Genomic DNA, 57671 nt, shown 5'->3' on the forward strand with positions numbered 1-57671 from the left:
TACCAGAGCCAGAGATAGCAACTACCTTATTTTTAAAATCTTGGTTTTTAGTAGCTAACATATTTTGAGCAAAATATACCGTTCCATATCCTGTAGCTTCAGGTCTAATTAGTGAACCTCCCCAATTAATACCTTTGCCCGTGAGAACGCCAGTAAACTCATTTCGTATGCGCTTGTATTGACCAAATAAATAGCCAATCTCTCTACCACCAACGCCAATATCACCCGCAGGAACATCCGTGTTAGGTCCAATATGACGGCTCAATTCAGTCATAAAGGATTGACAAAAACGCATAACCTCGTTGTCTGATTTTCCTTTAGGGTCAAAATCTGAACCTCCTTTTCCTCCTCCCATAGGAAGTGTTGTAAGTGAATTTTTAAACACTTGCTCGAAGCCTAAAAACTTAAGGATTCCCAAATTAACAGAAGGATGAAATCTCAATCCTCCTTTATAAGGTCCTATTGCTGAATTAAATTCGACTCTAAAACCTCTATTCACATGAGTATTTCCACTATCATCAACCCATGGAACTCTAAAAATAATAGTCCTTTCAGGCTCTACAATACGCTCCAATAGATTTGAAAATTTGTACTTAGGATTGTCTTCCATAAATGGAATTATAGCTTCAGCTACTTCTTGCACTGCTTGAATAAAAACGGGCTCATGACCATCCTTAGCTAATACATTCTGCATGAATGCATCTATTTTATCTTGGTGTTTTACAGACATAATAGTTAGTTATTTTTCGCCAACAAATGTATCATTTTTCAATATTCAAATGATTTTTTTTTGAAAATTTTGGACTAAAAAATAGCATATCATCAACTTTTTTAATGACCTAATCTAAACAGCTTTTACATGGTGTAAGTAGTACACTAATTTAATATAGGATGACTTTTTTGATATTATTCATGTTTGATTCTGTCTGATATTGTAAAAAATAAATACCTCGAGCAAAATTAATTGTCGATAATTGAAGAGTTTCAAGCTCATTTGAGTTTAATTCTTTCTTCCATATTATTTTGCCAGAAACATCGATCAACTGAAGTTTAGATTGATTTTCAGCTACGTCAAACTTTATATGTATTAAATCTTTAGCAGGATTGGAATACAGATGGAAGTTTGCGTGATTATATGACTTTAAGCCCACCGTTTGCACTGGCCTTGCGAGTGCCTACAACACTAATGATGGGTTTATCGTTCCACTCTATTTTTCCTTTACTAAACAACAAAATAGGTGCATCAACACATTGTTTTAATTGATATGGGTAATGTGAATCCCAAAATGACAATACTTCTATTTTATGTTTGTCTATGTAATTAATTTCTTCTTGAGCTCTTTTCAGAACAGTGGGGTTTTGTATTTCATTAGCTAAGGCACTCCCAATAGTTGGAATCTTTTTTAGATTAGAAATCTTCTCCTTAAATACGGCTTCTGGACCGCCACAATAAGCAATTAACTTTTTGGCGGTTACTGGACCAACACCTTTAATAAGTGAAAGCCCTAATTGAAAAACAAGCTCTTGTGACATGACATTAAATTCGTACTTTGCAAAACTAAACAATATAATTTATGAAACGTTTTTGCCGTTATATTCTAGTGGTTTTAATATTTGCATTTTCGAATGTTTATGGCCAAGAAATAACTGGAATCGTTTTAGACAATTCAAGTAAAGAACCTCTAATCGGAGTTAATATCATTCTTAATGAAAATGGCGTTGCTTCTTCTGATGTAAATGGTAATTTTATGATTAAAACATCTGAAGGTATTCATAAGTTAACATTTAAGTTTATAGGTTATAAAGATCAAGTTATAAACCTAAATCTTTCTACTGGCGAAAATAAAGAAGTGGTGGTAGAGATGAGTGAAGATGCTAAACTAATCGAAACTGTTGTTGTTTCAGCAGGAAAGTTTGAACAACGTATAGAAGAAACAACCGTTTCCATAGAAGTTATTAAGTCGCAACTGATTGCAAACAAAAACACCACTAATATTCAAACTGCTATAGATCAAGTACCTGGTGTTAATATTACTGATGGTCAGGCTAATATACGTGGTGGTAGTGGCTGGAGCTATGGCGCAGGAACCCGAGTACAAGTATTGGTCGATGATATGCCTCTTATCTCTGGCGATGCAGGACAGGCGCAATGGAGTTTAATATCTACTGAAAATATTAATCAAGTAGAAATTATTAAAGGAGCATCATCTGCATTATATGGCTCTTCAGCTCTTAATGGGGTTATCAACATCAGGACAGCATATCCAACGGATAAACCAGAAACAAAAATAAACTTACATTATGGCTATTATGATGATGCTAAACGGCAAAGTTTAAACTGGTGGGGTGAAAGAAATCAGAAGATCTATGGTATGGATTTTCTTCACAAACAAAAAATAGGAAACTTTGATTTGGTATTTGGCGGTTTTCTTCTTGAAGATGAGGGTTATAGGTATAAAGAAATAACTTCAAGACAAAGAGTAAATTTTAATACCCGATACAGAAACCAAAAGATAGAGGGCTTATCCTACGGAGTAAATGCTAATTTTTTATTTAACAAAACAGCTTCTGCCTTAATATGGGAAAGCTATGAGTCCGCTTATATAGCTTTAGATAGTTCTGTTACTAAAACAAGTGGCGATGTGCATAATATTGACCCCTACATTACTTATGTGAATCCTAGAAATGGAGATAAACATAATATCCGAACAAGGTACATGAAAGTTATTAATGATAACGAAACTAAAAATGACCCTGACGGACAAGACAATAAATCCACCACTTATTACACCGAATATCAATATCAAAAACACATTGAGCCTATAGGCTTAAATTGGACAACAGGACTAATGAATGAGTATGTAGATGCTGTTGCAGAGTTATTCAATGGCACCAATTACAGACTCAACAATGCCATCTTCACTCAGTTGGATAAAAAGTTAGGTTCAAAAATCAATTTATCATTTGGTGCTAGGTACGAGCAGTTCAAGCTACAGACAAGTGAATATTATGAAATGACAAATGGAGACACCATAAACTCATTCAAGGCGGCAAAGCCTGTTTTCAGAGCAGGTATCAATTATCAATTGGCAGAAGGCACTTTTTTAAGATCATCATGGGGGCAAGGATACCGCTTCCCGAGTATTGCTGAATTGTTTATAGAAACAGAAGTAACTAGCGGTATTTATGTTTATCAAAATCCACAGCTAAAACCTGAATCTGGTTGGAGCTCAGAATTAGCTTTAAAACAAGGATTTAAGCTGGGTAATTGGGGTGGCTATTTGGATATTGCAGGCTTCATAATGGAATACGAAAATATGATGGAGTTTAGCTTTGGTCAGTGGGAACAAACAACTAGTAACAGCTTGGGTTTAGGTTTCAAATCCATAAATATTGGTGACACCAGAATTTCAGGTCTTGAACTCTCTTTAAGTGCAGGAGGTAAAATAGGTAAAAATGAACTTTTCCTACTAGCAGGATATACCTATATTGATGCCATTCCTTTAAATCCTGAAATTCCATATGGTGAAGATGCTAATGGCAACGAACTCAATTATTATAATACGAGTTCATTAGATTCCAATACCTTATTTTTAAAGTATCGTCACAAACATGTAGCTAAGTTAGATGCTGAATACAAAATGGGCAAATGGTCGTTTGGCTCTAGTTTAAGATACAATAGTTTTATGCTCAATGTGGACAATATATTTGTTTCTTCCTTCTTTGAAACTATAGTGCCAGGCATTCCGCAATCTAGAGAAAATTTATCCGATGGCGATTTTATCGTTGATAGTAGAATTATCTGCCAATTGAGCGATGCCGCATCAGTATCACTAATTATAAACAACCTATTCAATAGAGAATATCAAACGCGCCCCTCAAATATGATGGCACCGAGAACCATATCTCTCAAATTTGGAGTTGCTTTATGACAATAATAGGAATCATACCAGCTCGATATAATTCGACACGTTTGCCGGGCAAACCACTAGCAGATATTCTAGGAAAAAGTATGATACGCCGAGTTTATGAAAGAGCCCAACTGTCCAAGTTAGATAAAATAGTAGTTGCCACTGACGACCAACGTATTGTTGATGAAGTCAAGTCTTTTGGTGGCGAGGCAATAATGACCTCAAGCCAACATATTAGTGGCACAGATAGGTGCTTAGAAGTACTATTATCGCTGACTGAAAAATACGACGCAGTGGTTAATATTCAAGGCGATGAGCCCTTCATTGAACCCAAGCAAATTAATCAACTAATTGATGCTTTTACCAACCAAAACATTGAGATAGCAACTCTAGCTAAAAGCATTGAAAATGAAGAAATATTAGTCAACACGAGCAAACCAAAAGTAAATTTTGATGCTAATGGTGTTGCTATTTCCTTTGATAGGCTTATAAATTCCCCTTTTCAGAAAGGTGCCTTTTTTAAACATATTGGCATTTATGCTTACCGATCTGATATTTTAGAAAAGGTATGTAAGCTAAAGCCGTCTTCTCTAGAAATTGAACACAAACTAGAACAGTGGAGGTGGTTAGAAAATGGTTATAAGCTATCGGTTTTAGAAACTCCATTTGAATCCCATTCTGTGGATACTCCAGCAGATTTGAAAAAAATTATTGAAAGATTTGGGGACAGTTGCTGATTTTGATACTTTAGCAAAACGATGAAGATAAAAATTAACAAGCACATTTCATTCCTTTTGTGTGAGCACAATTGTGTAGTCATTCCAGACTTTGGTGGCTTTGTTGCCAACTATGAGTCGGCACGTATTGACAGCCAATCACACCTTATGTACGCTCCCAAAAAGACCATTGTTTTTAATAAAAGTTTACAAAACAATGACGGACTACTGGTGAATGAAATAGCTTCTTGTGAAGGCTTGACTTTCAAACAAGCTAAAAAAGAATTGGATAAGTATGTAATCGATTTGAAGGAGTCTTTACAGCTTTATAAAAAAGTTTTCATCGATGAAGTAGGTACTTTATTGCATACTTCTGAAGACAAAATATTGTTTGTTCAGTCTAACTCACGCAATCATTTGTTAGATAGTTTTGGACTAACGACATTACAATACCCTGCTATTGAACGTACATCTGTTCAAGAACGATTTGAAGAAAAAATCAAGCACATTGACAAGAAACATTTACCAAGCAACAAAAAGCCTTGGTTGAAAGCAGCGGCAGTTCTTCTCCCTCTTTTAATGGTTAGTGCATTGGGTATTTCCAATAAAGAAAAGATACAAACAACTTACGCTAATCTTTCTCCTTTTTCTTCATCATCTACAGAAGTTGTAGAGACGGTCAAGACGTATAGCATAGCTTCTTTTGATATTGAAAGCCCTACTAATGAAATTGAAGAGGCTGTGATATCATTCTATCAAGCAAAGGAGAATATCGCTAGTCCTGTATCGATTGAGTTGGACAAGCATTTTATTATTGCAGGTGCATTTTCGTCAGAGAAAAACGCTCAGAAAATGATAGATAGATTGAAGGGTGCAAACTTTGGCAATTCTAAAATCGTCAATCAAAGTAGTTCAGGGCTTTACAGAGTATGCTACGATGGTTTTGTAAATTCTTCTGACGCTCTAATTGCACTTCGAAAAATTAAAAGAACCAATTCTTCAGCTTGGCTTTTATCACTAAATTAAAACAATGTCATCCAAAACACCTTTACAAAGTTTAGCCACTCTTACCGAGATGGTACTTCCTAACGATACCAACAATTTAGATAACCTAATGGGTGGTCGTCTTTTGCATTGGATGGATATTGCAGCCGCTATTTCTGCACACCGTCATTGTGGGCGAATTGTAGTTACTGCATCGGTAAATAATGTATCTTTTGAAAAGCCTATCCCAAGGGGTAGCATTGTCACTTTAGAAGCTAAAGTATCGAGAGCATTCAAGTCGTCTATGGAGGTATTTGTAGATGTATGGATGGAAAATCAAGCCACCAAAGGGCGACAAAAATGTAACGAAGCTATCTATACTTTTGTAGCCGTTGACCAATTGGGTAATCCTATTTCTGTACCTTCTATTAGTGCTGAGTCTGATTTAGAAAAAGAGCGTTTTGAAGGAGCCTTACGCAGACGCCAATTGAGTTTAATTCTTGCAGGTAGGTTGAAGCCTGAGGATGCCACAGAGCTAAAAGCACTGTTTACTTAATAGGACTGAAATCTATTTCTGTCATACACTTGAAATGTCCACGTGGGCATTTGGCATAGCCTATCTTGGAACAAGGACGACATCCTAATTCTTTATTCTCCACCATTACCGATTCAGGATCAGGAAGATAAGGCACCATGCCAAAAGCTGGTGCGGTATTACCCCACACCGAATATATTTTCTTTTTAAGGGCTGCAGAAATATGCATCATGCCCGTATCGTGAGAAACTACAAAGTCCGCCCCTTTGACCAATAAAGCCGATTGGGTTAAAGACAGTTTGCCACAAGCGTTTAAACCTTGAGAAGTCGCTAGTATTATTTCTTCTCCTCTATCTTTATCTTCAGGACCGCCCACCAAAACAAAAGGACGATTGAGCTGATGACACAATTCAATAAGTTTATAGGTCGGTAATATTTTTGTGGCGTGTTGCCCACCAATTACGACAGCCACAAATGGCTGTTTCAATTGGAACTCTTCTGGCAAGATTTCTGACTCTGGAAGAAAAAAGTCTAGTCCTTGCATATCGTTTTTTACCCCCAAATGCTCTATGGTCGCCACATTTCTATCCACCATATGAATAGGTGGCATAATGTTCCATTTAAAAGTCGTTAGCAAAAACTTTTTAATATTCAATTTATTGACACTTGTAGAAGGCACATTCAAAGCCCGTTTCACTTTCAGAGTACGCAGGTTGTGGTGTAAATCTATTATGAGGTCAAATTTTTCTTTTTTCAACGGCTCGTTGCCTTCTTCATAATGATGGATAGTATCAATATAAGGGTTGTGCGATAGCCAAGAAGAAAAATTCGTTTTGGTCAGAAAGTGAACCTCAGCATTGAGTTGTGTTTTTAATATTCTTACTACTGGCGAAGTCAGCACAATATCGCCGATAGAACTCAAGCGAATAACTAATATTTTCATCGATTTTGACACCGTTCAAAGCTAAAGAAATTATCCTAATTTTGCCCCAATGAACCTTATAGATACACATACCCATTTATTTTCTTCACAGTTTGACGAGGACAGAAATGCTGTCGTGCAAAAAGCTATTGATAATGGCGTAAGCAAAATGCTACTACCCAACATCAGTAGTGAAACCATTGAAGCTATGCATCAATTATGCCAAGATTTTCCAGAGCATTGCTACCCTATGATGGGCTTACACCCTTGCGATGTGAAGGATGATTATTTGAAAGAATTGGAAATTGTGAAAGCTCAACTTGACAAAGGTAAATATGTAGCGGTAGGCGAAATTGGTATTGATTTGTATTGGGACAAAAGCACTTTAGACATTCAAAAAAAGGCTTTTCGTCAGCAATTGATATGGGCTAAGGAATACGATTTGCCAGTAGCCATACATATACGAGAAAGTTTTGATGAAATATTTGAGGTCATAGAAGAAGTTAATGACGAAAAGTTGCGAGGTGTTTTTCATTGTTTTACAGGCACCAAAGAACAAGGACTAAGAGCTATTGATATGGGTTTTATGTTAGGTATAGGTGGAGTGGTTACCTTTAAAAATAGTGGCTTAGACCAAACCCTATCAGGCTTACCTTTAGCGCAACTCATTTTAGAAACCGATAGCCCTTACCTTGCCCCTACGCCACACCGAGGTCAGCGCAACGAAAGTGCATTCATTCCGCTAATGGCACAAAAATTAGCCGATATTTATGAAATGGATATTGAAGAGGTAGCAAGGATAACCACACAAAACGCTAAAACACTTTTTAAGTTATGAATTTTACAGATTCCGTACTACTAATATATACAGGAGGTACGATTGGCATGTACAAGACTCCTGAAGGGAGCTTAAAACCTTTCGATTTAGAAACCCTAAGCCAACAAATTCCTGAGCTCAACACTTTTGACATTGACATCAAGGCTATCAGCATTGACCAACCGATAGACTCGTCCAATATGTCCAAAGAGGTATGGGTACAACTAGCGCAGCTCATTGAAAAAGAGTACAATAATTACAATGGCTTTGTTATTCTGCACGGTTCAGACACCATGGCATATACTGCCTCAGCACTGAGTTTTATGCTCGAAAATTTGAATAAACCCGTTATACTAACAGGTGCGCAATTGCCTATAGGTGTACGCCGAACGGACGCTAAAGAAAACATTATTACCTCTATAGAAATTGCAGCCCAAGGAAGTATACCAGAGGTATGTGTTTATTTCGAATACCACCTTATGCGAGGGAACCGCTGTACCAAAGCCAATGCCGAACACTTCGAGGCTTTCAAAAGTCCCAACTTCATTAACCTTGCCGAGGCAGGTTTAAAGATAAAATACAGTCCCATAAGCTACGACCATACCAATAAAGATTTGACCTTGCACAGCAAACTATCTGACGAGGTTGTGATCTTGAAGTTATTTCCGAGCATGAAAAAAGAATATGTAGAATCCATACTAGACTTGCCATACAAGGGTATTATTTTAGAAACCTTTGGAGCAGGTAATGCCACTACTTCGGAATGGTTTTTGGAAAGTATAAAAAAAGCCATTGTTGAGGGGAAAATTATGTTGAATGTGAGCCAGTGTCAGTCGGGCAGTGTTAGCCAGGGGCTATACGAGACCAGCTCTAAGCTAGAACAGATAGGCGTTGTTAGTGGCAAGGACATGACCACCGAAGCCGCACTAACCAAGCTCATGTATTTGTTGGGCAGCGACTACTCCAACACAAAAATTAAAGAATACCTTCAAATTTCTTTGAGGGGAGAACTCAGCAATTAAAAAGCATTTAGTAGATTTGCCAACCCTATTGGAAAGGTGGCCGAGTGGCTTAAGGCGCACGCTTGGAAAGCGTGTATACAGCAATGTATCGGGGGTTCGAATCCCTTCCTTTCCGCAATAGACAAAAGCACCCCAAAGGGTGTTTTTTCTGTTTAAAGACCTTAAATAGAGTGGCAGGAGCAAGGATGCTCGCGCCAACAAAGGTTGTTTGTTATTACAACAATACAACTTACTCAAGATTTAATTTTCCAGTGCATTTTTTTAAACTATTAATTTGTGTAAATTTGCGATGACTTTAAAAAAAACACAATTTAAAACTAACATTGAAATGAAAAATCTATTAGCTCTTTTTATGCTGACTATTTCCCTAACCTTAGGGCTAAGTCAAGTATCCTATGCTATTACACAAGAAGAAGGTGAAGCAACAACACAAGTAGAAGACACTACAGCTGTTGAAGAAGAAGTAGTTGAAACTGCTCCTGCTGTTGAAAAGCCAAGTGCTGTTGTTGAAGAAAGCCCTTCTTTCCACCAAGTAATCAAACAAAAATTTATTGAAGGTGGTCCATCTTTTATGGGTATCGTTCTATTGTGTCTTATCTTAGGATTAGCACTTTGTATAGAAAGAATCATCTATTTAAACAAAGCAACAACTAATGCTGATGCTTTATTATCAGACATCGAAGGGGCTTTATCTTCTGGCAATGTAGATAACGCTAAAGAGATTTGCAGAAATACTGCTGGTCCTGTTGCAAGTATTTTCTACCAAGGTTTAGACCGTTCTGGTGAAGGTATTGACGTGGTTGAAAAATCAGTTGTGGCTTACGGAAGTGTACAGATGGGACTTTTAGAAAGAGGTCTTTCTTGGATTTCATTATTCATCGCACTAGCACCAATGCTTGGTTTCATGGGTACTGTAATTGGTATGATTGGCGCATTCGACGCTATTGAAGCGGCTGGTGATATTTCTCCATCATTAGTAGCTGGAGGTATTAAAGTAGCACTTTTAACAACCGTATTCGGTCTTATCGTAGCAATGATATTGCAAATCTTTTACAACTACATCGTTGCAAAAATCGATAGCATCGTGAACACTATGGAAGATGCTTCTATCTCATTTGTAGATATTTTAGTAAAAAATAAAATCAAGTAATATGTCAGATTTTTTAATCAATGGCGGATTGATTCTAACCTACATTATGATAGCTGTGGCGGCCTTAGCTGCTATCGTCTATCCCCTAATGTTTTTGGCCAAGAATCCATCCAAAGGAAAAAATGCGCTGATGGGTATAGGCGGATTGCTGTTTATAACAGTAATATCCTACGTACTAGCATCAGGCGATATTATGACTTTCCCTGGTTCTGAAAAGTTCGGCATGACGGAAGCATCTACTAAGCGAGTGGGTATGGGCTTAATTGTCTTTTACATCCTTTCTTTAGGTGCTATTGCTGCAGTTCTCTTTGCTGAATTGGGTAAACTATTTAAAAAGTAAATTATGGCAAGAAGAGCAAAAGGTGCATCGGAAATCAATGCAGGCTCTATGGCAGATATAGCGTTCTTACTGCTTATCTTCTTCCTAGTAACAACTACTATGGATGTAGATACTGGTTTGGCACGTAAACTACCTCCAATGCCTGAAGAAGATGTTATTCAAGATGATTCTCAAATCAAAGCTAAAAACATCTATGTGGTATTGATAAATTCTAACAACCAACTTTTGGTAGAAAACGAGTTTATGGATATCTCACAGCTTCGTGCTGGTGCTAAAGCATTTATCAATAATAATGGTCGTGACCCTGAATCTTCAGACAACCCACAAAAAGCCATTATTTCTCTTCAAAACGATAGAGGGACAGCTTACGAAACCTACATTCAGGTACAAAACGAATTGGCTGCCGCCTACAGAGAATTAAGAGATAATAAATCTATGCAGAAATTTGGTGTGATGTATAGCGACTTGACTAAGACACAACAGAAAGAGATAAGAAAGGAATACCCTCAAAAAATCTCTGAAGCAGAACCCAAAAATATAGGAAAGTAATATGTCTAAATTCAAAAAAGATACGAGTAAAGATACTCCCGGTATATCAACAGCATCATTGCCAGATATCGTATTTATGTTGTTGTTCTTCTTTATGGTAACTACCGTAATGCGTGAAACAACGATTATGGTACAGCAAAGTTTGCCACAGGCAACAGAAATTCAGAAACTGGAAAAGAAGTCCTTAGTAAGCTACATCTATATCGGTAGCCCGGTAGAGAGAATGCAAGCTACCTATGGTACTAAAGCTCGTATTCAACTCAACGATGCTTTTGCTACCGTTGATGATATTCCACAGTATATTACCTCAGAACGTGCTGCTCGTGATGAAAAAGAAGTGCCATTTATGACCACCTCTATCAAAGCCGATCAGAATACAAAAATGGGCGTAGTAACAGACGTAAAACAAGAGCTTCGTAAAGCTAACGCTTTGAAGATTAACTATTCTACAAGAAAGAAAATACAGTAAGGATTGTATTTATTTTTTAAAGTCAAAGGCCCGTTTTTTAACGGGTCTTTTTTTTGCTCTAATCACTAGAAGATATAGCTTTGAGTAAATACATAAACATCGCAAGTCCTAATAAAGCAAAGACGAGCATAGTGAACTGCCCATCAGCAGTGCCTATCGTTTCTATATCTTTAGAGATACTGCGTTGAGCGATGAAGTAAGTCAAAATAACGGCTCCTGCGTTATTGACAAAGTGAGCTAGGATAGGTAGCCATATAGAGCCGCTCCAATAGAATAAGTAGCCCAACAATCCGCCAATAAGAAAACGAGGGATAAAACCTAAAAACTGCAAGTGCATCGCACTAAATAAAAAAGCCGTTATCCAGATGCTAAGGTGTATCTTTCCACTTCTAGAAAATAGCTCTTTCTGTATTACTCCTCGAAACAAAAGCTCCTCGCCTAATGCTGGAATAACACCGATGATGACTATATTTATCCATAAATCCCAAGTAGTATCAACCTGTAAAAAGGCTTCCGTTATTTTCATGGCTTGACTTTCTGCCGAACGCATCCAAGCCTCAACATCGGACAAAAAAGAGGGTAAATGCAAACCCTCGTTCCATAACGCTAAGGCATTGATTAATGGAAAAGCAAAAACCATAATACCAACCGTCAATACGAATTGCTGACGACTAATGGACATGAAATTTAGAGATTTGTTAGTTAAATAAGCAAACAAAAAAGGCGGTAAAATGAATATGCCAATAGAACTGAAAGCCTGTAAAAATTTTAGAGATTGTATAGTTGCCTTATTTTCAAAATCGCTTAACGAAGGCGCATCAATGATACCAACACCTAACATTCCTAGAGCATAACAAAAAATAAAACTCACAAAGAGTAACATGAATAGGATAAATAATTGCTTTAGCGGGGCGTAATCTTGATAAATGCCTCTTAGATTCATATCGAATAATAAAATGGTTAGTTTTGCAAAAATGAGTGTAAAGATAGGTAATATCGATTTAGGAGAATTTCCATTGCTGTTAGCACCGATGGAAGATGTCAGTGATCCCCCTTTTCGTGCGCTGTGCAAACGCCACGGAGCTGATGTCATGTACACTGAGTTTATCTCTTCGGAAGGTCTAATACGAGATGCTGTAAAGAGCACTCAAAAGCTAGATTTCTTCGACTATGAGCGTCCACTAGCTATTCAAATTTTCGGACACGATATAGAGTCTATGAAGCAAACGACTAGAATATGCGAGAAGGTCAACCCTGACTTCATAGATATCAATTACGGCTGCCCTGTTAAGAAAGTAACCTGCAAAGGTGCAGGTTCTGGAATACTTAAAGACATACCTAAAATGGTGGCTATGACTAAAGAGATTGTTAACTCTACTCATCTGCCCGTAACCGTTAAAACACGATTGGGCTGGGACGATAATAGCAAACACATTGTTGAAATTGCCGAACGCCTACAAGATGTTGGCATTCAAGCTATAGCTATTCATGGTCGTACACGTAAGCAGATGTACAAAGGTGAAGCCGATTGGAGCTTAATTGCCGATGTAAAAAACAACCCACGCATGCACATTCCTGTATTCGGAAATGGCGATGTAGACAGCCCTCAAACGGCAAAAATGAAAAAAGAAAAATATGGTGTTGATGGTATAATGATAGGCCGAGCATCTATTGGTTACCCTTGGATATTCAACGAAATAAAACACTTTCTAAAAACAGGACAAGAACTGCCTAAGCCTACTATGAAAGAACGCATAGAAGTATGTAAAGAGCATTTGGAATTTTCCTTAAAATGGAAAGGTCCAATCTTAGGCGTTGTAGAAACAAGGCGACACTACACCAATTATTTTAAACATATTCCCAATTTTAAAGAATACAGAATGCGACTAGTGACGGCACAACAGCCAGAAGAACTTTTTGAGATTCTTAGCGAAATAGAACGTACATTTGGTGAATATGAATTTGTTTAAACCACAATCCATTTTTATTGTTATGGTAGGAGTTACCTTATTTTTCTCCTCATGCAAAGAAGAAGAAGGCTGTACAGATTTACTAGCCCTAAATTACAACTTAAATGCTGTAAAGGATAATGGTTCATGTAAGTATTTGAGTGAAAATTTTATAGGGATATATTCCATTAATGATAGCATTACTGGTGGCATGATACCTAATGAATGGGGAGCAGAACGAAACTACACGATGGAAATCGTTCAAAATGAAGATAATCCTAGTCAAATTATAATCAGGAATTGGGCAAAAGTTCACACTTATACTGACAACCCCACAGCAGACTATACACAAGTTTCCGCTCAAATTGATGGAGACAGTTTGTTTGTCGAATTTCAAGAAATTATTAATACCGATGGCTATAAAGCTCACAATAGCAGTGGTAAAATAATAGGAGATTCCATTTTTTACGATTTTGAATACGAAAACTTTTTTGGGGAAATGTTTTGGGGAACAGCTAATGGCATTAAAATAGAATGAAAGAAACACGCATCAATAAATATTTAAGTGAAGTAGGCTATTGCTCCAGACGAGCGGCAGACAAACTCATCGAGCAAGGACGCATTACAATCAATGGTGAAGTACCGCTTATGGGGACTAAAGTAGTCGAAGGCGACAAGGTATGTGTCGATGGAAAAGCTGTAGTTAAAAATGAGGAAGCTCCAGTTTATATAGCTCTTAACAAGCCAACAGGTATTGTGTGCACCACCGACACACGAGTAGAAAAAGACAACATTATTGACTTTCTCAAATACCCCAAACGCATTTTTCCAATCGGCAGACTTGACAAAGCCAGTGAAGGCCTAATCCTTATGACTAACGATGGGGATATCGTCAATAAAATATTACGTGCCAGAAATAATCACGAAAAAGAATACATCGTTCATGTCAATAAAGTCATTGACGATCAGTTTGTAAAAAAGATGAGTCAAGGTATTCCTATTTTGGATACCGTTACCAGACCATGTAAGGTGAAAAAGATTGCCGATTACCGATTTAAAATCATTCTGACTCAAGGGCTAAATAGACAAATACGTCGAATGTGTGAATACTTAGGCTATCATGTGGTAAGGCTTAAGCGCATCCGTATTATGAATATTCATTTGGACTTAGAAATAGGACAACACCGTGATTTGACAAAAGAAGAGTTGAAAGAACTGAATCGCTTAATTGCTCCTTCCTCAAAAACTTATTGATGACTAAAAAAAGCGTTTGACCAATTGTCTTGAAGGGATAAGACTAGCAATACACCCAATTCCAAAAACGGTAATCAGTACCAATACTATATCCCAAGGCTCTATCACAACAGGATAACTATTTACCACAAAAGAACCATTACCCATTTTTAGCAATCCGAATTGTATTTGTAGCCAAGCAATAAATAAGCCTAAAAGTAATCCTGATATAGCGCCAACGGCAGTCGTCAGAAGCCCTTCAAATAAAAAGATCCGCTTAACGACTTGAGGCGATGCACCAAGATGAAAAAGTAATTTAATATCGTTTTTCTTTTCTATCATTAGCATCGTCAAAGCACCAATTATATTGAAGGTAGCAATGATGAGGATAAAACTCAAAATGATAAATACCGCCAATTTTTCCGAGTTCAATATTTTGTATAAAAAAGCGTGTTGTTCGTATTTACTTTTCACACTATATGAATCTCCCAATAAGCTTTGCAAATCGGTTTGAACGCTTTGAATTTGAGCATCTTCACAAAGGATTTCTAAAGATGAAGATGAAAGGCTATCTCTATTTAGCGCCTCTCTAACAAAAGCGATATTGGTAAGCACATATTCCGCATCAAAATCAGCTTGAATAGCAAATACACCAACAGGTAGAATACTTTTTTGAATGAATGAATTTTCAGGGCGCAATAGATTCTTTTTCTCTCTGTCGGGAACATAGACTTGTAATTGATCAAAAACATTCCCTACACTCATAGAAAGGTAATAGGCTACACCTTGCCCTACCACTGCCGTATTTTGAGCTTCATAAACATCCAAATAGTCGCCAGAGATGAGCATGCTATCAATAGCGTTAATACCTTTGAAATTAGAATCAACCCCTTTTAAAGTAGCGATATATTCCTTGTCTTGATAACGTAACAAGACCTTTTCTTCTAACACCTCTGAATACAGAATTGAATGCTCATCAAGATAATTTTTAGCTTCTTCAAAAGCTGATACTTTACCCTCAACAACACTCACTTTTATAGGGGGGTCAAAAGAATTATACAACGATAGTATCAGCTTCTCAAAACCATTAAACACCGATAAAACCAATATCAAAGCTGCCGTTCCGATAGCCACACCAATCATAGAGGCTAAACTCACAAAATGGACTACATTCTTGGATTTCTTAGCGAACAAATAGCGCTTGGCGATATAAAAGGCAACTTTCAATATCTATTTTAATAAGTCATCAATTTGTTGTGAATAATCGACAGAATCGTCAAGGAAAAATTTTAACTCGGGAACTTTACGCATTTGATTGCGAATACGTTCGCCCAATTTTTTGCGAATAGCATAAGACTGTTGGTTTATTCTTTTGAGTAATGCTTCTTTCTCTTCTGTGCCAAAGACACTAATATATACTCTAGCCACTGATAAATCTGGAGAAATTCGCACTACTGTTACAGACACCAAAGATGTGCCTATTATATCCCTGCCTTTAAGCTGTAAAATCTCTGACAAATCTTTCAATAGTTGTCTAGAAACTTTCTTCTGTCTTGTACTTTCCATAGAACAAAGATAAATTTTTAGAACCTTAAAAAGAGCAATTTAAATACATTTGCACTATGAAGGATTTTTTAAGGGTGTTGCGATTTGCTAAACCGTACTGGATTTATGCTGTGTTTAATATTGTATTTAACATCCTTACAGTGCTGTTTTCTTTGGTATCTATAACGATGATTATTCCTTTTTTGGGCTTACTCTTTGGCACACAAGAAAAAGTATATCAAGCACCGCCACTAGGCTTTAGCACAACTTCTATTAAAGAAAACTTCTATCTTCAAATTACTCAAATCATAGAAAGCAGAGGGCAAATAGATGCTTTGCTATTTATTTGTGGGTTGGTATTGGTCATGTTCCTTTTTCGAAACCTATTTCGATACTTAGCCTTATTTTTTCTAACACCTATTCGTAATGGTGTTGTGCGTGATATGAGAGACGCTTTACATAAGAAGGTTTTGAATTTGCCCCTTGGCTACTATACCGAAAAAAGAAAAGGCGATATCATTGCTCGTATGACTACAGACTTGGTGGAGATTGAATGGTCCATAATGAGTTCTTTAGAAATGATTTTCAAAGACCCTTTAAATATCATTATTTTCTTGGCTAGTTTAGTCTTCATAAGCCCAGAACTAACGGTATTCGTTATTGTATTATTTCCTATTGCTGGATTCCTCATTGCTCGTATTGGCAAAAGTTTAAAGAAATCGTCTGAAGAAGGGCAAAGTAAAATGGGTGAAATACTTTCCAACATAGAAGAAAACATCGGTGGCTTACGTATCATTAAAGCATTTCGAGCGGAACAAATCATACAAAAACAGTTTGAAAAAAATAGCGATAGCTACCGAGCTACGATGACTAAGCTATTGCGTAAAAAAGACTTATCCTCACCCATGAGTGAGTTTTTAAGTACCGTAGTTTTAGTATGTGTCATGTGGTTTGGCGGTCAACTGGTGTTGGGTGTTGAAAACAGTCTTTCGCCAGAAGCTTTCATTGGCTATATTGCTATCTTCTCACAAATTATTCCTCCTGCCAAATCCTTTACTACGGCCTTTTATTATATCCAAAAAGGAAGTGCCTCATCTAAAAGAGTAATGGATATATTAGATACTGAAAACAGCATTAAAGAACCTGTAATTGCTAAAGGCAAAACTTTTACTGAACAGCTGACATTTAAAAATGTCTCCTTTCAGTACGATACACAGGCTGTCTTAAAAGATATTAGTTTTGATATTCAAAAAGGGCAAACTATAGCTTTGGTAGGTGAGTCGGGTAGCGGAAAATCGACCATAGCCGACTTATTGGCTCGATTCTATGATATTGAAAAAGGCCAAATACTAATTGACGATATCAATATCAAAGATTTTAAACTCTCCGATTTAAGAGGCCTCATGGGGATTGTTTCTCAAGAGTCAATACTGTTCAACGATAGCGTATTCAATAACATTACCTTAGGCAATGAAAACGCCAATATGGACGAGGTCATAGCAGCAGCTAAAGCCGCTAATGCACACGAATTCATTTTGGAGATGAACGAAGGCTACAACAGTAACGTGGGTGAAGGTGGTGGCAAATTATCTGGTGGACAAAAACAACGATTGAGCATTGCTAGAGCTATCTACAAAAACCCTCCTATCCTCATTTTAGATGAAGCAACCTCAGCGTTAGACACTCAGTCTGAAAAGTTGGTGCAAGAGGCATTAAGCCAACTCATGAAAAATCGCACATCTATAGTCATTGCCCACCGATTGTCAACCATACAAAATGCTGATCATATTCTGGTATTGAAAGATGGAGAAATCGTAGAGCAAGGAACCAACCAAGAACTCATAAAAAAAGAAGGTGTTTACAAACGTCTTAAAGACTACCAAAACCTGAGTTAATTTTTTAGCTTTTCTTCGTATATTTGAAACTCTTAACAGTTCAACAAATGATACGATTATTTTTCATCCTATGCCTCAGCTTTAGCCTTGCTTTTGCAGATTCTGGCGATACTACTTTTGTACAAGTACACGATAATGTCGATATGACATCGCACGGTCATTATAAAGAATGGGGAGAGTTTCCCAATGACGCTAACTACCGAAAGGTACTCATGCACTTCGACATGGGATGCGCTTCAACAGGCTGTAGCGGCTGGGATTATGATGTGCATATTTTACTAAGAAATAGAACTAGCAAGTACGATTCTAATCTGGTATTTTCACCAAGTTTTAGTCTAGATGGTTCAAGTCCGGATAGTATTTCTTTCAGCTATACCCCCACCTATGTTAATGCTTGGGATAGCATTAGTGGAGGTACGGCTATCGCCAATGACACACTAGTGCTGGTTTGGTATCAAGATGAAAACGTACCCTTTTTAGCAACAGACACACAGTATGTATATGCCGCTAACTATTACAACATAACTTTTGATAGTGCTGGAGCAGTTATTGATTCTGTATGGGTAGCTGCTGATACAACGCTTTATTTGAGCAATACTGACACCTACAATGTATTTGAAATTATAGAAGATTTTGAATTAGGTAGAGCCATTACTCCTTATGGCACCTATATGAACCCTGCCAATAACAGTTATGGTACTAACGGTTACGATGAAAACTGGAAACACCGATTTACTTACGATGTGACGGACTTCCAACACCTACTTAAAGATTCAGTAGAGATTGACGCTTTTTATTCGGGTTGGAGCAGTGGCTTTAGTGTAACCCTTAACTTTGAGTTTATTGAAGGAACACCTCCACGAACTCCCCTCAGTCTAACCAATGTATATAAGAATGGTGCTGCTGGCTATGGCTACACTAACTCTGCCGACTTTGAAAACAACCAAATGCCTGAAGTAAAAGTTGCAACTTCTGAATATGCTCATAGCTTTAAATTACAATTTGTACCAACAGGGCATGGTGCTGCAGGCGAATTTACTTCTGGAGTTAGCTACACCGCTAAAGTTAATGGTTCAATTGTTGGTGGAGAAAACATTTGGAAAGACGATTGCGGATTTAACGCTATATGGCCACAAGGCGGAACTTGGATTTTTGACCGTGCCAATTGGTGTCCGGGTGAAGCTGTACCTATCTTCAATCACGAAATAACACCATACATTATCGCTGGTGATTCAGCCTTAATGGACATCAATTTTAGCAGCTATAATCCTACAAATTCTGCTACCTATTCGTGTGCTGTTCATTTCTTTCAATATAAAGAACCGAACTTCGTACTAGATGCCGAAGTGATAGATATTATTAGTCCCTCACTAAAAGACCAGTATTCGAGAATAAACCCTATATGCTCTAATCCTGTTATAAAAATCAGAAACTCTGGTACTGAAGAATTAACCGAATTGACTATTCAATATGGTGTTAAAGGCGGAACGATGCAAAGTCAGCAATGGACAGGAAACCTTAAATTCATGCAAGAAGAAGAAGTGACATTAGGCGAAATGATAAACGATGGAACTGAAAATATTTTTGAAGTAAGTATTTCTTCACCTAACGGCAATACCGATATGCATAACGACAATGACTTTATGGCGTCGGCTTTTGAAGATGTTCCGGTTTATAAAAATCAATTTTTAGTGCGCTTAAAGACCAATAATTATGGCTCAGAAAACTCTTGGAAAATAGAAAATAGTCAAGGTGAAATTGTTTACTCTAAAGACAATTTTGTTAGTAATACATTAAACGCCGATACCGTAATTTTAGGCAACGGTTGTTTCAAATTTACTCTTGAAGATACAGGTGGCGATGGCTTAGACTTTTGGTATTGGGATGCTTTGTATAACGAGGGAGAAATAGATCAGCCTGACGGATCAGGATTTATCAACTTCATGTACTACGATACCATTTCAGTATTTAAAACATTCCATAAAGATTTTGGCTCGAGAATAGTTCATTCGTTTAGAGTTGAAAACGCAACCCCTATTGACAAGCATTCTATGAATAGTTTTGAAGTTTATCCAACCCTCACCCATGATTATGTAAACGTTAAATCTCCAGCTTCAACTTATGAAAAAAACATCCAATTGTTAGATGTAAAAGGGCGATTGCTATTAGAAAAAAAATGGCTAGGGGAAACGGAAGAAATGCAAATTGACTTAACTCCTTTTTCTAATGGCATTTACTTCATCAAACTCAAGGTTGCTGACTCATTACAAACAGAAAAAATAATATTTAACAAATATTAAAATTAACATTAGTCTTTTTTGATATTTTTGTTTTGATGAAAAACCCCTCCTATTGCAATAGTCAAGTTCAGTATTCTCGTTTTCGAACTAAAGAAGTTATGGTTGGTAATGTCTGTGTTGGTGGCGACAATCCTATACGAGTACAGTCCATGACTACAACAGATACAATGGATACACAGGCCACCGTTGAGCAAAGCATACGCATGATAGAAGCCGGTTGTGAAATAGTCCGCATTACCGCCCCTAGCAAAAAAGACGCCGAAAATCTACAAAATATAAAAGATGAACTCAGAGCTAGAGGCTACGATACACCTTTAGTGGCTGATATTCATTTTACACCAAACGCTGCTGAAATTGCTGCTCGAATTGTTGAGAAAGTTAGAGTAAATCCAGGCAATTATGCCGATAAGAAAAAGTTTGAAGAAATAGAATACACCGATGATACTTATCAGCAAGAATTAGAACGTATCAGAGAGCGTTTTCTTCCCCTTGTTCGTATTTGCAAAGAAGAAGGTACCGCTATGCGCATAGGGACTAATCACGGTTCTTTGTCGGATAGAATACTGAGCCGATATGGCGATACGCCTTTGGGGATGGTAGAATCTGCTTTGGAGTTTTTACGCATTTGTAGGGAAGAAGATTTCCACGAAATTATCTTATCCATGAAAGCCAGTAATACGCAAGTCATGGTACAAGCCTACCGATTACTCATCGTAAAGATGAAAGAAGAAGGCATGAATTATCCTTTGCATTTGGGCGTTACTGAAGCAGGTGAGGGTGAAGACGGCCGTATCAAATCAGCAGTAGGTATAGGCACACTGTTGGAAGATGGCATAGGCGATACCGTTAGAGTTTCTCTTACTGAAGAGCCCGAATTTGAAATTCCTGTAGCTCGAGACTTGGTAGACCGTTACCAAGATAGAATAAAGCATAAAGCTATTGCTGAGGTAGAGCAAAACCCCATTGATAGCTACAACTACCAAAGAAGAAAAAGCACCTCAGTACTTAACATTGGCGACAAGCAAGTTCCTATTGTGATGGCAGACTTTTCTTTGAAGAAAAACATTACACCAGCCAGTTTCTTTGCCTTGGGTTATCGTTATTCGGTACCTACCGACAAGTGGAACATTGGCGATATGGCTTGCGATTACGTCTTTTTGGGGGGTGAAGAAATAGACTTTGACATACCGGGGACTTTAGGCGTCATTTACCATTACGATACTTGGCTGCAACATCAAGAAAAAGAAAGAGTTTATCCTTTTTTAACGTCCAAACAATATTTGGAAGTAGATGTTTTTTCGGAAACAATGAACCTCGTTTATGCCTGTTTGGAAGACCTCAACACCACACTAATAGACCAGCTAAAAAACGATAGCACGGCTGTTTTGCTTATCGACAGTTGGAATGCACATGCTATGGCAGAACAAAGGCGACTATTCATGGAATTGATAAATGCCGATTGTCAAGTACCTGTCATTATAGGTCGTGCTTATAGCGAGTTGACAGAAGAAAAACTACAGCTTCATGCCGCAACAGATATGGGTGCCTTATTGCTAGATGGCCTAGGCGATGGCATATTCATAGCTGCCGAAAATTGTGGATCTGATCAAAATGTGAATCAGACAGCCTTTGGCATACTTCAAGCCACACGAACACGTATCTCTAAAACAGAATACATCTCTTGTCCATCTTGCGGACGTACCCTATTCGACTTACAAGAAACCACCGCCAAAATACGTGCCAAAACCAACCACCTTAAAGGGGTAAAAATTGGTATTATGGGCTGTATCGTTAATGGTCCTGGTGAAATGGCAGATGCAGACTACGGATATGTAGGGACTGGTGTAGGAAAAATAACACTCTACAAAGAAAGAGAAGTGGTACAACGCAACATCCCTGAAGAACAAGCTGTAGATGCTCTGATAGACCTTATCAAAAACTATGGCGATTGGGTAGAAGCAAAAAGTGATTAAAATTTTATAAATTTGTTTCACAACTTAAAGCCCAATGAATTATTTACCCTTTTATCCATTTCCACACCTTTTATTTCGCTTTTGTATTGATAGACTTTTTAAACTTTTGTGCCTAACTTCGAGGTATTATCAATTCCCTTAAAATTAAGCTTGTGAAAACTCTCTTACTTATTCTGTTTTTAACTTTCAACTATAATTGTCTCGCCCAAACCATACTCAATGGCAGTTTTGAGGATAATACACTCAACAATGATTTTCATTATTCTTTTACATCCGAATCCTTCAGTACTAGTGTAAACAATATTTTTGGATTTGCTAATAACGATACGCTAACCTTATGTATGAAAAACGGCTCTTCACAAGAGGGTCAGTGGAACTTAATTTTATACGATGTTTTGGAAGGTGACAACCTCAACTATCCCGATAATTTTATCTCCTTAAAGTTATCCCAACCTTTAGTAGTTGGAAAAAATTATAGAGTTAGTTATTATATAAGACGTCATCAAATAATCCAATTTCCTCCACCTCCTGGTCCACAAACAGAAATGACTAATGGTTTATCAATTGGTTACTCTAATGATAGCAGCAATGTCGGTGTCACTTTGTTTAGTTCATCAGCACCTATAAGTTTCACTGACTGGGAGTATCAATACAAAGAATTCCGATGTTATCACGATAGCATCCAATACATTACTGTTAAAATGAAAGACCATTCTATATGTGGTCCTCGCTACGTTTGTCAGATTGACAATTTTGAGCTTACTACATTAGCTAGTATTAGTGAGCAAGATGAATCGTCTATTTTCCTATACCCTAACCCAACCAAATCGGGTATTGTTTACGTCCAAAATAATGAAGCTCAATACCTCAGCGTTTACGACCTTATGGGCAAGCTAAGGCACCAACAAAACCTAAACCCTCATCAGGAAAATACCTTTTCCATCTCGCATTTGGATAATGGGATTTATACCATTCGTTTTTGGAATAAGGACAAACTATTGCATCAAGATAGGGTATTAAAGTTATAGCAATTCCAACACACCCCTGATTAGCTATGCTAATCTCTCCCCTCTCAAGAGGGGAGAAAACAGTAGTATCAAAAAAAATCCCCTCTTGAGAGGGGATAGATACCAAGTATCAGGGGTGTGTTAGCCCCACAAAGGCGTAGGATAAACGCCCTTCTCAATTTGTTCGGCAATAGCCGCCACAGCCATAGGCTTATCTTCTTTGTAAGTCACCCCAAACCAAGTGTCGGTAGTAGGAATAACCTTAACCACCATAGTCCCGTCATTAATTTTATCAGTAACAATGTTTGGTATGTAGTACTCAGCTTTAGGGTCCTGTGCGTTTTCTTTCATAAAAGCGTGAAGTCCTTGTTCTATCTCAGCAAAAATAGAGGGGTGAAAACCCCAGTAGTTCATAGATACACTGGCTTTAGGGTTAAGCTCTGCGCCACCTTCTTCGCCAACATTATATTCTACTTTGCCGTCCACTTTAGCAATCTTGGTACGCTCTATAACTTCAATGAGATTACCTTCATCGGTTACTTCACAAACTCCCCTATTCACTGTACCGTGTTCTGAAAGGGTATTGTCCAAGACATAACCCAACATAGACATAACGGATGGCGAACAGTCGTTTTGCAAAAAGTCAACCATTATCTTAAAGGAATTGTTACCGTAATAATCATCGGCATTAATGACCGCAAAAGGCTCATTGATAAATTCTTTGGCTACCAAAACAGCATGAGATGTCCCCCATGGTTTTTGCCTTTCTACCAAATCCACACCTTCTAATTCTACTTGCACTGGCTGATAGGCGTAAGCAATCTCTATCCTATCCTCAAATTTGGAAAAACGTGAGCGAAAGGCTTCGTCAAACTCCTGACGAATAACGAAAACAATCTTGCCAAAGCCAGACTGAATAGCATCATAAATAGAGTACTCTATTATTGGCTCTTCGTTAGGTCCTATGCCATCGATTTGTTTCAAGCCACCATAACGGCTACCCATTCCTGCTGCTAAAATTAAAAGTGCTGGTTTCATTAATTTGTGATATTAAAGGTTAATTATCGGCAAAAGTAGATAAATCCATTAATACCGATGAGCTATTTCAATTAAATTCTACTAAAACAGACACAATTTCTATGCGTCTTTCTTGTGCCGCTTTGATGCTGTAAACAGAATTCCTTCTATCGTTGGGATTATCGCTTACGCCTATGCTAACTTGTGTTTCTCCTAAAGGTAATTCGGTCAGTACCAATTGATCGTTTTGTAAATAAGGGATTAATACGCCGCTATTAAATTGTTTGAGGAAATTTTCCACACTAGAGATACGTCTTTTGGCCAATAGGTTGTTGTAATCCGAAGCTGTAAGTGGCGAGGTGTAACCTTTCAGTTTAATTTCCACCTTTGCCTCTAAGGCTAAAACCTCTTCTAACTGTTCCGCAAAAATTAATAAACTTTGATAGCCCCCGCTTACGGTTTGCTCAAAAAAGTCATGCATCTGACGTTCGGTAGCATTTTTGGCACGACCAGACATAACAGAAGAAAAACGCTTAATATATTGATCCTTTTGTGTCATGAAAGAGTTATATGCATCTGTATAATTTACAGAAGTAACACTATCCCTAGTTTTAGGGTTGGGCTCATCGTTGTGAAAGTACAAACTCAACGGCAAATTCAAACGCATAGCAGCGGATATGCTATCTACTTCAACACAAACACATTCGATAGTTTTTGTAAAACGATAAATGTCGTTACAACAGCTTTCTGTAGTAATGGTCCTTGAACCTTCTCTATTAGAAGAGAAAAATCCTATACTGAAACTATCAATAGGAGATACATAATATAAGTCGTTGGCAGGACTATTTAAGGGTTTGCCTACATTTTCTACCAAACCCCAATTCTCTTCCCATAGCGATTTGAAAATATCAAACCCTCCAAAACCGGGATGAAAATCAGAACTAAAATACAGAGCTTTTTCTACCGAATGATAGAAAGGAGTAACCTCTTTACCACTCGTATTTATACCATTACCCAAATTAATAGCCGATCCTTGCATAGGCACAAACCATATGTCCATATCGCCCAAACCACCAACTCTATCTGATGCTATAAATAAACCTTCATCACCCTTCCAAAGTCCCCACTGTGGGTGGGTATTATTACTAAAAGATTCATTAAAACGCTCGTCCATGAGTTCTGGGACAGACCATAAACCCTTGCGGTATCGGCTAGTATATATCTGACATATCAAATCGCCATTTTTGGTTTTGCATTTGCTAAAATAAGCCTCCTCACCCATGGGACTAAAGGAAATATTGGCCATGTGATAATTCAAATCATTGAAGACTTTGAACAGCTCGGCAACTCCACCGTATTGGGATTGCATGAACTGTGAACGGTGACCAATATATAACTCTTCAGCAAGACCATCGTCAGCAACCATAGAAGAAAAGTATAAAGCACTATCTCCCAAAGGAAAAGGTGCAAAATCAGAATAAGAAGAATTGATTTGTTCACCCATCAACTCCACTTGTACGTCTTCACGTTTCTTAGCACTAAGAGCCATTTGCGCCCCCTTCCATTCCATCAACGCTTTACGATACCAATAATCGGTGGGGCGTAAACTTTCATCTAAAAACTGCTTGAGGTAAGTCGATGCTTTATCGTACTCAGACTTATTTTTATGCAATACCCCCAACCATAATAAAGTGTTAGGAAAAGCGGCTGACTTTTTACTTGTAAGTACACTCTTATAAGCAGAAATTCCTTTGCTATACTGATTCGTTTGCCGGTAACTTTCTGCTAAAGGATACCAATCGCTAAAAGAATTGCTGTCCTTCTGCAACGACAATTCATAAAAATAAACCGCTGAAAAGTAGTCCTGAGTATTGTAATAGAAACTCGCCTCCGCATCAATTTCTACTTTTTTCTGAGCAAAAGTAAAGCTGCTGAGCAACACTAAACAATAGGATAGAATATTTTTTTTCATAAGAATGTCGGACAGGTTTTGTACTTGGGTTTGGGCAATATCTTGGATTGTATGATATGTGAAAAGGATAACTCCCAGGCTCCTAAATAATTACTTGCAGGAACCAAGTCCGAAGTGTTCCAATCGTAAGAAAATGCTAAATAAGACTGCTCATACTGTACACCAATCAAACAGGACAAGGCATCACCAAATCGGTAATAAGCACCTGCTTCCAACTGTATAGATTTATAGTAATATTCGCTGATATCAAAACTGATTTGTGAACCAAACATCCATTCTCTTTGATTCTGTTGGATGGTAATATGAGCAGACGGACTAAGCTGCCACTGTTCGTCTAAGTCGTAATCTAAGGTAGAAGAAAGTTGATGGCGAATGGCCAATTTATCTTCAGTAGAGATGAAAGAGCGGTTTGGCTTATTGATGTGAAAGATGCTATATCCAAGATTTAAATCGCTAGATGTGAAACTGAATTCTCTATTTATTCCCAAACCTAAATCCATGTAATTCTTACTTTCTGTAATGATAGATTCACCCCCATCAATAAATATTAAATCCGAATAGTCAATGGTGCGTTGCGCGAAACCCAGATGCATCCCTAGTCGCCATTGTTCTAAAGAACGAGCAACAGATAGGTTGAATTGTGTGAGGGATAGGCGAGAGCTTCCCGACTGATCACGAAGAAATTGAAAGCCTAAACCCCAATTTTTAATAGGCATATCCAAACCAACAGAGGTTGTGCTAAAAGGAATACTGACACTTGCCCACTGCTCTCGTTGGTTGGCCGTAATACGATAATCACCATCGAAAGAAGCGGTCAGAGCAGGGTTGCTAAATAAGGGATTGTTATACCACTGGCTAAAATGCACGTCTTGTGCAAATAAACCTTGAACAGCAAAAAGCAATATGACGATTGATTTTTTCATCGTATCAACGTTATATTCCCTTTTTTGAAAAAGGATTTTTCACTCCCTATACATTCAATTAAGAGATGGTAATCAAAAACAGAGGAAGGTTGTAAATCTCCTTTGAAATAGCCGTCCCAACTTTGGCTTTTGTTATCTGCAAAAAAGACTTTCTGACCCCAACGGTTGAATATGGATAACTCCAAATTTTGAACAATATTTAACTCATCTTGAATGCGAAATTTTTCGTTTATCAAATCTCCATTAGGTGTAAAGGCATTAGGAATAAGTATATTATCTTCACTACAACACGATTCACCCAAATTCACATCGATATCTGCTGATTTAGTACAGCCATTTTCAGACCCTCTAAGGTAGTATGTTCCTACCGTTGACACCTGTAAAGAGTCTTGTTGTAAGCTGTTAGTAAAATCGGCATTTACTGACCACTCTATCTGTACCGATGGGGTGGCTTGAACACTCAAAGTAATAGGCAAACCACATATTTCTGCTGTTGGCTCAAAGTCTAAAAGAACATCTTTAACGCTGACATACTGCTTGACCGTATCGAAACAATTATCGGACTGACCAATGAAGTAATACACTATGGAATCAGTAGGCGAAGCATAGGTGCTAGACTCTAATGGATTGACGATGCCGTCGCTAGGATACCACTGATAGCTATAACCATCTACGGTAGATGCCTCCAACAAAACACTATCGCCTAAACACATAAACAAGCTATCTAACTCTTGAGATGTATTCTCATCTATGACGATTGTCTTAATTATACTATCCACCAAATTGCAAGAAGTAGGATCATTACTTATTAGCAAAACCTCATAGGTGCCTACACTAGTGAAAGTATGGGTTGGTGTGGTGTCTGTGGATGTTGAGCCATCGCCAAAATCCCAGTAAAACGAGTTGTTGTCTCCCAAGCTCAAGTTTTCAAAAGTCACCGTCCAATCGCAAGTCAAGGAAGGGGCATTAAAATTGGCTACCGTTAACGGAAAATCTGGATCAAATTTAAATACAGCATTGTTACACGACGCCCCATTGGTGGTAGAAACGGCATTATCGGTAGTTGGAAAGTCCGAAAAGCCGCCACAACCAGCACATACCGATTGATAGACAATTCCTTTTTTATCGAATCGACTAGTACCCCCATCAACGTGTTCTGCCGCTTGGTCACCCCCAAAAAAGGAAGCAAAAGACAGGGTATTGGCATCGTCTTCAAAAATGATAAGATAAAAATCGCTGCCATCTGTTTCACTTTGAAAAGCATCAAAAGTGGTGACCAAATCGGTAGTCGTTCCGCCTGGACCTAAATGGGTAGAATCATTGGTAGACCCACCCCAGCCAGAACAATAAATCCTATTACAAGCATCCACTAAGAAAGCTGTAGGAGAAATATCTATGCCTCCACTACCGGAACCAAAAACAGTAGAAAAATCTAATGTATTTAGCTCCGAATTGAGCTTACTCACAAACTGACCGCTATTGGGCTGAGAAAAAACAGCATTAAAAATTAAGGTATTATCGGGGGCTAAACTTTGACCAAACAAATAGACCTGATTGAACTTATCTAGTTCAATAAAATAAGATTGGTCATATTGATCTGAACCATAATAAGTAGAGTGTAAAACGGTCTGACCGTCTTTAGAAAAATGAGATACAAAAGCATCGACCGAACCACCCAAATAATTGGGTGCATAAGCACCATTTGTCGTTAAAAGATTATTAGAGGATGTACCGCCACAAGCATACAAATCTTGATTGGAATCAAAGGCTAAAGAGTACAAAGCATCGTCACTACTACCACCCCAATACGAACTCCATTGAATAGCACTCAAATCCAAATCCATTTTGACAATTATGCCGTCTTGTCCGCCATTAATAGCTGGTTGAATTAAGCTATTGACAATGGGGAAGTCGGAAGAAAATGTGGAGGAAGCGATATAACAATTTCCATCTTCGTCAATATCTATTTCCCCTCGCATCTGGTCAGCATAATTGTAACGTAATGTGGCTGAACTATTAAAACCATCGTTATTACTACCCCCTAAAAAAGTAGAGGATAAGAGTTCCGTCCCTTCAGTATTTAATCGACTTATATAAATGTCACAACCATTGTTATAGTTGATGCCTACTCCATTAACTGCTAATGCCTGTCCACCATTAAAGGTATTGTCAAAGGCGTCATCTGTAACAGGAAAGTCTGCTGAGCCTGTTGTACCCATCACAAATAATTCTTCATTATAAACGATAAGACTATGCGGCACCTCATCACCAGTGCCTCCCAAATAGGTAGAATACACCATAAATGACCCCGTAGTGTCGTACTTACTCAATACTAAATCATTACCAACTATCCCTCCATTGTAGGCCGTTTGATATGCTCCAACAGTAATTGGATAACCAATATTGTAGGCCGTACCTCCAGCGTACAAATAACCATAATCGTCATAGGTAGCCGTATAACCAAAGTTACTCGCTACCGAGCCCGAATAGGAAGAAAATATCATTTCAGGGTCTATTACCAGCTCCTTGTTTTCATCATATCCTTCAGGGAATTCAAAAGACAAACGTTGTTTTTTCCAAACAAAACGACAAGGAACATCTACCCTTTTACCGTCTTGCAATTGATAAGCGTAAGGGCGTTCTTCTCGAATTTCGTTCAAGGATGTCCGCAAATACAATCGCCCATCTTCAATGCGAATATCTTTAATACCTTCAAGTCGTAATTTAATATCTCTAGGGTCAGCTTGTGCTTGTACTACCCAATCGTATTTTAAACTCCCATAGTATTCGTAAATAGTGTAGTCTATACCGTCATAAATGTTTTTGTAATTAACCTTTTGATAGGTCTTGAGATTAGATACAGATGGCTGAATATTAAAGTAACTGACTCTTCCTTTTCTTTCTTTTTCAAAAGTAATTTGAGGGTTATTAGCTTTCACAAAATGCCATTTGAAAGCATGAGCCTGAATACTATCAAGCATAGTCTTATAATCATGAGAATGACTATAATAGGTGGCATCAATAAAATTGAAGGTCAGCGCCTTATCTTCAAGGAATAATGCGCCATTAGACAAATCTACTTTAGCTTTGACTGCTCTGTCCCATTGGCCTTTATTAGGAGTGAAAAATACCTGAGCGGATAACGAACACCACAACAACAACATCACAAATGTTAGTATAGCTCTCATAGGTGTAAAGATACTGATTTAAGTCAACTAAAAATCAGTAGGTATAGATTGTAATACAGTCATCAAACTATCCTTCAATAAGTTGTACTCCTCTCTATTTTCGTCTTTGACAGGTTTTGATGGTGGTAATTTTTGTTTGTAAGGGTCGACTTGACGACCATTTTTCCAAAAACGATAACAAACGTGAGGACCAGTCGCTAAGCCAGTACTGCCTACAAAACCAATCACATCGCCTTGCTTGACATAAACACCTGGGCGAATACCTGATTTTATTTTTGACATATGCAGGTATTGAGTACTGTAAGTGCTATTGTGTCTTACTTTGACATAATTACCATTATTTCTTTTATACCTTGCTTCTGTAATAGTGCCATTAGCAGTAGATAAAATGGGTGTGCCAGTAGGTGCGGCATAATCTGTTCCTAAATGCGCTTTTATTCGCCCAGTAACTGGATGTTTTCTTCGTTTGCTATAGCTTGAGCTTATGCGGGAATAATTCAATGGCGCTCTCAAAAAAGCTTTTCTTAATGCTCCTCCTTCATCGTCAAAATAGTCACCAAAGTGTTCTTCTTCTTCAAAGTAAAAAGCGTAAAAGTCTTCATTAGCATGATTGAACATAGCGGCATGCACCCTACCTATTCCTACAAGTTCGCCCTCTACAAATTTTTCTTCGTAAACAATCTTAAAATAATCTCCTTTTTGAATTCTGAAAAAGTCTATTGTCCAAGCGTAAATATTGGATGATAATTCCATCACTAAAGCAGGACTCATATTGTTGTTTATTAGTGCATTCCATAAGGAAGACTCTATCTGCCCACTAGCCTGTCTGAGCTTTACCTCAATAGGCTTTTGACCTAAAAAAACATCTATCGTATCTCTGATATCAAAGACCACATAATCGGTATTTGACATTTCATAAATGAAGTATTTGGCTTTTTCAATACTATCATTAGAGCATAAAACCGTAAATTTTTTACCTGCTTTGGCTTTTCTGAAATCAAAAATACCTTTAGAAGCTTTGACAATTTGGTCTATTCTTCCATGGTCAATATGGTTAAGGTAAAGTACCGCCCCCAGAGTTTGTCCTTGCTCTAATTCTCCTCTATGGACCTTGTAGTCTTCAGTACAGATATCGTACAATACCAAACATGGTTCGGCTATACTCTCTGGTTCTGTAAAATTGCAGCTTGAGAAAGTAATTGAAATAGAGATAATCCACACCAACAAGCCTACGACCTTACTCCATTTATTTTTCTTCATTTGTTTTTATCAACTTTCGTTTAGGGCTTTTACTACCCATTGTCTGCCCCAATTCCCCATCTCTTCCTCGGTCCATAGTTCTGGGAAAAAGATTCGTTTTTGAAAACGAGGGGGCAAGTATTTTTGCCAATTGGTACCTCCTGTTGCGTCTATATCACCCTCTTTAGATGACAAATAGCGTACCGCTGATTTGTAATGGACTAATGGCCAATTGACATTAACATTCAAATCTAATAAACGTAGCTGATGAATCAAGTCTTTATTTTGTTGGTCTTCAACACTCAATTGTTGATATTTTGCCATTAGATTTTTATCAGAAAAATCTTTAGCTCTTTGAATAAATTGAGCCATATATTTCTTTTCAAAATTTTCTAGCATTAAGGTTTTCTTACCCGTTTTTACATCTATAGCTCCATCTTTCCAATAAAAGTGCTGAGCCATTTCATCTATACTCGAATCCCTTAACCTTTCTCTTTCGTCTTTGTGAGTGAGGTTGATAAGGTGTGTACATGAAATCTCTATCAACCTGTATTGAGCGGATTGGAAGCCACTAGATGGAAGAAGCGACATTCTAAATTTTAGAAATTGTTCCTTCTCCATACCTTGTACCATTATACCAAAAGAAGAGGTTAGCACTTCAAAATAACTATTGATACGCTTTAGACGTTCTGTAAAAAAATCAGCTGAAAGGCTTTCGTTCCAACCCATATCTTGACCATCTTCAGACATCAACTTTCCATTATGGGCAATCTGATCAAGTTCTAACATAGCTAACTTAAAGTATAGCTCCGTAACTTGATGGTAAATAATAAAAATCTGTTCGTCTGGAAAGTCGGTTTTGGGATGCTGAAGACTGAGTAAAGTGTCTACATAGGTATAATCCCAATAGTGCAAAGGATTGGCATACAATAAGCCGTCCAAATAGGCAGGCAAATCTTGTCCTATAGAAGCATACTTGTTATCTAACTTTTCAATTTTATCTTTAATCTCTTTAGTCCATTCCATAATGATGTATTTTTTGAGGCAATTTGAGCATTAACTGCCTCTTAAATTATGCGATAAATCATATTACGATATTAACAATTTTCTTCGGAACAATAATAATTCGTTTGGGGTTTTTACCCTCCATATATTGTTTGGTTTTATCAAGTGCTAACACTTCTTTTTCTATTTCTTCTTTGCTCAAATCGGCATCCAATTCAAGGGTAAAACGCATTTTACCATTAAAAGAAATGGGGTATGTGAAGGCGTCCTCTTTTAAATGCTTTTCATCATAATTAGGCCAAGTGGTAAGAGTTATTGATTCTGAGTGTCCTAATTTTTCCCAAAGCTCTTCAGCAAAATGAGGGGCGTAGGGCGCTATCAAAACGAGCAAGTCGGTTAAAATTTGTCGCTTGTTGCAGTTCAAGTCATTCAACTCATTAACAGCAATCATCAAGGTGCTCACAACCGTGTTAAAAGCATGTCTATCGATGTCTTCAGTTACCTTTTTGATAGCTTTATGCAACGCTTTTAACTCATCTTTTGTTGGCTGGTCATCAGAAAGATGAAGCTCATTACTTTCATCGTGAGCTAATCGCCAAAACTTTCTTAAAAAATTGTGAACACCATTAATTCCTTTGGTATCCCAAGGCTTAAACTGCTCTAATGGCCCTAAAAACATTTCATACATTCTAAGAGTATCTGCGCCAAACTTTTCGACCAAATCATCGGGTGTCTGAACGTTATACTTAGACTTTGACATTTTTTCAACTTCAAAGCCACAAATGTATTTGCCTTCATCATTAAGAATGAATTCGGCATCCTTATATTCTTCTCTCCATTGTTTGAAGGCCTCAACGTCTAAAACATCGTTTTCTACCAAATCAATATCGACATGCATACGACTGGTTTTGTAGTCTTTTCTCTTGTCAAAACTGACAAAAGTATTACTGTCTTTGATACGATATACAAAATTAGAACGACCTAAAATCATACCTTGATTTATCATTTTCTTGAAAGGTTCATCAAAAGCAATAAAGCCTCTGTCGTACAAAAACTTAGTCCAAAAACGAGAATACAATAAATGACCGACAGCATGTTCTGCACCACCAATATATAAGTCTACCTGCCCCCAATAATCGGCCTTGGACTTTGAAACAAATTCTGTATCGTTCTGAGGGTCCATATATCTTAAGAAATACCACGACGAACCTGCCCAACCTGGCATAGTATTGCACTCCATTCTATCGCCTTCAAAAATATTCCAAGCTTCTTGTTTAGCTCTAGCTAATGGTGGGTCACCATCTTCGGTTGGCAAATATTTATCTACTTCTGGAAGCTCAACACAAGTGTTGTCGGAGATAAGTTTAGGCGTATCATTTTCGTAATAAACTGGAAAAGGTTCTCCCCAATACCTTTGTCGGCTAAATATAGCATCTCTCAATCTATAGTTTATTTTTCCTTTGCCAATTTCTTTTTTCTCAATGGCTGATATGGCTTTGTGAATAGCCTCATTGACAGACAAACCCGAAAGAAAATCAGAATGGTCAATGATGGCTGACTTATCGTCATTAGCTCCTTGGCTAATATCTGTATCTCTAAAAATATTTTTTATTTCAATACCGAAATTATTGGCAAAATCCCAATCCCTTTGATCTCCACAAGGAACGGCCATTACGGCGCCAGTGCCATAAGATGCTAGAACATAATCGCCAATCCAAATAGGGATTTTTTCATTAGAAAAAGGGTGTGTAGCATACGCGCCTGTAAACGCACCCGTTACACTTTTCACATCCGATTGTCTATCCCTTTCAGACTTTAAAGCCGCTTGTTGGCAATAGGCTTCTATTTCTTCTTTTTGGTCGGCTGTTGTAATCGTATCTACTAGCTGATGTTCAGGAGCTAAAACCATAAAAGTAACACCATATATAGTGTCTGGTCTAGTAGTAAATACTTCTATCTGCTTATCACTATTTTCTATAGAAAAACTTAGCGATGCTCCTTTAGACTTACCAATCCAATTGCGTTGTATTTCCTTGATAGAGTCGTTCCAAACTACGGTTTCCAAACCTTCGAGAAGACGCACAGCATATGCCGTTATACGCATAGACCATTGTTTCATAAGCTTTTGTTCAACAGGAAAATTTCCTCTTTCTGAACGTCCATCTTTGACCTCATCATTAGCCAAAACTGTTCCTAAGCCCTCACACCAATTTACCCAAGTTTCAGATAAAAAAGTCAGCCTATATTTTAATAAAATGGCTTGCTGTTCCTCTTCACTCCATGCCTTCCATTGTTCAGCTGTAAAGAGCGGTGTATCTTCATCGCATGGCGATTGTACCAATGTATTTCCGTTACGCTCCAGTTCATCAATCAGTTCTGATATAGGCAAAGCCTTATTGTCAATATTGCAATAATAGGAGTTGAATAATTGCTTAAAAATCCACTGTGTCCACTTATAATAGTTGGGTTCTGATGTGCGAATTTCTCTACTCCAATCAAAAGAAAAACCAATTTTGTCAAGTTGCTCTCTGTAGCGATTAATGTTATTTTGAGTTGTAATAGCAGGATGTTGTCCGGTTTGTATAGAATACTGTTCTGCTGGCAAACCAAAAGAATCGTAGCCCATAGGATGCAGAACATTAAAGCCGTTATGGCGTTTGTATCGAGCGTATATGTCCGAAGCTATATAGCCCAAAGGGTGACCAACATGTAGGCCTGCTCCTGAAGGATATGGAAACATATCTAACACATAAAACTTAGGCTTATCTTTATCTTCGACAACTTTATAGGTTTGCCACTCCCTCCATCGGTCTTGCCATTTTTGCTCAATGCGATTAAAATCGTAATCCATTCTTAAAATATTTTGATAGCAAAGTTAAGCAATCGTCACAACTAAGCACTAAAAATTATTACCTTAGCAAACGTAATGAAACAAGCTCAAGAAAGACATATAAAACGTAAGCTTAGAACTTCTTCTTTGTCTACAATGCTAAGTATATCTTTAGTTTTGCTAATGTTAGGTAGTATGGGGTTTATATACCTCAACACACATCGCTTAACGAATTACATTAAAGAAAATGTAGGCTTCACACTTATACTTCAAGAAAATATCAAAAAAGTCGATCGTCTTCAGCTTCAAAAAAGCTTAGATGCTTCACCACAAGTAAAAAGCACTGAATTTGTCAGTAAAGAAGATGCTGCCAAAATTTTAGAAAGCGATTTAGGTGAGGATTTTATTAGCTTTCTTGGTTTTAACCCATTGTCTGCTTCAATTGACGTATATATGAATGCCGAATATGCCAACGAAAAAAATATTGACGTATTGGAATCCGATTTGCAAAAAACCCCAATAATCAAAGAGATCATAATACAAAAAGACCTGATAGCAGCCATAAATTCCAATGTTAGTAAACTAAGTATGATTTTAATTTCATTCTGCTCATTACTATTAATTGTCGCTATCGCTTTAATAAATAACACCATACGGCTTACGGTTTACTCACAACGCTTTACTATTCAGTCTATGAAACTAGTAGGCGCCACCAACGCTTTTATAAGAAAACCATTTTTGAGAAATGGGGTTCTCCAAGGTGTTTTTTCTGCTCTAATAGGGATAGTATTTTTAATAATAGCCTTATTTAGTTTACACAAAGAAATGCCTGAACTATTATTACTTGAAGATATGCCAACAATTGGAATTATCTTTATTAGCATACTTATTTTTGGAGTGCTAATAAGTACTTTAGTCACTAATTTTTCTGTTGGCAAATACCTTAAAATGAACGAAAACGATTTATATCATTAAAACTATGGAATTCAATTTTGGAAAAAGAAATTATCAACTCATGATATTAGGGGTTTTACTCATCGTAACTGGTTATATATTGATGAGTGGAGGAAAATCAGAAGACCCTAATGTATTTAGCGACGCTATCTTTAGCTTTAGAAGAATGACTCTGTCAGTCATCTTTTTAATCGTTGGATTGGTAATTGAAGTATTCGCTATTTTACATAAAGCAAAAGATGAGTAGTATTCTTGCAGCTATCCTTTTGGGAATTATACAAGGGCTTACCGAATTCTTACCCGTTAGTAGTAGCGGACATCTTGAAATTACAACCTTTATTTTGGAGCGTTTTGGTAGTCAAGGCTTACCAGAAGAAAATATTTTAATGACCGTTGTGTTACACGCTGCAACAGCACTAAGTACCCTCTTTATCTTTAGAGATGAAGTGGCTCAAATTTTCAAAGGATTATTACAATTTAAATGGAACGAGGAGTTTCGGTTTTCTTTAAAAATCGTCATCTCAATGATTCCTGCTGCATTAGTTGGTGTACTTTTTGAAGAACAGATAGATGCGCTTTTCGGTGGTAGAATATTACTCGTCGGCAGTATGCTAATCATTACAGGGCTTTTATTATTTATTGCGGATAAAGCTAAAAACACCACTAAATCGGTGAATTTTAGTCAGTCATTGATTATCGGTATTGCTCAAGCTATTGCAATACTGCCAGGAATTTCAAGGTCTGGAGCTACTATTTCTACTTCTGTATTATTAGGCATAGACCGAGAAAAAGCAGCACGATTTTCTTTTCTTATGGTAGTACCCTTAATATTTGGCAAAATGGCAAAAGATATTTTAAGTGGCGAAATAGCTACTGAAAGTGCTTCTTTTATTCCATTAATAGTCGGTTTTATTGCTGCTTTCCTAACTGGATTAATTGCATGTAAGTGGATGATTTCTCTTGTAAAGAAAAGTCAACTCAAGTATTTTTCTTACTACTGTTTTTCAATAGGGCTTATCGCTATACTTTTTACTTCCCTGTAAAATGATTGATTACATAGAGGGGAAAGTACTACTGATTAATAAGCCGCTTCGATGGACCTCTTTTGATGTAGTCAAAAAAATACGCAACACTTTGCGCACAGCTCTTAATATCAAAAAAATTAAGGTCGGACATGCAGGAACACTAGATCCATTAGCCGATGGTTTACTCATAGTATGCACTGGAAAATTCACCAAACGCATCAATGAGTTTCAAGGTCAAGAAAAAGAATATGTAGGTGAATTTACTCTAGGTGCTACTACTCCGTCTTATGACTTAGAAACAGAAATTGATCAAACGTTTGAATACAACCACATTAGCGAAGAAATGCTGAAGTCAGCAGCGAAATCACTAACAGGTGACATTATGCAAACACCCCCTATTTATTCGGCTATTAAACAAGATGGCAAACGGCTATATGAACACGCCAGAAAGGGTGAGGAGGTAAAGATTAAAGAACGAATGGTTCATGTTTCAGTATTTGAAATAGAAAAGGTAGAGATGCCAAAGGTCAATGTGAGAATTGTCTGTAGTAAAGGTACATATATACGCTCGCTAGCACAGTCATTTGGAAAAAAACTGAATAGTGGAGCGCACCTAAGTCAGTTAAGACGAACTAGAATTGGCATGTTGGAACTCAGTCAAGCAATTGAAATTCAAGAGTTTATAGACTCTTTTTCTGACACAAATAATCGATTATCTGAACATTAATTTAGTATATTTGCGCACTTTTTTACTAAGAATATAAGAACATCATGATAAAAAGAAAGCTCTCACAATTTAATTTTGAATTACCAGAAGAACTTTTAGCAGAAAGACCTGCTTACAACCGAGATGAGTCTCGACTAATGGTAGTCGACAGAAAAACGGGTAACATTGAACACCGATTATTCAAAGACTTAGTTGACTATTTCGATGAAGGTGATGTTATGATTTTCAACGATACTAAAGTTTTTCCAGCTCGAATGTATGGAAACAAAGAAAAGACTGGTGCTAGAATTGAAGTCTTTTTATTAAGAGAATTAAATAAAGAAAACCTATTGTGGGATGTATTGGTAGATCCTGCTCGTAAAATAAGAATAGGTAATAAATTATACTTTGGAAATGACGATAGCCTAGTGGCTGAAGTAATAGACAACACCACTTCTAGAGGTAGAACCCTTCGTTTTCTTTATGATGGTAGTTATGAGGAGTTTAGAGAAAAACTAAATGAACTTGGCGAAACACCATTACCAAAATATATCAAAAGAGAGCCTGACGCTGAAGACGAAGAACGTTATCAAACGATTTACGCTAAAACTGAAGGTGCTGTAGCAGCTCCTACGGCTGGTTTGCACTTTAGTCGTGAGCTTATGAAAAGGTTAGAAATTAAAGGTTTAGAATTCGCTAACCTTACCCTTCATATTGGTCTAGGAACATTTAGAGCTGTTGAAGTAGAAGACTTGAGTAAACACAAAATGGACTCTGAAGAGGTTATCATTAGTGAAGAAACATCTGATATTATCAATACTGGAATTAAAGAAAAAAGAAGAATCTGTGCTGTTGGCACAACGTCAATGAGAGCTATTGAAACTTCGGTAACTACTCAAGGGCTAATGACTCCATTCACTGGCTGGACTAATAAATTCATTTACCCTCCTTATGATTTCAGTATTGCTAATTGTATGATCACCAATTTACATACTCCAAAATCTACACTATTGATGATGGTAAGTGCTTTTGGTGGCCACGACCTAATAATGAACGCATACGAAGAAGCTATTAAGGAGAAATACAATTTCTTCACTTATGGTGATGCTATGCTGATACTATAAAAGTGAAACAATATATAATCATAGTTGCTGGGGGTAGCGGAAGCCGAATGGGTTCTACTATCCCTAAGCAGTTTTTAGACCTTAACTCTAAACCCATTTTGATGCATACCATTAATAAAATGCACCAGAGTTTGGAAGGTTCTGAAATCATATTAGCATTACCGAAGTCGGAGTTTGGTACTTGGAAAAGTCTATGTCAACAACACCAATTTGATATTAGCCATCAGCTAGTAGAAGGGGGTAACACGCGCTTTGAATCGGTAAAAAACGCTTTGCAAAAAATAAGTGAGAAATCGGTTATTGCCGTTCATGATGGTGTTCGACCGCTTGTTAAAGAAAGTGTTGTTAAGCAATGTATGCAAACCGCAAAAGATAAAGGAGCTACTATACCCGTTTTAGAAATTGAAGAAAGTTTAAGGCAAAAAACTGATCATGGTAGCACTGTTGTAAATAGAGACGATTACCTCATCGTTCAAACACCACAATGTTTTACTAGCGAAATATTACTTGAAGCCTATCAACAAAAATATACCCCTTCATTTACAGATGATGCATCTGTCGTTGAGGCTATGGGTATAGAAGTGCAGCTCATACAAGGCAATAAAGAAAATATCAAAATCACGACTCAAGAAGACTTAAAAATAGCAGAGATATATACCTCTCTCTAGTGTATATTCTGTCAAAATAATTTAACCACTTGACTGTCTTGTGTAAGCTTTCCGTTCACTATATGGTTAATGTGGTTTATGCCTGGAGTTTTCCCCTTCTGAAAAGTGCCAAGTGCAGCAAGGTCAAGAAATTCAGCACCATTTTTACAAGCCCACTCAATCAACAATTCTAAAGGAACAAAAGGTTGAATTGTTTTCATTTCTTCCAAAATACAAAGCGTATCGTTTGAGGCTAAACTATCTGTGCCAATTGTCATCTTTGCTTTAGAGTCTATGAACTGCTGATAGTTAGGCAATTGATTTTCTATGTACAAATTAGCTTTGGGACAAGTACACCAAAACAAATTATTATAGTTGGATAATGCCTCATGTAAATCTTGTTTAGATGTAAACGTATTATGCACCAACAAAGTAGGAGCATGTGGCAATAGTGGAAGTGTGCTTTGAAGAGCGGTTTTGCCTGTATATTTGAAAAATTCTTTAGCAATAAGCTGTAACAGTAAATCGCCTGTTCCGTTTAAAAACATCTCATCCTCAGTATTGGTTTCTTGACTGTGTATGCTGATTTTTTCGCCTTTATTATGTTTTTTTATCTTTTCTAAAAGTGGTAGAGAAACGGAGTAATTGGCATGAGGAGTTAAAGAGTTTGGAGTATTACATTGTTTACTCAGTTGAAGTCCCCTTTCAAAGACCTCATCGGCTCTACTAGGATTTGAAGCAAATAATTCTATGAACGAATAGTAAAACATCAAACTTCTTTCTTTGACTTGAAAAGTATCGGCTGTATTGCATATATCAGCAACAGCAACAATACCACGTTCATACATTTGTTTATCGGCTATTTTCATAGCTTGTAATTTCACTTGTCTATCTGCCTTTCTTATTTGACCTATAGAATTGATAAAATGAGGTAATCCTGTTTTTTGGGCCAACTCACCTCGCAAATGCGACAACTCTAAATGGCAGTGCGTATTGATAAAGCCGGGGCAAATCGCTCCTTTATAATATTCTAATTTATGGGACTCTATTTGACGTTTGTCATCTAGTATATCCATTATTTTACCCTCATCATTTATGACAAGGACGCCATCTGAAATAGGGCTTGAATAAGCCGTCAAAATGATATCTGAAGTTAAGTAGCGCATAGAGCGTACAAAGATAGTATCTTTGTACGCTCTATGTCTTTAGATAAAAAAAATATTCGCGCACTGACCTTAATTGAACTTAAGGACTTTTTCGAACAAAATAATAAGCCTACTTTCAGAGCAAAACAGGTTTATGAATGGCTATGGAAAAAATCTGTTTCTTCATTTGAAGAAATGCGTAATGTTTCCAAAGAGACCATACAATTATTAGATAACCATTTTGTAATTCAACATGCAAAGATTACAGAATCTCAAAAAAGTGAGGATCGTACTATAAAATCTGCTTTTGGCTTATACGACAATAACAATGTTGAGGGAGTGCTAATCCCAACAAAAAGTAGGATGACCGCTTGTATCTCCTCGCAGGTAGGTTGTAGTTTAACATGTAAATTTTGCGCTACTGGAAAATTAGATCGATTGAGGAATTTAAATGCCGATGAAATTTACGACCAAGTTTTTATGTTAAACCAACAGGCTCTCAACAACTATAACCAAAGGTTAAGTAACATCGTTTACATGGGTATGGGAGAGCCCCTATTGAATTATAGGAATGTTTTAGAATCTATTGAAAAAATCACCTCCACAGATGGGCTTGCAATGTCGCCAAAGCGAATTACCGTTTCAACGGCTGGAATAGCAAAACTGATTAAAAAGCTAGGTGATGATGAGGTAAAATTCAACCTCGCACTATCTTTGCACGCTGCCAACGATGAAAAGCGAGATTATATTATGCCCATCAATGAACAAAACTCACTAGATGCCCTTAAAGAAGCCATCATTTATTTTTACCAAAAAACAGAAACACGAGTCACTTACGAATACATCATTTTCAAAAACTTTAATGATGAGCTTAGTGACGCCCAAGAGCTTGCCGAATTTGCCAAAATAACTCCATGTAAAATTAATATCATAGAATATAACCCCATAGACGATGGCGAATTTCAACAAGCTAAAAGAGAAAAGGTAGATGCTTTTGTAAATTATCTAGAGAGTAAAAATCTCATTGTAAATGTGAGAAGAAGTCGAGGCAAAGACATAGATGCAGCATGCGGTCAATTGGCTAATAAACTCGTAAAATCCTAGTATCTTTGTACCTCCTCTAAAAACAGTAAATGAATACTATAAGAGAGATTAAAAAACCCATTCAGCAAGAGATGCTCTTGTTTGAAAAGAAATTTAAAAGCTCCCTGAATAGCAATGTTCCTCTTTTAGATAAAATCTTACACTATATCGTAAAACGGAAAGGGAAACAGATGCGCCCCATGTTTGTTTTTTTAAGCGGTAAGCTTTTTGGTGATGTCAACGAAAGTAGTTTTAGAGCTGCATCCCTTATTGAACTTCTACATACCGCAACATTAGTACACGATGACGTCATTGACGACGCTAATATGCGAAGAGGATTTTTCTCCATCAATGCACTTTGGAAAAACAAAATTGCCGTACTTGTTGGGGATTATCTCCTATCTCAAGGGCTGTTAATGTCATTAGAAAACCAAGAGTACGATTTACTTCAAATTGTATCGAAGGCAGTAAAAGAAATGAGTGAAGGAGAGCTTTTACAAATCGAAAAAGCTCGTAAACTTGATATTGAAGAAGACGTTTACTTTGAAATTATTAGACAAAAAACGGCGACACTCATCGCTGCATGTTGTGCTTGTGGTGCCGTCGCTGCTAATCAAGATAAAGAAACCGTTGAACGTATGCGAAAATTTGGAGAACTCATCGGCATTGCTTTTCAAATGAAGGACGATTTATTTGATTACTACAACGAAGATCTTATCGGGAAGCCAACAGGTATTGATATCAAAGAACAAAAGATGACCTTACCTTTGATTTATACCTTAAAGAATAGTGACAAAAAGCAAAAGAAATATATAATTCAAACCGTAAAGAATCACAATACTAATAGTGAGCGTGTCGCTGAAGTATTAGATATAGTTAAAAGAAGTGGAGGGATTGATTATACTATTGACAAAATGAAATCCTACCAAAAGGAAGCTCTACAAGTGTTGAAAACTTTTGATGACAATGAAAGCCGAAAGTCTCTAGAACTTTTAGTAAATTTCGTCATCGAAAGAAAGAAATGATTCCAAAGGAAACCATAGATACCATTTTTGAAACCGCTCGAATAGAAGAGGTTGTTGGAGATTTTGTTACCCTCAAAAAAAGAGGAGCAAATATGCTTGGGAACTGCCCCTTTCACGATGAAAAAACCCCTTCTTTTACGGTTTCACCAACAAAAGGCATTTATAAATGTTTTGGATGTGGTAAAGGCGGACATGCTGTAAACTTTGTAATGGAGATTGATCAGCTAAGCTATCCAGAAGCGCTGAAGTACCTTGCCAAAAAGTACAATATTGAAGTTCAAGAAGAGGAACAAACGCCAGAACAAATAGAGAAAGCCAACGCAAGAGAAAGTTTATTTATCGTTAACTCATACGCTAAAGACTACTTTCAAGATAGTTTAAATAAATCTATTGAAGGCAAAGCGGTTGGCTTGAGCTATTTTAAGGAAAGAGATGTTTCAGTGGAAATGATTGATAAATTTCAATTAGGCTATAACCCCGATAATTGGGATGCGTTTACAAAGTCTGCATTAGAAGCCTCTTACAAAAAAGAGTTTTTAGAAAAAACAGGCCTTAGCATATTTAAAGATGATAAGGCATTCGATCGGTTTAAAGGTCGTATAATATTTCCTATTCATAGTATCTCGGGTCGAATTGTAGGTTTTGGAGGAAGGACATTAAAAAAAGACGATAAAGCAAAGTACCTCAACTCGCCAGAAAGTGAAATCTATCACAAGAGTAAAGTCTTGTATGGGATATACTTCTCTAAATCGGCCATAGTAAAAAATGACAACTGCTTAATTGTTGAAGGATATACAGATGTTATATCCATGCATCAGTCAGGTATTGAAAATGTCGTTGCATCTTCTGGAACAGCACTGGGCACAGAACAAATTAAACTAATAGGGCGATACACCAAAAACATTACACTACTATTCGACTCAGATAACGCAGGGATTAAGGCCGCCACAAAAGCTATTGACCTTATCCTTGCTGAAAGCATGACTGTCAAAATAGCTCTTTTACCTGAAGGTGAAGACCCAGACAGCTATGCTAAAAAATTCGGTGGCGAGGGATTAACTCATTTCATCAACAAAAACTCTAAAGACTTTGTAGAATTTAAAATTGCCCTATTAGACGAAAAAAGCAAAAATGACCCTATAAAAAAGGTAAGCCTCATAAACAATATTATGCTGTCAATAGCCCTAATACCAGATGGTATTACACGTGAAGTTTATATTGATAAGTGCAGCAAGTTATTAGAGGTAGGAAAAGCAGAGCTAGAAAACAAAGTCCATGAATTAATCCATAAGACCAAGCCTGTAAAAAAAGCAGAAAGGCAAACTGCTAAAAAGATTGAGCAAACACAAACTGTTACTAAAGATAAGGCCAAGTCTGAGTTTCAAGAGAAAGATATTATCCGATTTATGTTACAGTACGGCCATTACTTTTTAAACTTCGAAAACACGGATAATAATAGCGAAGAGAATAAAGTATATGTTGTTCACTATATCATTTCAGAATTTAGAAATCAAAAGGTTTTTTCAAATCCGAATTACAGCTTGATTTTTAATACCTTCGAAGAAGCTCTTAGCCAGGGTGAGCTGCTAACAGAAGAGTACTTTACTCAACATAAAGACCCTGAGATTTCTCAAGTTGCTGTTGATATTATTAGCAATGAACATGCTATAAGCCAAAAATGGAAAGAGCATGGCATTTATACTGAAACCGAAGAAATGCAGTTAAAGAAAGCGGTTGATACGGCCATTTATTCTCTTAAAATAGCCAAAATTGTTGAGCGCATTGAAGTTAAAACCACTGAACTAGCAAATGGTAGTGAGAATGATGAAAAGCTACTCGTAGAAATTAACGACATGCTAACAATTAAAAGAGAAATCTCTGCAAAACTAGGTAGAATTGTACTAGGATAAAGTGTCTTTTCTAAGGTCTTTTATCCTTAACTGCAAGTTTGTTGTACCGTTCCATTCGTTTAAATCCATAACAAAGCAAACATCAAAACTCTGCTTATCCTGAACCATAGGAAAGCGATCAGACATACCAAAACCAATTCCATCTAAAGTTTTTGAATTATCCGAATCTGTTAAAGCTAGTTTAAGGTGGTTTTTTTCTTGACCTATCAATCGTCCAGTGCCATTGTCAATCATTCCTTTTACCATAAAAACAGGCCTACTATTAGCAGGTCCAAATGGTGCCATTTGTTCAATTATTCGGAAGGTTTTCTTATTAATGTCAGCAATAGACATTTCGAGATCTATACTGATCTTTGGTGTTAGCATCTCCGAGGTTATAGTTTCGCTAACAACCTGTTCAAATTGCTTAATAAAGGCCTCCAGATTTTCTTTTTTTAACGTTAATCCGGCAGCATACTTATGCCCACCAAACTGTTCCAATAAATTGGAACAAGAATCAATAGCATTATATACATCAAATCCACTTACCGAACGAGCTGAACCAGTAAGCTTACCATGACTTTCAGTCAAGACAATCGTTGGTCTATAATGAGTTTCTATCAGTCGAGAAGCTACAATGCCTACGACTCCTTTATGCCATTTTTCACTAAAAACAACAGTTGTTTTTGCATTAGGAACAATCTTTTCTAAGGCTTCTTTTGTTATGTTTTGGTCTAGTTCTTTTCGAGTTAAATTATGCTTATCAATATATTCTGCCTTTACTTTTGCTTGTGAAAAGTCTTCTTGTACTAACAATTCAACAGCTTTATTTCCATGTTCTATTCTACCGGCAGCATTGATTCTTGGTGCCAAACCAAATACAACATCGGAAATATTGAATATCTCTTTTCTGTTAGCAACAGTCATTAAGGCTTTAAGTCCAATTCTTGGGTTAGAATTAAGTTGTTGTAAACCGTAAAACGCTAACACTCTGTTCTCATCAATGATAGGAACTATATCAGCCGCAATACTTACCACCACTAAATCCAATAATGGTATAAGGACTTCAAACGGTAAATTGAAATACTGATGATATGCTTGTGCTAATTTAAATCCTACTCCACATCCACACAGTTCTTTAAAAGGATAATTGCAATCCATTCTTTTAGGATCTAAAACAGCTACTGCCGAGGGTAGTTTTTCACCTGGTCTATGGTGATCACATATTATAAAATCTATGCCTTGATCTTTGGCGTATGCCACTTTTTCAACGGCTTTAATACCGCAGTCTAAGCATACAATCAAAGTAAATCCATTGCTTTTAGCATAATCAATTCCTTTATAAGAAACGCCATAACCTTCTTCGTATCTATCAGGTATATAATACTCTACATGAGAGCATTTGTTCTTTAAAAAAAGATACATTAAAGATACGGCAGTAGTTCCATCGACATCGTAATCGCCATAGACTAGAACTTTTTCATTACCGCTGATAGCAGTGTGCAACCTGTTAACAGCCAAATCCATATCCTTCATTAAAAAAGGATCATTAAGGTCTGATAATTGGGGTCTAAAAAATTGTTTAGCCTCTTCGAAAGTATTAATTCCCCTTTGCGCAAGTAAAGTAGCAATGATAGGCGCAACACCTAAGCTCTCTTGGAGGGAAGAAACTACCTTGGTATCAGGAATAGGTTTTAACGTCCATAAGTTTTCCATATTACTTACTTAAAATATGTGTTTGAGTAAGTACAGAGTGCTTATGGATAAGCTCAAACAATTCGCCAATCATCTGAGGGTCTAAATTGCTGCCTTCGCCCCAATCTTTTCTTGATTTAAGTATTTCAAACCAACGTTCTATCTGAAGAATAGTAACCGCATTTTCTTTTTTGTAGCGACCTATCTCCCTAACTATCTCTGTTCGCTGACCAACAATGTCAACCAACTTTTTATCGATAGAGTCTATTTCCAAACGTAATTTGTTTAGTAATGTCCTAAACTCTGTATTTGTATTCGTTGAAGTTCGTAAAATTAGATTGTCTAACAAAAGACCTAATTCCACAGGTGTAATTTGTTGTTGTGCATCGCTAAGAGCTACAGAAGGATTGTGATGTGTTTCTATCATGAGTCCATCCATGTTTAAGTCCATCGCTGTTTGAGATACTTCGCCCAACATTTGTGGTGTTCCTGATATGTGACTGGGGTCGCAGATAATAGGTAAATCAGGAATTAAACGCTTAAGTTTAATGGGGATTTCCCATTTCGGCTCATTCCTAAATGCTGATTTCTCTAAAGTGAAAAAACCACGATGAATAGCCGATAATTGAGTCACTCCAACTTGATTAAGTCGTTCAATTGCCCCCATCCATAAACTCAACTCTGGGTGTAATGGATTTTTAACCATCACATTTATGTCAACACCTCTCAAAGACTCGGCAATCTCTTGAACGTAAAAAGGATTTACTGTAGTTCTTGCTCCCAACCACAATACGTCTATATCGGCTTTTAAACAGGCTTCTACGTGTTGAGCGTTAGCAACTTCCGTAGCTACTTTTAATGACGTTTTCTGCTTAATAACTTTCAACCATTCTAAAGCCTTTTCTCCTACACCTTCAAATGAATTAGGTCGAGTACGAGGTTTCCATACGCCTGCTCTAAAAATTGTCGCTTTTCCTTCTAATCCTTGGGCTGTCGTTAAAAGTTGCTCTTGGCTTTCAGCACTACAAGGACCAGCAATAGTAAGTGGTTTAGTAAATTCTTGTTTTTTTATCTCCATCATTTTAATCCTTCCAATACAATCACAAACTCTCCTTTAGGTTCTTTGGCATCGAAGTGAGCCAACACATCAGAAACACTTCCTCGAACTGTTTCTTCAAATTTCTTGCTAATTTCTCTTGAGACAGAAACCTGCCTATCTTCTCCCATATATTCTATAAATTGCTCAAGAGTTTTTTTAACTCTGTAAGGCGACTCATAAAAGACCATAGTTTTTGTTTCTTCTGCCAAAGCTTTTAATCGTGTTTGCCTACCTTTCTTTTGAGGTAAAAACCCTTCGAAAGTAAACTTATCGCAAGGCAATCCAGAATTTACTAAAGCGGGAACAAAAGCAGTAGCGCCAGGCAAACAATCGATCTCTATATCGTTTTTAATACACTCCCTTACTAGTAAAAAACCAGGGTCTGAAATAGCAGGTGTCCCTGCATCGGTAATCAAAGCAATCGTATTCCCATTAAGAATTTCACCTACCCATTTCTCAACCGTTTTGTGTTCATTATGCATATGGTGAGAACGCATAGGAGTAGAAATATTGTAATGGGCCATTAATTTAGCGCTAGTACGTGTGTCCTCAGCTAATATGAGATTTGATTCTTCTAAGATACGAACTGCTCTGAAGGTAAAGTCTTCTAAATTTCCAATAGGTGTTGGGACTACAAACAATTTTGCCATTACACAAATTTAAAAGAAAATAGGGTAAAACTCCATCTCTGGACTGATTAACAGCGCTGGAGCAGGTACTTTTATATAATTAAGCCAATGTTTTACCTTTTTTGCTGTTGGTGTATCCCATCTTTTTAGGACTTGCTTTAAATCATAATCTAAAGCAATGTATATTTCATTATTTCCACCAACTTTTGTTTTACCAGGCGTAAGGTATTGGGTATCATCTAGTCCAAACCCAACAGATATACCGACATCAATATTTTTATCTTTTAGTGGATATACCGTCATCCAATAAGTTTGGTTTACATAGTCGTCTTGATAAGCGTGCGGATGTGGTGGTGCCCATGGTTTTTGTTCTATCCCCAAATCCCAATAATGATTACTCCTTTTATAATAACTCATCTTAAAATCTATGTATTTCATGGGCTTCCAATACCTTTCAGCAACAGGCACTAAAGCCCCTAGTGAGCCCGTACCAAAATCCCACAGACTAAAACCCCAATATGGAGCATAGGCATCTTTCATCTCAATAGCCAATTGAATAAATGAACCCATAGCCGCACCATACAAATACGATTTCTTTTCGTTTAAACCCGCCCACTTAAGGTTGGAATGAAAAAAATCTGCCACAAGAACACCCCCAAAAAAATGACCCCCTTTATCAATATTTTTAGCATACCTAAGGTCAGTACCATCGTCAAAGTGAAAGGCAGTAGACTGATCACTCCACCAAGAATTTTGCACATAAATATAAGATCCGCCCAAAACAGAGGCGCCACTAGCTAAAACAATACCTAACCGATAGGGGTTTACTCGAGAAGAATCTGCCTGTGAATACGCAGAAAAAGTACTGCTAAAAGCGAAAAGAATAAGAAGAAAATAATTTCTCATAGTATAGATGTAAATCAATGCTTACATTTGTTTACAAAGTTAATCGAATGTTTTTAGAAAAGAATAAAATTAGAAAAGGAAGTATTGAGGTCATTTGTGGTTCTATGTTCTCAGGAAAAACAGAAGAATTAATACGAAGACTTGGGCGTGCTAAAATAGCAAAACAGAATGTTATAATCTGTAAACCATCTATTGAAGACAGGTACGATAAAGATAAAGTGGTATCTCATAATATGAGAGCGATTGATTGTGTTGCTGTTGCCGATGCTAATGATATTATGGAGTTATGTAAGGATAAAGAAGTTGTAGGGATTGATGAAGCACAATTTTTCAATAACAACTTAGTTGATGTATGTAACCGATTAGCAAATCAAGGAATACGTGTAATCATCGCAGCTTTAGACATGGACTATGAAGGAAATCCTTTTGAGCCCATTCCTCAGCTAATGTCTATTGCCGAAGACGTAACTAAAGTACGAGCGATATGTATTCAATGTGGCGATTTAGCCAATTATTCGTACAGAATAGTTGATAAAGGGGAACAAATATTATTAGGAGAAAAGAACGAGTACGAAGCACGTTGCAGAAATTGTTTTAGTAAATAATGGCCAATACCCACGAAACCATATTGCATATCAACCTCAACACCCTTGAGGATAACTTTAACTTTCTTAAAAGTAAACTATCTGATGGCGTAAAAACCATTGCTGTGGTTAAAGCTTTTGCATATGGCTTGGGTGATATAGAAATTTCAAAACATCTTGAGAAATTAGGTGTTTATGCTTTTTGGGTAGCAGACTTTGAAGAAGGCGTACAGCTAAGAAAAGAAGGAATAACAAAACCTATAATTGTAGCTAACCCTGGCTTTAAAAGCTTAGATACTATCATAAAATATAAATTAGAGCCTGTTTTATTCAACCACAGACTTCTTGACTTATATGCAAACTGTAAGGACAAAATTTCTGTTCATATAAAGTTCAACACAGGAATGAATAGGTACGGTTTTGATAAAAGTGATTTAAACGATCTAATCTATAAACTTAACAAAAACCCCCAGCTTCACATAGAAAGTGTCTGTTCGCATTTATCATCTTCTAATGATCTCTCTAAAGATGAATCTAGTAAAAAGCAGATGGATATATTTAACACCATCTGTCAAGACTTAGAAAGTGCTTTAGGTAAAAACATACCGTCGCATATAATGAATAGTAATGGTGCAATCCGTTTTAGCACTAATTCTAACGAATGGGTAAGAATGGGAATTGCTTTATATGGTGGCTTAGAACACCCTAATCTGACACAAATATTTAGCTTAAAAAGTGTGGTCAGTCAAATAAGATTTATTGAAAAAGGACAAAGTGTAGGATATCAAAGTTCATTTATTGCAGAAAAAGATATGCACATTGCAATTATTCCGGTAGGGTATGCTGATGGACTGAATCGCAAACTAGGAAATCAAAATGGGCAAGTTTTTATTAAGGATACTGCATGTAGAATAATCGGTGATATTAGTATGGATAGCTTTATTGCTGATATTTCTAATGTAAATGCAAAAGAAGGTGAAACGGTTACTATTTTTAGTCCAAAATATAGCGTGTCTAAATTAGCTAACGACCTAGATACTATCCCTTACGAAATTATGGCCACTCTTAACAGAAGGATTAAACGTGTTTACTTGAAAGAGTAAAAGGAAAAAACAAAAGAAAGATAACAATATAAAACAGCTGTATTGTGATTTTGAAAATAGGAGTCAGATAACATTATTACCAAAAAGACAAAAGGGAAAATCATTCTAAAGTATCCTTGATTTAAGGACTTGTAGGCTTTTAACTGAAAAAAGAAAATCGATAAAAACACTAATAAGCCTATAAGACCAATCTCAAACCAAATGAAAAGGTAATTGTTATGAGGTGTCTTGTGCTCATCAGCAAGAATTCTATTAGCGTGCTCACTAATAGAAGAAAACTCCTCTACAAAGCTTCCGGTTCCATAGCCTAATATTGGCTTTTCTTTTATTTTATCAAGCGAATAATTTAAAAGGTAATAACGTGTGTTTAAATTATTAGCCTTATGTACATCTAAATCGCTTACTTGAGTTTGAGCACTATTTATCCTACTATTAAAATTAGATGATAAAAAATAAGCTGAAAAATTTATACCTAGAAGAACAAGTATTGACAAAAACAAAAATCGTTTTTTATTCCAAAATGCGAGAAGAGAAAATGATAAGAATAAGAGTATGAAAGCTACTTGTCCAGACCTCCCATTTTCAGTATAAAGACTTAGTATATGTAAGATTGTAATAGATATCAATATTATTCTCAGCTTTTTGTTTTTGTATCCATTATACAACAGAAAAAATGAAACCAGAATAGCAAAGGCTAAATATACATTGTGGTCAGTATATGTCATAAATGCAGGGTTATTCCAGTTTTTAGTAAAAAAAGAAGAATACTTAAAAAGGTGTTTTATCCACCCCATATTTATCATCAGAGCAAGGATTGCAGAAAGTGATGTTGCAGAAAGAAAGGCAAAAAGAGAAAACCTAACCTCTTTCTGAGTAAAATCAAGAGTGTACAAAATAGGTAATAATAATAATAATGCGCTTTTTTGAAATAACCAAGCTGCATTATTGTGGTTAGTTCCCCATAGTAATCCCAAGATATATACAAACATCAATAAAAGTAATGACGATATCCAAGGGCTAGCTGTTATCTTTTTCCATTTATCAGAAAAACGCCCCTCAAACAACCAAATAGCTGCTAAAGAGAATACTCCCAAATCTGTTAGAAAAATAGATATAGGAGCAAAAAACGCTAAGGTTATTAATACTATCCCTTTAAGTTTCATTACTGAATGCTATCGCCACGAAGTATTGCGCTGTAAACATCGATGTCATTTAAAACCTCTATGGCTTTAGCAATTTCTTCGTCATGCTTTATCGTTGTCTCAATTTTTCCTTTTTGGTAAAAATAACGAGTTGCTATCTCCATCTCTAAAAGTTCACTTATCTCAGACTTAAATCTTTCGATATCGTTGTTTTTACTCTCTTCCATTTTTGAGCTTATCGATTCTAAGTGCTCTTTTAAATCAGCAAGATACTTTTCTCCCTCAGCGTCTTTCTCTAATTTTTTGATCGCTTTTTCTGTGTTTGTTTCATACTCATATTCTTTATCATTGAGATACTGTTTGAATTGGTCATAAACATCATCTTTAATGACAAAAGACTTAGCGTCATTAATGCTATCGTTGTTTCTTCTAAACTCGTTAGCAAAATTGAATATGTGGCGTTTAGATACTAGACTTCTTAAGATGTTACTAAACTTTTGTGGCTCTATGGAAATATCTGGGGTAATTCCTCCGCCATCAAAAACTGAACGCTCATTGACAAGTGTTTTAAATTCTGTTCTTAAGCTGTCTGGCACTTTACCTACACTCCCATCTTCATCTCTATTAGAATAATCTAGGGCCTGAATACATCTACCACTAGGAATATAATATTTTGCTGTCGTTACTTTCAGTTGAGCGTTATAACTCAATTTTCTGGTTTGCTGAACAAGCCCCTTACCAAAGCTACGTTGGCCTATCACAACGCCTCTATCGAAATCTTGAACAGCTCCCGAAACAATCTCTGATGCTGAAGCTGAACTTCTATTTATTAATACAACTAGAGGTATTTCTGTATCAACAGCCTCATTTCTAGCTTTATAGCTTTTGTCCCAATCTTTAATTTTACCTTTAGTAAAAACGATTTCTTGACCTCTATCAATAAAAATATTAGCCATACTGATAGCCTCATTTAAAAGCCCTCCAGGATTACCTCTTAAATCTAAAACGAGTCCTTTAAGTTCATCATTTGCATTCATTTCTTCATAAGCATCAATCACTTCTTTTGAAATGTTACGGGTAAATGAACGGGTTTTTATGTAACCTATACTGTCAGAAATTAATCCATAATATGGCACTGAATTAAGCTTTATTTCTTCCCTAATTATTTCTACCTCAAACGGTTTGTCTATACCTTCACGTTCAATGAGTACTTTGACCGCTGTGTTAGGCTCTCCTTTTAATACTTTACTAACATCTGAAGTGGATTTACCTTCTACTGTTTCTCCTGCTATTTTAAGAAATTTATCCCCTGCAATAAGCCCTGCTTTATCTGCAGGAAAACCTTCATAGGGCTCACTAACATAAACCCAATCTCCATTCTTAGAAATAACAGCTCCTATACCGCCATACTGACCTGTGGTCATAAATTCAAAATCTTCTTTTTCTGACTCAGGAATATATGTGGTGTAAGGATCCAAAGATTCTAACATAGCATCTATACCTGTTTTCATTAATTCACCTGGGTCAGTTTCATCAACATAAAAGATATTTAACTCTTTGTAAAGGGAACTAAAAATGTCAAGGTTTTTAGAAATCTCAAAAAAGTTATCTACAAAGCCTAACGAAAGAATACTTGCTAAGAATAAGCTTAGTATGAGTGTGTATTTTTTAATTTTTTTCATTTTCAAATTTGAGTATTAAGGAACAGGATCATGCCCATGACCTCCCCAAGGGTGACATGTCGAAATTCGCTTAATGGTTAACCATAAGCCTTTGTAAGGCCCATGTTTCTTAATTGCTTGAAGTCCATATTCAGAACAACTAGGAGTGTATCTACATCTGGGAGAAAACAAAGGAGATATCGCTCCTTTATAAAACAAAATTAAACCTTGCAGCAACACTGAAAATAGTCGGTTCATACTTCATCTGCTAAACGTTGTAAAGTTACACTTATTTTATCTTCAATTTCAGCAAAGGATAAAATGCTTGGCAACGTATATACTAACATTAAATTGATAGTCTTATTGTTTTGTTCTAGAGAATTTAATAGTGTGGATTTTTGTGTACGGTATGCTTCTCTTATCAATCGTTTAACATGATTTCTTTGGCTGGCTTTAGGGAGCCTTTTTTTAGGAACACTTATAGCAACCCTGAGTGGGGTGTCTAAGGTGTTATCTTCATGCCATATTGCTTTGAAAGGGAATTCATAAAAACGTTCACCCTCCAAAAAAAGAGATTCAATTCGTCGTGAACTGCAAAGCCTATCTACTTTTGAGAAACGATGTGAGGCCATACGAATGAAAGGTTAAATTAACGCTTATTAACCTGTTTAATATATTGTTCTAGCGCCATAGTCATAGATGGGTTTTCTGGGCTAGGAGCTTTTATATTCAATTTAAGTCCAGCATCGGCAACAGCCTTTGAGGTGGTTGGACCAAATGCAGCAATTCGTGTGTCGTTTTGCTTGTAATTGGGGTAATTCTGATACAAAGACTTTATCCCTGAAGGAGAATAAAACACTAGTATATCATAAAATACATTTTCTAAATCTGAAAGATCACTACATACCGTTTTATACATTACTGCTTTAGTGAAGTCAAAGCCGCTTTTAGCTAAAAACTCAGGTATGCTATCTTTCAATATATCAGAACAGGGCAATAAAAATTTGCTGTCTTTATTTTTCTTAAGAACAGGTAATAAATCTTCTATCTTCTGTCTTCCAATGAACACCTTACGTTTTCTGTAAGTTATGTATTTTTGGAGGTAGTATGCTATGGCCTCTGAAACACAAAAATATTTCATGTCTTCAGGAACAGTAATACGCGTTGCTTCACACATACGGAAAAAATGATCCATAGAGTTTTTGCTTGTGAATATTACCGCATTATGACTTAGTATACTTATTTTTTGTTGACGGAATTCTTTGGCTGTTAAACCCTCAACATGTATGAATGGTCTGAAATCAATCTTCACATTACATTTCTTTGCCAAACTAAAATAGGGCGACTTGTCAGATTCGGGTTTGGGCTGAGAGACCAAAATAGTCTTTACTTTATTCTCTTTCAAAAGACAGTTTGTTTAATGTTCCACATTAGGCCAAAAACAACTTAATAAAGGTGTTTCACTATAATTATTATTGGCAAAATTTCGAATGTGCAAAGATATATAATTATGTGACTTTTAGGAAGAGAACTATTAAAAAAACTTAAAAAGAGCATTCTTAACCATTTGTATAGCAACGCAAGTAGCAGAAAAATAGTGATGAACCTAAATATAAATTCCTGCTGAAAAGGACCATAAAACAAGATTAATGTGAAAGGGAAAAGCACTACGCCCACTACTTTCTCATAGAGAAAAGATTGAAAAATAACCTCTTCGAATAAATAGTTTTTTTCGAAAATAAAACCTAGGAAGATAAGACAGAAATATTTTGCAATAAAGAATAAGCCTACCCAAAATATTAGGTTAGCATAATAACCCATCGTAGGGTTTTGATATGAAAGAAAAAGGGTAAAAGATAAAATAAAAACAGGCAAAAGATGCAACTTATTACTTGAATTGGATTCTTCCCTTAAAAATTGATTAGAATATTTTTGACTAAACGATGATTTTAGAATCAATGAGAATTGAGTCGTATAATTAAATTTTAAAAAAGCGATATAAAATAATATCAGTATAAGTGATAAAAACACCCATTGGGTAGATGATATAGGATTAAAGTGAGCTATTAAATCCATTTATTCTTCATATCCACTGTTGATCCAATCGATCAATTTTTGCTTATCTGTTTGTAAAAGGTTTCCTGAAGGCGGCATGCGGTAAAACTCATCATCAGAATTAAGCCTATCTATCATTGTATTATCGGTATTATCCAAGTAAACTTGAATAGAAGAATAGTTTGTAAAATCAGAAATATACGCATTCTGACTTGGGGAATGACAGCCCAGACAATTAGACTCAAATATACTTTTAATGCTTGAATAAGTTTCAACTTGTGGGTCAATAGGATCAACAGGATCAATAGGTGTTGGAATCTCTTCCTTTTTACAAGATGTAAAAGACACCGCAATTGCTAGAACAAAAAAAAGAAATGACCTCATATATATTGATTTTCACGCAATTTAGTCAATAATCATAAATTATTCAATAATTTTGTCACCACTTAATTAATATACTTATGTCAACAGATTTATTTCAAGCGCCGGATTATTTTCAGTTAGATGAACTCTTAAGTGACGAACATAAATTAGTTCGTGATGCCGCAAGAGATTGGGTAAAAAGAGAGGTCTCTCCTATTATCGAAGATAGCTGTCAAAAAGCGGAATTCCCTAATCACCTAATTGGTGGTTTAGCAGAAATAGGTGCCTTTGGTCCTTATATTCCTGTAGAATATGGTGGTGCTGGTTTAGATCAAATTTCCTATGGGCTTATAATGCAAGAGTTGGAAAGGGGTGATAGTGGTATTCGCTCTACTGCCTCGGTACAATCTTCATTAGTAATGTATCCTATATTCAAATACGGTAATGAAGAACAGCGTCAACGTTTCCTGCCTAAATTAGCGAGTGGCGAAATGGTCGGTTGTTTTGGTCTTACAGAGCCAGACTTTGGATCTAACCCTGGTGGCATGGTCACTAATTTTAAAGATATGGGTGACCATTACTTGCTTAATGGCGCTAAACTTTGGATTTCTAACTCTCCATTTGCAGACATTGCAATTGTTTGGGCAAAGAATGAAGAGGGTCGTATTAAGGGCTTAATTGTAGAAAGAGGTATGGAAGGGTTTACAACTCCCGAGACACATAACAAGTGGAGCTTGAGAGCATCGGCAACAGGTGAGTTAGTGTTCGATAATGTTAAAGTACCTAAGGAAAACCTATTGCCTAATAAAGACGGTTTAGGTGCGCCTCTTGGATGCTTAGACTCGGCAAGATATGGTATCGCTTGGGGTACAATTGGTGCTGCTATGGATTGCTACGATACTGCTTTAAGATACTCAAAGCAACGTATTCAGTTTGGCAAACCTATTGCAGGCTTCCAACTTCAACAGAAAAAATTAGCTGAAATGATAACTGAGATTACCAAAGCTCAATTTATTACTTGGCGATTAGGAGTCCTTAGAAACGAAGGAAGAGCAACATCAGCACAGATATCTATGTGCAAGAGAAACAATGTGGATATGGCTTTGAAAATAGCTAGAGATGCTAGACAAATGCTTGGTGGCATGGGAATTACTGGCGAATACCCCATTATGCGACACATGATGAATTTAGAGTCAGTAGTGACTTATGAAGGTACTCATGATATTCATTTACTTATTACAGGTTTAGATATTACTGGAGAAAACGCTTTTGTATAATAATCTAAAAACTCAGATACAAAAAAAGCTCGCTATTCGCGAGCTTTTTTTTTGGTTAGCTTGGATTC

At 36.7% G+C, this 57671-nt stretch carries 54 protein-coding genes and 1 tRNA gene (1 of these 55 only partly in view); 30 read left to right on the plus strand and 25 right to left on the minus strand.

All coding sequences use genetic code 11. The features are described 5' to 3' along the window. The 3 genes from gdhA to P8I29_01660 all read right to left on the minus strand — a co-directional run. A protein-coding gene (gdhA, locus tag P8I29_01650; GenBank protein MDG1916501.1) for an NADP-specific glutamate dehydrogenase crosses the window boundary here: on the minus strand, positions 1–730 show its 5' portion. Its footprint begins 620 nt before the window's first position; only the first 730 of its 1350 coding nucleotides appear in the window; its start codon is at positions 728–730; its stop codon lies off the left edge, out of view. 151 nt (positions 731–881) lie between these two features. Continuing rightward, positions 882–1151 carry a T9SS type A sorting domain-containing protein gene (locus P8I29_01655; GenBank protein MDG1916502.1) on the minus strand — a complete coding sequence of 90 codons (270 nt, stop codon included), beginning with the start codon at positions 1149–1151 and terminating at the stop codon, positions 882–884. Beyond that, positions 1132–1533, minus strand: a complete 402-nt coding sequence (locus tag P8I29_01660; GenBank protein ID MDG1916503.1) for a DNA-processing protein DprA — start codon at positions 1531–1533, stop codon at positions 1132–1134. Before P8I29_01660 ends, P8I29_01655 begins: the two co-directional genes overlap by 20 nt. A 41-nt stretch (positions 1534–1574) precedes the next feature. Between P8I29_01660 and P8I29_01665 the strand changes: the two genes are divergently transcribed. From P8I29_01665 to P8I29_01680, 4 genes are read left to right on the plus strand one after another with little or no spacing between them, the layout of a single operon-like run. After that, on the plus strand, positions 1575–3932 hold the full coding sequence (locus tag P8I29_01665; protein ID MDG1916504.1) for a TonB-dependent receptor: 2358 nt from the start codon (positions 1575–1577) through the stop codon (positions 3930–3932). Further along, a complete protein-coding gene (gene kdsB, locus P8I29_01670; protein MDG1916505.1) occupies positions 3929–4648 on the plus strand; it encodes a 3-deoxy-manno-octulosonate cytidylyltransferase in 720 nt (239 codons plus the stop codon). The genes P8I29_01665 and kdsB overlap by 4 nt, the downstream gene beginning before the upstream one ends. A gap of 21 nt (positions 4649–4669) precedes the next feature. Next, entirely contained in the window at positions 4670–5653 is a 984-nt protein-coding gene (locus P8I29_01675; protein ID MDG1916506.1) for an SPOR domain-containing protein, read from the plus strand. Between the two features lie 4 nt (positions 5654–5657). Beyond that, positions 5658–6167 carry an acyl-CoA thioesterase gene (locus tag P8I29_01680; protein ID MDG1916507.1) on the plus strand — a complete coding sequence of 170 codons (510 nt, stop codon included), beginning with the start codon at positions 5658–5660 and terminating at the stop codon, positions 6165–6167. On the opposite strand, the gene P8I29_01685 is transcribed toward P8I29_01680, so the two are convergent. Then, positions 6160–7089 carry a glycosyltransferase family 9 protein gene (locus P8I29_01685; GenBank protein MDG1916508.1) on the minus strand — a complete coding sequence of 310 codons (930 nt, stop codon included), beginning with the start codon at positions 7087–7089 and terminating at the stop codon, positions 6160–6162. The two genes, P8I29_01680 and P8I29_01685, sit on opposite strands and share 8 nt — an antisense overlap. A gap of 49 nt (positions 7090–7138) precedes the next feature. On the opposite strand from P8I29_01685, the gene P8I29_01690 reads away from it, so the two are divergent. The 7 genes from P8I29_01690 to P8I29_01720 all read left to right on the plus strand — a co-directional run bounded on the left by P8I29_01690 (position 7139) and on the right by P8I29_01720 (position 11415). Continuing rightward, positions 7139–7906: a TatD family hydrolase gene (locus P8I29_01690; GenBank protein ID MDG1916509.1), complete on the plus strand. Its 768-nt coding sequence runs from the start codon at positions 7139–7141 to the stop codon at positions 7904–7906. Beyond that, positions 7903–8907, plus strand: a complete 1005-nt coding sequence (locus P8I29_01695; GenBank protein MDG1916510.1) for an asparaginase — start codon at positions 7903–7905, stop codon at positions 8905–8907. Before P8I29_01690 ends, P8I29_01695 begins: the two co-directional genes overlap by 4 nt. A gap of 30 nt (positions 8908–8937) precedes the next feature. After that, positions 8938–9022, plus strand: a tRNA-Ser gene (locus tag P8I29_01700). Positions 9023–9235: 213 nt separating this feature from the next. Further along, positions 9236–10057, plus strand: a complete 822-nt coding sequence (locus P8I29_01705) for a MotA/TolQ/ExbB proton channel family protein (protein MDG1916511.1) — start codon at positions 9236–9238, stop codon at positions 10055–10057. 1 nt (position 10058) lies between these two features. Then, positions 10059–10397 carry a hypothetical protein gene (locus P8I29_01710; GenBank protein MDG1916512.1) on the plus strand — a complete coding sequence of 113 codons (339 nt, stop codon included), beginning with the start codon at positions 10059–10061 and terminating at the stop codon, positions 10395–10397. A 3-nt stretch (positions 10398–10400) separates the two neighbouring features. Next, positions 10401–10946, plus strand: coding sequence for a biopolymer transporter ExbD (locus tag P8I29_01715; GenBank protein ID MDG1916513.1), 546 nt, complete (start codon positions 10401–10403; stop codon positions 10944–10946). Between the two features lies 1 nt (position 10947). Then, on the plus strand, positions 10948–11415 hold the full coding sequence (locus tag P8I29_01720; GenBank protein ID MDG1916514.1) for a biopolymer transporter ExbD: 468 nt from the start codon (positions 10948–10950) through the stop codon (positions 11413–11415). Between the two features lie 58 nt (positions 11416–11473). On the opposite strand, the gene P8I29_01725 is transcribed toward P8I29_01720, so the two are convergent. Next, the gene (locus P8I29_01725) at positions 11474–12358 is read right to left on the minus strand and encodes a CPBP family intramembrane metalloprotease (GenBank protein ID MDG1916515.1); all 885 of its coding nucleotides are present in this window, start codon (positions 12356–12358) and stop codon (positions 11474–11476) included. A 31-nt stretch (positions 12359–12389) separates the two neighbouring features. Here P8I29_01725 and dusB point away from each other — a divergent pair, with 31 nt between their 5' ends. From dusB to rluF, 3 genes are read left to right on the plus strand one after another with little or no spacing between them, the layout of a single operon-like run. Beyond that, positions 12390–13385 carry a tRNA dihydrouridine synthase DusB gene (dusB, locus tag P8I29_01730; GenBank protein ID MDG1916516.1) on the plus strand — a complete coding sequence of 332 codons (996 nt, stop codon included), beginning with the start codon at positions 12390–12392 and terminating at the stop codon, positions 13383–13385. Next, positions 13372–13902: a hypothetical protein gene (locus tag P8I29_01735; protein ID MDG1916517.1), complete on the plus strand. Its 531-nt coding sequence runs from the start codon at positions 13372–13374 to the stop codon at positions 13900–13902. The genes dusB and P8I29_01735 overlap by 14 nt, the downstream gene beginning before the upstream one ends. Further along, entirely contained in the window at positions 13899–14618 is a 720-nt protein-coding gene (gene rluF, locus P8I29_01740; GenBank protein MDG1916518.1) for a 23S rRNA pseudouridine(2604) synthase RluF, read from the plus strand. Before P8I29_01735 ends, rluF begins: the two co-directional genes overlap by 4 nt. 3 nt (positions 14619–14621) lie before the next feature. On the opposite strand, the gene P8I29_01745 is transcribed toward rluF, so the two are convergent. Continuing rightward, positions 14622–15824, minus strand: a complete 1203-nt coding sequence (locus tag P8I29_01745) for an ABC transporter permease (protein ID MDG1916519.1) — start codon at positions 15822–15824, stop codon at positions 14622–14624. A 3-nt stretch (positions 15825–15827) separates the two neighbouring features. Beyond that, positions 15828–16163 (minus strand): 30S ribosome-binding factor RbfA, encoded by a 336-nt coding sequence (rbfA, locus tag P8I29_01750; GenBank protein ID MDG1916520.1) that lies wholly within the window; start codon positions 16161–16163, stop codon positions 15828–15830. 56 nt (positions 16164–16219) lie between these two features. Here rbfA and P8I29_01755 point away from each other — a divergent pair, with 56 nt between their 5' ends. The 4 genes from P8I29_01755 (at position 16220) to P8I29_01770 (ending at position 23338) form a co-directional block, all read left to right on the plus strand. Next, positions 16220–18037, plus strand: coding sequence for an ABC transporter ATP-binding protein (locus P8I29_01755; GenBank protein ID MDG1916521.1), 1818 nt, complete (start codon positions 16220–16222; stop codon positions 18035–18037). A 47-nt stretch (positions 18038–18084) separates the two neighbouring features. Beyond that, complete coding sequence (locus P8I29_01760; GenBank protein MDG1916522.1) at positions 18085–20337, plus strand: peptide-N-glycosidase F-related protein; 2253 nt, start codon at positions 18085–18087, stop codon at positions 20335–20337. Between the two features lie 35 nt (positions 20338–20372). Then, the gene (gene ispG, locus P8I29_01765) at positions 20373–22310 is read left to right on the plus strand and encodes a (E)-4-hydroxy-3-methylbut-2-enyl-diphosphate synthase (GenBank protein MDG1916523.1); all 1938 of its coding nucleotides are present in this window, start codon (positions 20373–20375) and stop codon (positions 22308–22310) included. A 152-nt stretch (positions 22311–22462) separates the two neighbouring features. Continuing rightward, positions 22463–23338, plus strand: coding sequence for a T9SS type A sorting domain-containing protein (locus P8I29_01770; protein MDG1916524.1), 876 nt, complete (start codon positions 22463–22465; stop codon positions 23336–23338). A gap of 120 nt (positions 23339–23458) precedes the next feature. On the opposite strand, the gene P8I29_01775 is transcribed toward P8I29_01770, so the two are convergent. The 7 genes from P8I29_01775 to leuS all read right to left on the minus strand — a co-directional run bounded on the left by P8I29_01775 (position 23459) and on the right by leuS (position 35512). Next, positions 23459–24355, minus strand: coding sequence for a sugar phosphate nucleotidyltransferase (locus tag P8I29_01775; protein MDG1916525.1), 897 nt, complete (start codon positions 24353–24355; stop codon positions 23459–23461). 67 nt (positions 24356–24422) lie between these two features. Continuing rightward, the gene (locus tag P8I29_01780; GenBank protein ID MDG1916526.1) at positions 24423–26306 is read right to left on the minus strand and encodes a hypothetical protein; all 1884 of its coding nucleotides are present in this window, start codon (positions 26304–26306) and stop codon (positions 24423–24425) included. After that, positions 26303–27229 carry a PorP/SprF family type IX secretion system membrane protein gene (locus tag P8I29_01785; protein ID MDG1916527.1) on the minus strand — a complete coding sequence of 309 codons (927 nt, stop codon included), beginning with the start codon at positions 27227–27229 and terminating at the stop codon, positions 26303–26305. The genes P8I29_01780 and P8I29_01785 overlap by 4 nt, the downstream gene beginning before the upstream one ends. Then, a complete protein-coding gene (locus P8I29_01790) occupies positions 27226–30417 on the minus strand; it encodes a gliding motility-associated C-terminal domain-containing protein (protein ID MDG1916528.1) in 3192 nt (1063 codons plus the stop codon). The genes P8I29_01785 and P8I29_01790 overlap by 4 nt, the downstream gene beginning before the upstream one ends. 27 nt (positions 30418–30444) lie before the next feature. Further along, on the minus strand, positions 30445–31677 hold the full coding sequence (locus P8I29_01795; protein MDG1916529.1) for a peptidoglycan DD-metalloendopeptidase family protein: 1233 nt from the start codon (positions 31675–31677) through the stop codon (positions 30445–30447). Positions 31678–31686: 9 nt separating this feature from the next. Beyond that, entirely contained in the window at positions 31687–32682 is a 996-nt protein-coding gene (locus P8I29_01800) for a tryptophan 2,3-dioxygenase family protein (protein ID MDG1916530.1), read from the minus strand. Positions 32683–32740: 58 nt separating this feature from the next. Then, a complete protein-coding gene (leuS, locus tag P8I29_01805) occupies positions 32741–35512 on the minus strand; it encodes a leucine--tRNA ligase (GenBank protein MDG1916531.1) in 2772 nt (923 codons plus the stop codon). Positions 35513–35587: 75 nt separating this feature from the next. On the opposite strand from leuS, the gene P8I29_01810 reads away from it, so the two are divergent. Genes P8I29_01810 through P8I29_01835 form a run of 6 tightly spaced genes read left to right on the plus strand, consistent with a single transcriptional unit; the run spans position 35588 to position 39968 of the window. Continuing rightward, entirely contained in the window at positions 35588–36466 is an 879-nt protein-coding gene (locus P8I29_01810) for a permease-like cell division protein FtsX (protein ID MDG1916532.1), read from the plus strand. Between the two features lie 4 nt (positions 36467–36470). After that, entirely contained in the window at positions 36471–36692 is a 222-nt protein-coding gene (locus P8I29_01815) for a DUF3098 domain-containing protein (protein ID MDG1916533.1), read from the plus strand. Then, the gene (locus tag P8I29_01820; GenBank protein MDG1916534.1) at positions 36685–37488 is read left to right on the plus strand and encodes an undecaprenyl-diphosphate phosphatase; all 804 of its coding nucleotides are present in this window, start codon (positions 36685–36687) and stop codon (positions 37486–37488) included. Before P8I29_01815 ends, P8I29_01820 begins: the two co-directional genes overlap by 8 nt. Before the next feature lies 1 nt (position 37489). Continuing rightward, positions 37490–38197 (plus strand): tRNA pseudouridine(55) synthase TruB, encoded by a 708-nt coding sequence (gene truB / locus P8I29_01825; GenBank protein MDG1916535.1) that lies wholly within the window; start codon positions 37490–37492, stop codon positions 38195–38197. 44 nt (positions 38198–38241) lie between these two features. Next, on the plus strand, positions 38242–39300 hold the full coding sequence (gene queA, locus P8I29_01830) for a tRNA preQ1(34) S-adenosylmethionine ribosyltransferase-isomerase QueA (protein ID MDG1916536.1): 1059 nt from the start codon (positions 38242–38244) through the stop codon (positions 39298–39300). Positions 39301–39302: 2 nt separating this feature from the next. Further along, the gene (locus tag P8I29_01835) at positions 39303–39968 is read left to right on the plus strand and encodes a 2-C-methyl-D-erythritol 4-phosphate cytidylyltransferase (GenBank protein MDG1916537.1); all 666 of its coding nucleotides are present in this window, start codon (positions 39303–39305) and stop codon (positions 39966–39968) included. A gap of 11 nt (positions 39969–39979) precedes the next feature. Here the strand turns inward: P8I29_01835 and P8I29_01840 are convergent, their stop codons facing one another. Continuing rightward, the gene (locus P8I29_01840) at positions 39980–41113 is read right to left on the minus strand and encodes an amidohydrolase family protein (GenBank protein ID MDG1916538.1); all 1134 of its coding nucleotides are present in this window, start codon (positions 41111–41113) and stop codon (positions 39980–39982) included. A 33-nt stretch (positions 41114–41146) separates the two neighbouring features. On the opposite strand from P8I29_01840, the gene rlmN reads away from it, so the two are divergent. From rlmN to dnaG, 3 genes are read left to right on the plus strand one after another with little or no spacing between them, the layout of a single operon-like run. Beyond that, positions 41147–42196, plus strand: a complete 1050-nt coding sequence (gene rlmN / locus P8I29_01845) for a 23S rRNA (adenine(2503)-C(2))-methyltransferase RlmN (protein ID MDG1916539.1) — start codon at positions 41147–41149, stop codon at positions 42194–42196. 29 nt (positions 42197–42225) lie between these two features. Further along, positions 42226–43200 carry a polyprenyl synthetase family protein gene (locus P8I29_01850; GenBank protein MDG1916540.1) on the plus strand — a complete coding sequence of 325 codons (975 nt, stop codon included), beginning with the start codon at positions 42226–42228 and terminating at the stop codon, positions 43198–43200. Further along, on the plus strand, positions 43197–45110 hold the full coding sequence (dnaG, locus tag P8I29_01855) for a DNA primase (protein MDG1916541.1): 1914 nt from the start codon (positions 43197–43199) through the stop codon (positions 45108–45110). The genes P8I29_01850 and dnaG overlap by 4 nt, the downstream gene beginning before the upstream one ends. Here the strand turns inward: dnaG and recJ are convergent. The 4 genes from recJ to P8I29_01875 are packed head-to-tail and all read right to left on the minus strand — an operon-like array spanning position 45102 to position 49418. Continuing rightward, positions 45102–46805, minus strand: coding sequence for a single-stranded-DNA-specific exonuclease RecJ (gene recJ, locus P8I29_01860; GenBank protein ID MDG1916542.1), 1704 nt, complete (start codon positions 46803–46805; stop codon positions 45102–45104). The genes dnaG and recJ overlap by 9 nt on opposite strands. Position 46806: 1 nt before the next feature. Beyond that, entirely contained in the window at positions 46807–47865 is a 1059-nt protein-coding gene (locus P8I29_01865; protein MDG1916543.1) for a chorismate mutase, read from the minus strand. After that, positions 47862–48533 (minus strand): 16S rRNA (cytidine(1402)-2'-O)-methyltransferase, encoded by a 672-nt coding sequence (gene rsmI, locus P8I29_01870; protein MDG1916544.1) that lies wholly within the window; start codon positions 48531–48533, stop codon positions 47862–47864. The genes P8I29_01865 and rsmI overlap by 4 nt, the downstream gene beginning before the upstream one ends. Positions 48534–48542: 9 nt before the next feature. Continuing rightward, on the minus strand, positions 48543–49418 hold the full coding sequence (locus P8I29_01875; protein MDG1916545.1) for a DUF2279 domain-containing protein: 876 nt from the start codon (positions 49416–49418) through the stop codon (positions 48543–48545). 47 nt (positions 49419–49465) lie between these two features. On the opposite strand from P8I29_01875, the gene P8I29_01880 reads away from it, so the two are divergent. Both P8I29_01880 and alr read left to right on the plus strand, forming a co-directional pair. Then, positions 49466–50023 carry a thymidine kinase gene (locus P8I29_01880; protein MDG1916546.1) on the plus strand — a complete coding sequence of 186 codons (558 nt, stop codon included), beginning with the start codon at positions 49466–49468 and terminating at the stop codon, positions 50021–50023. Beyond that, a complete protein-coding gene (alr, locus tag P8I29_01885) occupies positions 50023–51105 on the plus strand; it encodes an alanine racemase (protein ID MDG1916547.1) in 1083 nt (360 codons plus the stop codon). The genes P8I29_01880 and alr overlap by 1 nt, the downstream gene beginning before the upstream one ends. Here alr and P8I29_01890 read toward each other — a convergent pair. From P8I29_01890 to P8I29_01915, 6 genes are all read right to left on the minus strand, one after another. Then, the gene (locus tag P8I29_01890) at positions 51090–52268 is read right to left on the minus strand and encodes an O-antigen ligase family protein (GenBank protein ID MDG1916548.1); all 1179 of its coding nucleotides are present in this window, start codon (positions 52266–52268) and stop codon (positions 51090–51092) included. The two genes, alr and P8I29_01890, sit on opposite strands and share 16 nt — an antisense overlap. Further along, on the minus strand, positions 52268–53929 hold the full coding sequence (locus tag P8I29_01895; protein MDG1916549.1) for a S41 family peptidase: 1662 nt from the start codon (positions 53927–53929) through the stop codon (positions 52268–52270). Before P8I29_01895 ends, P8I29_01890 begins: the two co-directional genes overlap by 1 nt. Positions 53930–53944: 15 nt before the next feature. Further along, entirely contained in the window at positions 53945–54166 is a 222-nt protein-coding gene (gene yidD / locus P8I29_01900; GenBank protein ID MDG1916550.1) for a membrane protein insertion efficiency factor YidD, read from the minus strand. Further along, on the minus strand, positions 54163–54540 hold the full coding sequence (gene rnpA, locus P8I29_01905) for a ribonuclease P protein component (GenBank protein MDG1916551.1): 378 nt from the start codon (positions 54538–54540) through the stop codon (positions 54163–54165). Before rnpA ends, yidD begins: the two co-directional genes overlap by 4 nt. Positions 54541–54557: 17 nt before the next feature. Beyond that, positions 54558–55313 carry a uroporphyrinogen-III synthase gene (locus tag P8I29_01910; GenBank protein ID MDG1916552.1) on the minus strand — a complete coding sequence of 252 codons (756 nt, stop codon included), beginning with the start codon at positions 55311–55313 and terminating at the stop codon, positions 54558–54560. Between the two features lie 671 nt (positions 55314–55984). Beyond that, positions 55985–56347 (minus strand): hypothetical protein, encoded by a 363-nt coding sequence (locus P8I29_01915; protein MDG1916553.1) that lies wholly within the window; start codon positions 56345–56347, stop codon positions 55985–55987. 77 nt (positions 56348–56424) lie between these two features. Here P8I29_01915 and P8I29_01920 point away from each other — a divergent pair, with 77 nt between their 5' ends. Continuing rightward, positions 56425–57603 carry an acyl-CoA dehydrogenase family protein gene (locus tag P8I29_01920; protein ID MDG1916554.1) on the plus strand — a complete coding sequence of 393 codons (1179 nt, stop codon included), beginning with the start codon at positions 56425–56427 and terminating at the stop codon, positions 57601–57603. The last annotated feature ends 68 nt before the right edge of the window (positions 57604–57671 follow it).

Source organism: Flavobacteriales bacterium, from assembly GCA_029248105.1.
Taxonomy (GTDB): Bacteria; Bacteroidota; Bacteroidia; order Flavobacteriales; family UBA7312; genus UBA8444.

Coding starts and splice junctions, on each gene's coding strand:
- P8I29_01705 (MDG1916511.1), top strand. CDS start 9,236: ATGAAAAATCTATTAGCTCTTTTTATGCTGACTATTTCCCTAACCTTA.
- yidD (MDG1916550.1), bottom strand. CDS start 54,166: ATGAACCGACTATTTTCAGTGTTGCTGCAAGGTTTAATTTTGTTTTAT.
- P8I29_01920 (MDG1916554.1), top strand. CDS start 56,425: ATGTCAACAGATTTATTTCAAGCGCCGGATTATTTTCAGTTAGATGAA.
- P8I29_01710 (MDG1916512.1), top strand. CDS start 10,059: ATGTCAGATTTTTTAATCAATGGCGGATTGATTCTAACCTACATTATG.
- P8I29_01685 (MDG1916508.1), bottom strand. CDS start 7,089: ATGAAAATATTAGTTATTCGCTTGAGTTCTATCGGCGATATTGTGCTG.
- P8I29_01820 (MDG1916534.1), top strand. CDS start 36,685: ATGAGTAGTATTCTTGCAGCTATCCTTTTGGGAATTATACAAGGGCTT.
- P8I29_01735 (MDG1916517.1), top strand. CDS start 13,372: ATGAATTTGTTTAAACCACAATCCATTTTTATTGTTATGGTAGGAGTT.
- P8I29_01875 (MDG1916545.1), bottom strand. CDS start 49,418: ATGAGAAATTATTTTCTTCTTATTCTTTTCGCTTTTAGCAGTACTTTT.
- P8I29_01675 (MDG1916506.1), top strand. CDS start 4,670: ATGAAGATAAAAATTAACAAGCACATTTCATTCCTTTTGTGTGAGCAC.
- P8I29_01785 (MDG1916527.1), bottom strand. CDS start 27,229: ATGAAAAAATCAATCGTCATATTGCTTTTTGCTGTTCAAGGTTTATTT.
- P8I29_01800 (MDG1916530.1), bottom strand. CDS start 32,682: ATGGAATGGACTAAAGAGATTAAAGATAAAATTGAAAAGTTAGATAAC.
- rlmN (MDG1916539.1), top strand. CDS start 41,147: ATGTCTTTAGATAAAAAAAATATTCGCGCACTGACCTTAATTGAACTT.
- P8I29_01850 (MDG1916540.1), top strand. CDS start 42,226: ATGAATACTATAAGAGAGATTAAAAAACCCATTCAGCAAGAGATGCTC.
- P8I29_01790 (MDG1916528.1), bottom strand. CDS start 30,417: ATGAGAGCTATACTAACATTTGTGATGTTGTTGTTGTGGTGTTCGTTA.
- leuS (MDG1916531.1), bottom strand. CDS start 35,512: ATGGATTACGATTTTAATCGCATTGAGCAAAAATGGCAAGACCGATGG.
- P8I29_01795 (MDG1916529.1), bottom strand. CDS start 31,677: ATGAAGAAAAATAAATGGAGTAAGGTCGTAGGCTTGTTGGTGTGGATT.
- P8I29_01680 (MDG1916507.1), top strand. CDS start 5,658: ATGTCATCCAAAACACCTTTACAAAGTTTAGCCACTCTTACCGAGATG.
- P8I29_01690 (MDG1916509.1), top strand. CDS start 7,139: ATGAACCTTATAGATACACATACCCATTTATTTTCTTCACAGTTTGAC.
- P8I29_01715 (MDG1916513.1), top strand. CDS start 10,401: ATGGCAAGAAGAGCAAAAGGTGCATCGGAAATCAATGCAGGCTCTATG.
- recJ (MDG1916542.1), bottom strand. CDS start 46,805: ATGGAAAACTTATGGACGTTAAAACCTATTCCTGATACCAAGGTAGTT.
- P8I29_01840 (MDG1916538.1), bottom strand. CDS start 41,113: ATGCGCTACTTAACTTCAGATATCATTTTGACGGCTTATTCAAGCCCT.
- dusB (MDG1916516.1), top strand. CDS start 12,390: ATGAGTGTAAAGATAGGTAATATCGATTTAGGAGAATTTCCATTGCTG.
- queA (MDG1916536.1), top strand. CDS start 38,242: ATGATAAAAAGAAAGCTCTCACAATTTAATTTTGAATTACCAGAAGAA.
- P8I29_01755 (MDG1916521.1), top strand. CDS start 16,220: ATGAAGGATTTTTTAAGGGTGTTGCGATTTGCTAAACCGTACTGGATT.
- ispG (MDG1916523.1), top strand. CDS start 20,373: ATGAAAAACCCCTCCTATTGCAATAGTCAAGTTCAGTATTCTCGTTTT.
- P8I29_01880 (MDG1916546.1), top strand. CDS start 49,466: ATGTTTTTAGAAAAGAATAAAATTAGAAAAGGAAGTATTGAGGTCATT.
- P8I29_01665 (MDG1916504.1), top strand. CDS start 1,575: ATGAAACGTTTTTGCCGTTATATTCTAGTGGTTTTAATATTTGCATTT.
- P8I29_01915 (MDG1916553.1), bottom strand. CDS start 56,347: ATGAGGTCATTTCTTTTTTTTGTTCTAGCAATTGCGGTGTCTTTTACA.
- P8I29_01865 (MDG1916543.1), bottom strand. CDS start 47,865: ATGATGGAGATAAAAAAACAAGAATTTACTAAACCACTTACTATTGCT.
- dnaG (MDG1916541.1), top strand. CDS start 43,197: ATGATTCCAAAGGAAACCATAGATACCATTTTTGAAACCGCTCGAATA.
- P8I29_01895 (MDG1916549.1), bottom strand. CDS start 53,929: ATGAAAAAAATTAAAAAATACACACTCATACTAAGCTTATTCTTAGCA.
- rluF (MDG1916518.1), top strand. CDS start 13,899: ATGAAAGAAACACGCATCAATAAATATTTAAGTGAAGTAGGCTATTGC.
- P8I29_01775 (MDG1916525.1), bottom strand. CDS start 24,355: ATGAAACCAGCACTTTTAATTTTAGCAGCAGGAATGGGTAGCCGTTAT.
- alr (MDG1916547.1), top strand. CDS start 50,023: ATGGCCAATACCCACGAAACCATATTGCATATCAACCTCAACACCCTT.
- kdsB (MDG1916505.1), top strand. CDS start 3,929: ATGACAATAATAGGAATCATACCAGCTCGATATAATTCGACACGTTTG.
- truB (MDG1916535.1), top strand. CDS start 37,490: ATGATTGATTACATAGAGGGGAAAGTACTACTGATTAATAAGCCGCTT.
- P8I29_01695 (MDG1916510.1), top strand. CDS start 7,903: ATGAATTTTACAGATTCCGTACTACTAATATATACAGGAGGTACGATT.
- P8I29_01815 (MDG1916533.1), top strand. CDS start 36,471: ATGGAATTCAATTTTGGAAAAAGAAATTATCAACTCATGATATTAGGG.
- rbfA (MDG1916520.1), bottom strand. CDS start 16,163: ATGGAAAGTACAAGACAGAAGAAAGTTTCTAGACAACTATTGAAAGAT.
- rsmI (MDG1916544.1), bottom strand. CDS start 48,533: ATGGCAAAATTGTTTGTAGTCCCAACACCTATTGGAAATTTAGAAGAC.
- P8I29_01720 (MDG1916514.1), top strand. CDS start 10,948: ATGTCTAAATTCAAAAAAGATACGAGTAAAGATACTCCCGGTATATCA.
- P8I29_01890 (MDG1916548.1), bottom strand. CDS start 52,268: ATGAAACTTAAAGGGATAGTATTAATAACCTTAGCGTTTTTTGCTCCT.
- P8I29_01660 (MDG1916503.1), bottom strand. CDS start 1,533: ATGTCACAAGAGCTTGTTTTTCAATTAGGGCTTTCACTTATTAAAGGT.
- rnpA (MDG1916551.1), bottom strand. CDS start 54,540: ATGGCCTCACATCGTTTCTCAAAAGTAGATAGGCTTTGCAGTTCACGA.
- P8I29_01725 (MDG1916515.1), bottom strand. CDS start 12,358: ATGAATCTAAGAGGCATTTATCAAGATTACGCCCCGCTAAAGCAATTA.
- P8I29_01810 (MDG1916532.1), top strand. CDS start 35,588: ATGAAACAAGCTCAAGAAAGACATATAAAACGTAAGCTTAGAACTTCT.
- P8I29_01760 (MDG1916522.1), top strand. CDS start 18,085: ATGATACGATTATTTTTCATCCTATGCCTCAGCTTTAGCCTTGCTTTT.
- P8I29_01780 (MDG1916526.1), bottom strand. CDS start 26,306: ATGAAAAAAAATATTCTATCCTATTGTTTAGTGTTGCTCAGCAGCTTT.